This is a genomic window from Capnocytophaga sp. oral taxon 336 str. F0502 (assembly GCF_000411575.1).
Taxonomy (GTDB): domain Bacteria; phylum Bacteroidota; class Bacteroidia; order Flavobacteriales; family Flavobacteriaceae; genus Capnocytophaga; species Capnocytophaga ochracea.
In genome coordinates, this window is sequence record NZ_KE150489.1 from 62672 (window position 1) to 105234 (window position 42563).

At 38.6% G+C, this 42563-nt stretch carries 32 protein-coding genes (1 of these 32 cut by a window edge); 15 read left to right on the plus strand and 17 right to left on the minus strand.

All coding sequences use genetic code 11. The features are described from left to right. The 3 genes in view from HMPREF1528_RS03725 to HMPREF1528_RS03735 are tightly spaced (at most 26 nt apart) and all read right to left on the minus strand, a layout consistent with a single transcriptional unit that may run on beyond the window. Window positions 1–335, minus strand: partial view of a PD-(D/E)XK nuclease family protein gene (locus HMPREF1528_RS03725; protein WP_016478691.1) — the 5' end (the start) only. 2395 nt of this gene lie to the left of the window's left edge; only the first 335 of its 2730 coding nucleotides appear in the window; its start codon is at window positions 333–335; the stop codon falls past the left edge of the window. Window positions 336–361: 26 nt separating this feature from the next. Next, the gene (locus tag HMPREF1528_RS03730) at window positions 362–988 is read right to left on the minus strand and encodes a rhomboid family intramembrane serine protease (RefSeq protein WP_016478692.1); all 627 of its coding nucleotides are present in this window, start codon (window positions 986–988) and stop codon (window positions 362–364) included. A 12-nt stretch (window positions 989–1000) separates the two neighbouring features. Beyond that, window positions 1001–2479, minus strand: a complete 1479-nt coding sequence (locus HMPREF1528_RS03735) for a YfcC family protein (RefSeq protein ID WP_016478693.1) — start codon at window positions 2477–2479, stop codon at window positions 1001–1003. A 569-nt stretch (window positions 2480–3048) separates the two neighbouring features. Here HMPREF1528_RS03735 and metG point away from each other — a divergent pair. Continuing rightward, the gene (gene metG / locus HMPREF1528_RS03740; protein WP_016478694.1) at window positions 3049–5115 is read left to right on the plus strand and encodes a methionine--tRNA ligase; all 2067 of its coding nucleotides are present in this window, start codon (window positions 3049–3051) and stop codon (window positions 5113–5115) included. A 32-nt stretch (window positions 5116–5147) separates the two neighbouring features. Here metG and HMPREF1528_RS03745 read toward each other — a convergent pair whose 3' ends face one another. From HMPREF1528_RS03745 to HMPREF1528_RS03780, 8 genes are all read right to left on the minus strand, one after another. Beyond that, window positions 5148–6023: a DMT family transporter gene (locus HMPREF1528_RS03745; RefSeq protein ID WP_016478695.1), complete on the minus strand. Its 876-nt coding sequence runs from the start codon at window positions 6021–6023 to the stop codon at window positions 5148–5150. Between the two features lie 8 nt (window positions 6024–6031). Further along, a complete protein-coding gene (locus tag HMPREF1528_RS03750; RefSeq protein WP_009411791.1) occupies window positions 6032–6397 on the minus strand; it encodes a diacylglycerol kinase family protein in 366 nt (121 codons plus the stop codon). 16 nt (window positions 6398–6413) lie between these two features. Next, on the minus strand, window positions 6414–7112 hold the full coding sequence (locus tag HMPREF1528_RS03755) for a polyprenol monophosphomannose synthase (RefSeq protein ID WP_016478696.1): 699 nt from the start codon (window positions 7110–7112) through the stop codon (window positions 6414–6416). Between the two features lie 133 nt (window positions 7113–7245). Beyond that, a complete protein-coding gene (locus HMPREF1528_RS03760) occupies window positions 7246–8508 on the minus strand; it encodes an aminotransferase class I/II-fold pyridoxal phosphate-dependent enzyme (RefSeq protein WP_016478697.1) in 1263 nt (420 codons plus the stop codon). A 34-nt stretch (window positions 8509–8542) separates the two neighbouring features. Then, window positions 8543–9544 (minus strand): PLP-dependent cysteine synthase family protein, encoded by a 1002-nt coding sequence (locus HMPREF1528_RS03765; protein WP_016478698.1) that lies wholly within the window; start codon window positions 9542–9544, stop codon window positions 8543–8545. A 48-nt stretch (window positions 9545–9592) separates the two neighbouring features. Beyond that, window positions 9593–9958 carry a hypothetical protein gene (locus HMPREF1528_RS03770; protein ID WP_016478699.1) on the minus strand — a complete coding sequence of 122 codons (366 nt, stop codon included), beginning with the start codon at window positions 9956–9958 and terminating at the stop codon, window positions 9593–9595. 20 nt (window positions 9959–9978) lie between these two features. Continuing rightward, window positions 9979–10848: a nucleoside phosphorylase gene (locus HMPREF1528_RS03775; protein ID WP_016478700.1), complete on the minus strand. Its 870-nt coding sequence runs from the start codon at window positions 10846–10848 to the stop codon at window positions 9979–9981. 49 nt (window positions 10849–10897) lie between these two features. Further along, window positions 10898–13354 (minus strand): hybrid sensor histidine kinase/response regulator, encoded by a 2457-nt coding sequence (locus tag HMPREF1528_RS03780; protein WP_232211456.1) that lies wholly within the window; start codon window positions 13352–13354, stop codon window positions 10898–10900. 763 nt (window positions 13355–14117) lie between these two features. On the opposite strand from HMPREF1528_RS03780, the gene HMPREF1528_RS03785 reads away from it, so the two are divergent. From HMPREF1528_RS03785 to HMPREF1528_RS03795, 3 genes are all read left to right on the plus strand, one after another. After that, window positions 14118–14669, plus strand: a complete 552-nt coding sequence (locus HMPREF1528_RS03785; RefSeq protein WP_015782863.1) for a DUF4199 domain-containing protein — start codon at window positions 14118–14120, stop codon at window positions 14667–14669. Window positions 14670–15091: 422 nt separating this feature from the next. Further along, entirely contained in the window at window positions 15092–16231 is a 1140-nt protein-coding gene (locus HMPREF1528_RS03790) for a heparan-alpha-glucosaminide N-acetyltransferase domain-containing protein (RefSeq protein WP_016478702.1), read from the plus strand. After that, a complete protein-coding gene (locus HMPREF1528_RS03795; RefSeq protein ID WP_016478703.1) occupies window positions 16228–18129 on the plus strand; it encodes a S9 family peptidase in 1902 nt (633 codons plus the stop codon). Before HMPREF1528_RS03790 ends, HMPREF1528_RS03795 begins: the two co-directional genes overlap by 4 nt. Before the next feature lie 45 nt (window positions 18130–18174). Here HMPREF1528_RS03795 and cysK read toward each other — a convergent pair whose 3' ends face one another. Together cysK and HMPREF1528_RS03805 are read right to left on the minus strand one after the other, a co-directional pair. After that, the gene (gene cysK, locus HMPREF1528_RS03800) at window positions 18175–19083 is read right to left on the minus strand and encodes a cysteine synthase A (protein WP_016478704.1); all 909 of its coding nucleotides are present in this window, start codon (window positions 19081–19083) and stop codon (window positions 18175–18177) included. An 85-nt stretch (window positions 19084–19168) separates the two neighbouring features. Further along, complete coding sequence (locus HMPREF1528_RS03805) at window positions 19169–20011, minus strand: serine O-acetyltransferase (protein WP_016478705.1); 843 nt, start codon at window positions 20009–20011, stop codon at window positions 19169–19171. A gap of 826 nt (window positions 20012–20837) precedes the next feature. On the opposite strand from HMPREF1528_RS03805, the gene HMPREF1528_RS03810 reads away from it, so the two are divergent. The 10 genes from HMPREF1528_RS03810 (at window position 20838) to HMPREF1528_RS03855 (ending at window position 39286) form a co-directional block, all read left to right on the plus strand. Then, window positions 20838–23471, plus strand: coding sequence for a TonB-dependent receptor plug domain-containing protein (locus HMPREF1528_RS03810; protein ID WP_016478706.1), 2634 nt, complete (start codon window positions 20838–20840; stop codon window positions 23469–23471). Window positions 23472–23501: 30 nt separating this feature from the next. Then, window positions 23502–24710, plus strand: a complete 1209-nt coding sequence (locus HMPREF1528_RS03815) for a DUF4876 domain-containing protein (protein ID WP_009418737.1) — start codon at window positions 23502–23504, stop codon at window positions 24708–24710. A 101-nt stretch (window positions 24711–24811) separates the two neighbouring features. Next, the gene (locus HMPREF1528_RS03820; protein ID WP_232211457.1) at window positions 24812–26320 is read left to right on the plus strand and encodes a DUF6850 family outer membrane beta-barrel protein; all 1509 of its coding nucleotides are present in this window, start codon (window positions 24812–24814) and stop codon (window positions 26318–26320) included. A 615-nt stretch (window positions 26321–26935) separates the two neighbouring features. Next, window positions 26936–27880, plus strand: coding sequence for a ribose-phosphate pyrophosphokinase (locus HMPREF1528_RS03825; RefSeq protein WP_015782855.1), 945 nt, complete (start codon window positions 26936–26938; stop codon window positions 27878–27880). A 98-nt stretch (window positions 27881–27978) separates the two neighbouring features. Next, window positions 27979–28578, plus strand: coding sequence for a 50S ribosomal protein L25/general stress protein Ctc (locus HMPREF1528_RS03830; RefSeq protein ID WP_009418740.1), 600 nt, complete (start codon window positions 27979–27981; stop codon window positions 28576–28578). Between the two features lie 254 nt (window positions 28579–28832). Further along, the gene (locus HMPREF1528_RS03835) at window positions 28833–31853 is read left to right on the plus strand and encodes a SusC/RagA family TonB-linked outer membrane protein (protein ID WP_232211458.1); all 3021 of its coding nucleotides are present in this window, start codon (window positions 28833–28835) and stop codon (window positions 31851–31853) included. Between the two features lie 58 nt (window positions 31854–31911). Beyond that, the gene (locus HMPREF1528_RS03840; protein WP_232211459.1) at window positions 31912–33258 is read left to right on the plus strand and encodes a RagB/SusD family nutrient uptake outer membrane protein; all 1347 of its coding nucleotides are present in this window, start codon (window positions 31912–31914) and stop codon (window positions 33256–33258) included. A gap of 251 nt (window positions 33259–33509) precedes the next feature. Beyond that, window positions 33510–34703: a DUF4929 family protein gene (locus HMPREF1528_RS03845; RefSeq protein WP_016478711.1), complete on the plus strand. Its 1194-nt coding sequence runs from the start codon at window positions 33510–33512 to the stop codon at window positions 34701–34703. Between the two features lie 46 nt (window positions 34704–34749). Next, window positions 34750–36513, plus strand: coding sequence for a leucine-rich repeat domain-containing protein (locus tag HMPREF1528_RS03850; protein ID WP_016478712.1), 1764 nt, complete (start codon window positions 34750–34752; stop codon window positions 36511–36513). A gap of 82 nt (window positions 36514–36595) precedes the next feature. Next, window positions 36596–39286, plus strand: coding sequence for a M16 family metallopeptidase (locus HMPREF1528_RS03855; RefSeq protein WP_034567837.1), 2691 nt, complete (start codon window positions 36596–36598; stop codon window positions 39284–39286). Between the two features lie 4 nt (window positions 39287–39290). On the opposite strand, the gene HMPREF1528_RS03860 is transcribed toward HMPREF1528_RS03855, so the two are convergent. The 4 genes from HMPREF1528_RS03860 to HMPREF1528_RS03880 form a co-directional block, all read right to left on the minus strand. Continuing rightward, window positions 39291–39638: a hypothetical protein gene (locus HMPREF1528_RS03860; RefSeq protein ID WP_016478714.1), complete on the minus strand. Its 348-nt coding sequence runs from the start codon at window positions 39636–39638 to the stop codon at window positions 39291–39293. A 35-nt stretch (window positions 39639–39673) separates the two neighbouring features. Beyond that, complete coding sequence (locus HMPREF1528_RS03865; RefSeq protein ID WP_016478715.1) at window positions 39674–40417, minus strand: class I SAM-dependent methyltransferase; 744 nt, start codon at window positions 40415–40417, stop codon at window positions 39674–39676. Window positions 40418–40839: 422 nt separating this feature from the next. Beyond that, on the minus strand, window positions 40840–41178 hold the full coding sequence (locus tag HMPREF1528_RS03875; RefSeq protein WP_009401403.1) for a hypothetical protein: 339 nt from the start codon (window positions 41176–41178) through the stop codon (window positions 40840–40842). Then, on the minus strand, window positions 41178–41477 hold the full coding sequence (locus tag HMPREF1528_RS03880; protein ID WP_016478716.1) for an NTF2 fold immunity protein: 300 nt from the start codon (window positions 41475–41477) through the stop codon (window positions 41178–41180). The genes HMPREF1528_RS03875 and HMPREF1528_RS03880 overlap by 1 nt, the downstream gene beginning before the upstream one ends. A 109-nt stretch (window positions 41478–41586) precedes the next feature. On the opposite strand from HMPREF1528_RS03880, the gene HMPREF1528_RS03885 reads away from it, so the two are divergent. After that, window positions 41587–42363: a C40 family peptidase gene (locus HMPREF1528_RS03885; protein ID WP_016478717.1), complete on the plus strand. Its 777-nt coding sequence runs from the start codon at window positions 41587–41589 to the stop codon at window positions 42361–42363. The last annotated feature ends 200 nt before the right edge of the window (window positions 42364–42563 follow it).

Below are 42563 nucleotides of genomic sequence, written 5' to 3' on the forward strand. Positions count from 1 at the left end.
TACTGGTCGATTTCACTAAAATCTTTGAGAGCCGTTTGTCCCCAGCTGAGGAACTCTTCAAAGCTATCGGGGGTATCTTTACAAGTTTTTACATAACAATCGTAAAACTCGAAGAGCAAAGGCAAATTGCTGATAGGTTGCAGGTCCGAAATACGCGTAAATAGGTCGGCTATCCCGATGAACTCAGGGGCAATAGTAGCGTGCTTTACTTGCTCGGCAAAGTGTTTTTTGAGGAAGAGTGCAGGGCGTTTACCCGTAGTAACAAACACAAGACGCTCTATCTTATCAGAATAGTTTTCTAAAACATCGGTAATAACTTCTTGTAGATAACTCATAATGATTTGCTAATCTTTTAATTCCCTCATTTCTTCAGCAACCGTACTCCCATATAGCCCAAAGGCAATGCCATTACTCCCAAATAGAAAGCGTGGCGTATCACTACCTCAGGAGCGTAGATTATTACTACTGCCAAGCCAAAGAGTGCCCCACCTAAATGAGCTGCGTGCCCTAAATTGTCTCCTTGTTGTGGGTTGAACATCATAAATACCGAATACCCAAAGTATAATGCTCCAAAGAGCCACCCTGGCAAGAAGTTTACACTCAATGCTGTAGGATATAGAGCAATAGCTGCAAAAATAATCCCCGATACAGCTCCCGAGGCCCCTATGGCGGAGTAATAGGGCTGTTTTTTGTAAATGTACAAACTGAACACACTCCCCAGTAGCATTGAACCAAAATAGATAAGCAAGAATAGTAGGTTCCCCATAGAACCGATAATCACATCTTGAAAGAAGTAGAGTGAAATCATATTAAAAATGAGGTGTTCCCAGTTGGCGTGCAAGAAGCCTGAGGATACCAATCGCACATAATCGCCCTTTTGCACTGCTCCTACATTGAACTTATAACGGTTGAAAAAAGTAGGATTGTTAAATCCATAATAACTCATTGCTATAGTCGCAAGAAGAATGATAATAAAAGTGATATTCATAAGTTTTATATTTTAAATCCACAATAAGATAGTAAGTACTACTGCAAAGATAATCACCAATGGCATACAAAACTGCAACCACTGTTTGTAGTTAATATTCACCATTGCTAGTGAAGGTAAGATAAGTCCCGTAGGGGTGATAAGCCCCATAATACCCATTCCAAAAAGATAAGCACTCACCACACTGTGTCCTTCTACTCCCACAACCGAAGCCAGTGACCCTATAATAGGCATCGTGAGTACCGCCATTCCTGAGGAAGAAGCTATAAATAAACTCAGTACACCAAATACTAACATCAGCATTGGCAAAAAGACCATTGGCGACATTCCTTGTACAAGGTCAGTGGCGTAATGCAAAATCGTACCCGATATTTGTCCGTCGTTCAGTATAAACGATACCCCTCTGGCTATCCCTATGATGAAGGCTACGCTCAGCAAATCGCGTGCTCCTGCCATAAACTGACTGATAAACTGTTGTTCACTACTGCGTTGTAAGATAGCAATCACAACAGCAGCTACCAAGAAGAGAGCTGTCATCTCTTGAAACCACCATTCCCATTGCGATACACCTACAATCATCACTATAAACGAGAGCGCAAATACTAAGAGCTCTATTTTAGTAGAAAGCTCTAAGGAAGTAGTCTTTTCAGGGGCATTGGCACTGTAGATTTCAGGGAGGATTACTCCATACACAATTGACTTCTCGGGGTGTTTGCGTACTTTTTCGGCATAACGAATAATATAAATAATACTTATCAGTACACATACCGCTAAGGCTATCACACGTATGCTAAGCCCCGACGTCCAATCTACTCCAGCAGCATCTGAGGCAATAATCACTGCAAACGGATTGGTAGTCGATGCCATAGAGCCCACATTTGAACCTATGTAAATCACTGCTAAGGGTACCATTAGGTCGTAGCCTGCTGCTAGAAAAATAGGCACTAACATAGGGTAGAAAGCAAGCGTCTCTTCGGCTAATCCAAAGGAAGTACCTCCCAGCGCCAACAAGGTAGTGAGCAGAATGATAAGGATACCCTCGCGCCCTTTGAGTCGGTGTGCCAAATAGCCTACGCCCATATTTAGTGCTCCCGAACTGTTGAACACCCCTATAAAGCCCCCTAATATGAGTACGAAGAGAATCACCTCTATACTGTCGTAGATTCCTCGTATAGGTGCAAAAAGCACAGATTTAGCTCCTTGCGGATGAGGTACACTCTGCACATAAGTATTAGGTATCGAAATAGGTTTCTTAATCTTTTCATCTTTAAACTTGCTCAACTGAATATGAATACCCAAGCCGTCGAGTTGTTCTTGTGTAGCAGGTACAGTATAAGAATTATTTGCAGTGTGTATCACAAAAGAGTCTTGTTGCTTATCATATTGCAAAGTGCTATACGACCCTGACGGCAACAAGAAAGTAAGGCTCGCAGCCAACACTATCACCAGCATCAGTACAGTGTAAGGGGTAGGAAATTTGAGTTTTTTCATCAGTTCTGTTCAAGGTTATTAAAAATCGACTTGCCTCCAAATATTCATTAGGCAAAGATATGGTTTATTTTTTTATTTGAGCAAATTTTTAATACTTTTCTGAACCAAGTACATTAAATTTACTCCAACTTATCTTTGCGTTAGATTCACTTTATCCCCATCCTTTCTTCGTTCATTGTTCGTCTTTTATTCGTCATTCCTTCGTCTTTTGTTCGTCTTTTGTTCGTCTTTTGTTCGTCATTCCTTCGTCTTTTGTTCGTCATTCCTTCGTCTTTTGTTCGTCATTCCTTCGTCTTTTGTTCGTCTTTTTCCCATCTGCCCGTGCGGCTCGCACCGTCTTTTGTTCGTTCATTTTTTGTCTCACTTTTTCCGTTGCTACACTCCCTCTCCTTGGGAGTAGTCTCCGAATAGGAGAGTATGTGATTGGGGAGAGGATATTTTATTCGTCTTTTCTCCATCTGCCCGTGTGGCTCGCACTCGTAGAATATACTTTTTCAATTTTCACTTTTCACTTTTCACTTTTATTCGTACCTTTGCCACCCAAAAATATATAATTCAAAACTCAAAAAATGTCTAAACGTTATACCATTACGGCAGCCCTACCCTATACCAATGGACCTATTCACATCGGTCATTTGGCGGGAGTATATGTGCCAGCTGATATTTTTGCACGTTATCAACGCTTAAAAAACAACGATGTAGCCTTTATTTGCGGAAGCGATGAACACGGAGTAGCTATCTCTATCAAAGCCAAAAAAGAAGGTACTACCCCACAGGCTATTATCGATAAATACCACGCTATTATCAAGCAATCATTTGCTGATTTTGGCATTTCATTCGACAACTATTCGCGTACTTCTGCCCCTATCCATCACCAAACAGCTTCCGATTTCTTCAAAAAACTGTATGAACAAGGTGATTTTATCGAAGAAATATCAGAACAACTCTATGATGAAGAGGCGCACCAATTCCTTGCCGACCGCTTTGTGATTGGTACTTGCCCGAAATGTGGCAATCCTGAGGCTTATGGCGACCAATGCGAGCGTTGCGGTAGTTCACTCAACGCTACCGACCTCATCGACCCTAAATCGTCAATCACAGGTAGCAAACCTACGCTAAAAGCTACCAAACACTGGTTTTTACCCCTCAATCGCTACCAAGAGTTTTTGGAAAAATGGATATTAGAAGGTCACAAATCCGATTGGAAACCTAATGTATATGGGCAGGTGAAAAGTTGGTTAGACGACGAACTCAAACCGCGTGCTGTAACTCGCGACCTCGATTGGGGAATTCCCGTACCCGTAGAAGGCGCTGAAGGCAAAGTGCTCTACGTGTGGTTCGATGCGCCTATTGGTTATATTTCTTCTACTAAAGAGTGGGCTGAACGCGAAGGCAAAGACTGGCGTCCTTATTGGCAAGACAGTGATACCCAATTGGTGCATTTCATTGGGAAAGACAATATCGTATTCCATTGCATTATCTTCCCTGCGATGCTCAAGGCTGAAGGTAGCTTTATACTGCCTGCAAATGTGCCTGCTAATGAGTTCCTAAACTTAGAAGGCAACAAACTCTCTACCTCCAAAAACTGGGCTGTGTGGTTACACGAGTACTTGCAAGATTTTCCTAATCAGCAAGATGTATTGCGTTATGTTCTTACCGCCAACGCTCCCGAAACCAAAGACAACGACTTTACTTGGAAAGACTTCCAAGCGCGTAACAACAACGAACTTGTGGCTATCTTTGGGAATTTCATCAACAGAGTGGCAGTGCTAACACAGAAATATTATGAAGGAGTTGTACCACAAGCAGATACTTATAATAACGTAGATACTGAAACACTTCGTCAAATCACAGAACTTACCGATAAGATAGAACAATCATTAGAACGTTACCGTTTTCGCGAAGCCCAACAAGAGTTGATGAATATGGCACGCTTAGGCAATAAATATTTAGCTGATGAAGAACCCTGGAAACTCATCAAAACTGACCCAGAGCGCGTAAAGACTGTAATGTACATCGCTTCACAAATTGCAACAGCTTTGGCAGTTGCTAGCGAACCTTTCTTGCCTTTCACCTCCGAGAAACTGAAACGTATGTTGCAATTGGGGACAATTACTTGGGAAAGTCTAAAAACAAACGCCACCGAATTGCTAAAAGCAGGACATCGCATAGGCGTTGCGGAACTTCTTTTTGAAAAGATTGAAGATGCCACTATCGAAAAACAATTACAGCGTTTAGAGAACACTAAATTAACTAATAAGCAAGAAGCGCAAGCTAATGCTGAAACTGAAGTAGCTCCACAAAAAGAACTCATCAGTTACGATGATTTTGCAAAGATGGATATTCGTATTGGTACTATCTTGGAAGCTGAAAAGATGCCTAAGGCAGATAAACTTCTCGTTTTAAAAGTAGATACAGGTATTGATAAACGCACTATTGTTTCCGGTATAGCCCAAAGTTTTGCCCCTGAAGAGATTATTGGCAAAAAAGTAACCGTATTGGTAAACCTTGCTCCACGCAAACTACGCGGTGTAGAAAGCCAAGGAATGATACTAATGGTAGAAAATTCCGAAGGCAAATACACCTTCATCAATCCTGATGCCGATGGAATTACTAATGGTACAGAAGTAAAGTAAGAATATTATAAAAGTAGAGTTACATTGTATCTCTACTTTTTTCTTTTTAAGATATCTATCATTACCGCAATGATAATGAGTAGCACTCCTATAATGAGGTTTGTAGTAATGCTTTCTTGCTGAAATATCCAAATACTAATAGCCACTGCTACAATGGGTTCCATTACCCCAATAATAGCCGTGGGGGTTGAACCTATCATTCTGATAGCATAAATAAGGGTGATGATAGAAAATAAGGTAGTTACTATACCGAAACTTGTGAGTAGTAAACTCATCTTTACCTCGGGGATAGGAAGAGGTGTACCTATAACCCATAGTTTTACAAGAAAATAAACTGAAGAAAATAAGGTAGAATAAAACGATACTTTTATTCCTGAAGCCGATATTTTTGACTTATTGACAATGAGCATATAGAGTGCATACGAAATTGCTCCAAGTAGTGATACTCCTGCCCCTATATAGTTGATTGAAAAGTTTGTAATATCTTTTACACTAAGCAAAAAAACACCTATTAATACAATAAAAAGTGCTAAAATCGTAGGAAAAGTAATACGTTCTTTGAAGAAAACACCTAAGGCAAGTGCTACTATAAGCGGATACATAAAAAATATAGTAGAAGCAATTCCTGGGGAGAGCAAATCGTAGGCAAGAAAGAGAAATTCAGCTGAAAGGGCGTACAACAATCCTAAAATGAGGAAGACAAATACTTCACGAGGGGTAATGCGCAGTGTTTCTTTTCGGTAGAAAAGATAAAGCATAATAAAAAGACTCGCTGTAATAAAGCGATAGAAAAGTGCTGCATCTACTGAAAAACCTTGCTGCTTGATAGGAATCATAAACAGCGGAATCATACCATAAGTAACCGCTGAAATAAAAGCTGCTAAATACCCTTTTACTATATCTTTCATAGTAAAAATTAAAAAAGCTCCGTTACATAAGGATAGTAGATAATACCTAGCACAATAGTAACTGGTATCACTGCAAAACCTACACTCCCTGCAGCTACATCTTTGATAATCCCAATAGTTTTATGATGATCTGGGTGAATGAAGTCGCAGAGTTTCTCAACGGCTGTATTGAGACCTTCAACTGACAGTACTATAGCGATACACAACAGTTGTACAATCCACTCATTGGTAGTAATGCCGAAACAAAAGCCTAAAATCACCCATACTAAAGAGATGACAATGTGTACCATCACTGGGGGTTCATTCTTTATTAAATAAAACAAACCTTGAAATACATATTGTAAGCTTTTGAGTCTTTTTCTTATAAATTCCATAATTCTTTATGCTGATTTATTTTTTAAATCGCATTCCGATAACGCCAAAGATAGCTTCACGGATAATGCTTTTATTCATTTTTGATTTTCCTTTAATTCTATCGGTAAAGATGATAGGTACTTCTGTAATTTTAAACTTCTTGAGGTAAGCGCGATACTTCATCTCTATTTGAAAAGCATAGCCCACAAATCGGATAGTATTCAGGTCGATGCTCTCTAATACCCTTCGGTGGTAACACACAAAGCCAGCAGTAGGGTCTTTGATTTTCATTCCTGTAATCACCCTCACATAGATAGAAGCCCCATAGGACAACAAGATGCGTTGCAAAGGCCAATTCACTACATTCACACCTTTTACATAACGCGACCCAATCGCAACATCAGCACCTTGCTGACAAGCCTCATAAAGTCGTAAGAGGTCAGTGGGGTTATGAGAGAAATCGGCATCCATCTCAAAAATATATTCATAGTCGCGTGCTAATGCCCATTCAAAACCGTGAATATAAGCTGTTCCTAAGCCTTTTTTCTCTGTGCGTACCTCTAAAAAAAGTCGGTTAGGGTAAATATTTTGTAATTCGCGTACCTTATCGGCAGTATCATCAGGAGAATTGTCGTCTACAATAAGAATGTGAAACTTATCACTTTGGGCAAATACAGCCTTTATGATAGCTTCTATATTTTCAATTTCGTTGTATGTAGGAATGACAATTAACAATGGACAATTAATAATTTAACAAGGTGGGTATACACAAAAACTTTGCCAAAGTTGGTCGTAGCATAGTAAGCTATCTCACTTTGGCAAAGTATTTTTATATAAAATATTCAGTTTATCATTATTGTTAGCTGAATTACATATCTCCCATTTCTTTAGTAAGCTCAGCATTCATAGCACGGTATACACCTGTTTCGAGTTTTTCACGAATCGCTGAAAATGCTTCCAAAGTACGGTCGATATCTTCTTTACTATGTGAAGCGGTAGGAATAATACGCAAGAGTATCATTCCTTTTGGAATCACAGGATAAACTACTATTGACAAGAAGATACCATAGTGCTCGCGTAGGTCGTTTACCATAGCCATTGCCTCAGGAATACTACCGTGCAAGAATACAGGCGTTACGCAAGTATTGGTATTACCGATATTGAAACCACGTTCTTTAAGTCCGTTTTGCAAACGATTTACATTATCCCATAACTTTTGTTGTAGTTCAGGCATTGTTTCCATCATTTCCAAACGTTTCAAAGCACCTTTTACATAAATCATTGGAAGTGATTTAGCAAACATTTGAGAGCGGAGATTGTATTTGAGGTAGTCCACTACTTTAGCATTTCCAGCTACGAAAGCCCCAATACCAGCCATTGATTTGGCAAAAGTAGAGAAATAGACATCAATTTCATCTTGTACGCCTTGGTGAACTCCTGTTCCTTCTCCACGAGGGCCTAAGGTACCAAAACCGTGCGCATCGTCTACCAAAAGGCGGAAAGGATATTTCTTTTTAAGGGCTACGATTTCTTTAAGTTTGCCTTGTTCACCACGCATCCCGAAAACACCTTCTGAAATCACCAAGATACCGCCTCCTGTAGTTTCAGCTAATTTAGCCGCACGCTCTAAGTTTTTCTCAAAGCTCTCCATATCGTTGTGTTGATAGGTATAGCGTTTGCCAAAGTGCAAGCGTACCCCATCGATGATACAAGCGTGTGCATCAACATCGTATACAATCACATCGTTTTTAGTAACCAAAGCATCAATGATAGATACCATTCCTTGGTAACCGAAGTTGAGCAAATAAGATGCTTCTTTGTGTACAAATTTGGCTAAACGTTTTTCGAGTTCTTCGTGCATAGTAGTATGCCCGCTCATCATACGAGCCCCCATAGGGTAAGCTGCACCATACTCGGCAGCTGCTTCGGCATCTACTTTGCGCACTTCAGGATGATTGGCAAGCCCTAAATAGTCGTTAATACTCCAGTTGAGGATTTCTTTCCCTTGGAATTTCATATGAGGACCTAATTCACCTTCTAATTTAGGGAATACATAATACCCCTCGGCGTGTTCTGACCAACGCCCTATACTTCCTTTATTTGCATAAATATGCTCAAATAAATCTTTCATTCGTTCTTTATCTTATTTTGTTAATTGATAATTGTTAGTCAATAAATCCTTGTTTTTTCATCCAGTCGTCGCTGTAGATTTTGTTCATATAACGTGAACCGTGATCGGCGAAGAGGACTACTACGATGCTATTTTCGTCGAATTTACCTGCCTCAGCATATTGTTTTACCGCTTGTATTGCAGCCCCACTAGTGTAGCCCATAAAAAGTCCTTCAGTACGTGCCAATTCACGAGCGGTGAGTGCCGCATCTTTATCGGTTACTTTGATGAACTCATCAATAACATCAAAATCAGTAGCAGTAGGAATCAAGTTTTTACCTATTCCTTCTATTTTGTATGGATATACTTCAGCAGGGTCAAACTCTCGGGTTTCGTGATATTTTTTGATAGCCGAACCATAGGCATCTACCCCCAGTACTTGCACTCTTGGGTTTTGCTCTTTTAGGTAGTGAGCAATACCTGAAATGGTACCGCCTGTTCCACTACATACCACCACATGAGTAATCTCGCCTTGTGTTTGTTCCCATATCTCACGCCCTGTCTGGTAATGAGATTCTGGGTTTAGTGGATTGAAATACTGATTGATGTAAATTGAATCGGGGATTTCGCTGTGTATACGTTTGGCTACCTCGTAATAAGAACGAGGGTCATCGGGAGCAACATTTGCAGGGCACAAATGCACCTCTGCCCCTAAGGCTTGGAGCATTTCCACTTTGTCGTGAGAAGATTTATCGCTAATTGCAATGATACAGCGGTAGCCTCTTAGGGCACTTATCATTGCTAAACTGTAGCCTGTATTGCCAGAGCTAGTTTCTACGATGGTACTACCTGGTTTAAGTAATCCCTTACGTTCGGCATCTTCTACAATGTACTTAGCCACCCTATCCTTAGCAGAATGACCCACATTGAAAGCCTCAAGCTTTGCAAAATAACGCCCTTTGAGACCTTTGGTAATTTTGTGCAATTCCAAAAGGGGTGTATTACCAATGAGTTGTAGTAAGCTGCTATGTACGTTCAATGATTCATCTATTTTCATTAGTTACTTAGTTTATTTTGAGTGGCAAAAATACGAATAATTTATCAATTAGCAAATTTCTATGAGTCCTTGAAAGTTGAGTTTATAAGGCTCATCTTTATATAAAGGGAGGGTTTCATCTGTTACATTGCTAAGCCCTACACCAGCGTAGAAAGTACGAGCGTTGTGCCTTTCGGCGTGTTTGCGCACCACTTCCATAAATACAATATCATACTCGGTAGGGTCATCGCCATAAGGCACAGCCCGTACAATGATGAAGTACTTTTGGTTCTTTTTATCCACACATACAAATTGAGGGTCGCGCTTGAGTTCACTATTCACTAATAGAAATTCCCATTGTAGTTCCTTTTGTAAGGCTTCACCTACAATGTTCATCGCTAAATTGTGGAGTTCTTGACCTGTGAGAGGTGTCATATTCACTTTTTATATAGCGACTATTTTGCCAATTGTTCTAAGCCATATACTATCAAATCTTCTACTACTTTTTTAGTATCCTTAGTGAAAGTACCTGTAGGGCGATTGGCAATGATAGCATTGAGTGAAACAGCTTGGTGTCCTAAGAGTTTAGAAAGCCCATAGATAGCAGAGGTTTCCATTTCGAGGTTCGTCATACGATGACCATTATGATTAAAACTGTGTAGTTTATCATTGAGGTCAGGGTCTTGCACTGGCAAGCGCAATACGCGTCCTTGAGGACCGTAGAAGCCTGGAGCAGTACCAGTAATTCCTTCAAATACCTTATCGGTGAGGAGGCGTTTTTTGAGTTCTTGTCCGCAAGCGATGATATAAGGGCGACCTTTGAGAGGATTCCAATTTGTATGAGCAATAAAAGCCTCTTCCATAGCGAGTTCGCGCACCTTAGGACTATCTTTATACGAATGGAACATATTGTCCATACCCAATCCGTGAGAAGATAGCACAAAACTATCTACGGGTATATCGGCTTGTAGAGAGCCTGAGGTACCGAAACGCACTATATTGAGCGAGGTGAGCTGCTCTTTGGGCTTACGGGTGTTCAAATCAATATTGGCAAGAGCATCGAGCTCGTTGATAACAATGTCGATATTGTCAGGACCTATACCAGTGGAAATTACGGTGAGGCGTTTACCTTTATAAGAACCCGTATGAGTGCAGAATTCGCGTTTTTGGGTGCTAAATTCTATATTGTCAAAATAAGTACTCACACGAGGCACACGATTAGGGTCGCCTACCAAAATAATGGTATCGGCTACTTGTTCAGGTCGCAAATTGATGTGGTAAATACTACCATCGGGATTCAAGATAAGTTCAGATTCTTTAATCATAGTATGGTGGGTTTTTAATTCTAAAATATTATTATTAATTATATTTAACTTATTGCATTATTTTCTTTAAATAACTTTCAATAGCTGGTTTGCATTCATTGTTAAACAGCTGTTCTAACTTATGAATTTGAGAATGTAAGTCTGAAATGCTTTCATTAGTTACCTTATTTAAGTAGATGAGTATTTCGGATTCACGCTTGGCATTTATCTGTGCAAACATACTGGTCATTTTATGAGCTATTGCCTTAATACCTTTGTAATCCTTATTATCAACATAGATTTTTAAGTTTTCCAAGTTAGTATCTGTTTCGGCTAAGAAATGTTGATAAATATTAACAATACCTTCTATATCATCTCCCATAAAGTTCTCCAATACCTCAGGAGTATATCCTCCTGTGGTAGCATTATCGGTTAAGATAATTGTCTTTTGTTCTACTTTGGTGTCGAGCTTAGGGAAGAAGACTTTTAGCTTCTCATAAAACTGCTCAGGAGTAAACGGTTTAGAAAGGATACCGGAGAAGCCACTCTTCATATAGAAACTTTCAGGCACGTCGCGTCTGCCTGTAATGGCTAATACAGGAAGCGGGTTGTTCTTATACTGTTCATTGAAGAGCGTTACAAAGTGGAAGCCATTCATTTCGGGCAATTGTATATCGGTAATTACCAAGTCGAAATTATGGTTAGTCATTTGAGTAAACGCATCTTTACCATTGTTAAACGTAATAGCGTTAATGTCCTTCTGCTTCAAGAGTTCTTCAATGAGACTAAGGATTGAAAAGTCGTCATCAATTACTATAATTGAAATCTTATTGGCAGGCTTGTTTGAGGTTATAATTTGAGGTGCTTTAGTTCGCTCTACTACTTTTTCGGCTAAGAAGCGTAAGGTAAAGGTACTGCCCTTGCCTTCGTTGCTCTCTAAATATATCTTACCTCTGAGCAGATGCGCTAATTTTTGGGAGATATGCAAGCCTAAACCAGAACCTCCATAACGCTTAGAAATCTCATCGTTGGCTTGAGTAAACTCATCAAAGATGTGTTGTTGCTGTTCTTTCTTTATACCAATACCTGTATCGGTAACGGCAATACCTATTTCATACACATCGTTGCTTAACGGACGTGCATCGGCTTGTATGTGTACGTTCCCGCGTTCGGTAAACTTAAAGGCATTAGAAATGAGGTTATACAATATCTGCTTCACACGATAAGCATCGCTTGAAAAGTTTAGATTATTTACCGTTTCGGAAAAAGTGAAGGTAAGGTTTATTTCCTTAGTTTTATAAGCTGACTTCACATTATTGGCTACCTCATCAATAATTTCGGCGGTATTGAAAGGAACTTTTTCAACAGATATTTTTCCTGCCTCGATACGAGTATAATCCAATAGTTCATCTACTAATTTAGATATATATTCTGATGAATACTTGATATGTGAAAGATAATTCTTACCCTTATCGGAGATTTTCTGTTTGCTAAGCAATTCGGAATATCCCACAATAGAACTCAATGGAGTACGCAAATCGTGGCTTACCATAGAAATGAGTTGCTCACGGTTTTTCAGTAGATTATACGATTTCCGGTTAGCGGTTTCGAGTTTGCGACGATAACGTTGAGAGGTAACAAAATCATTGATAATCACAATAGAAGAAATGGCAATAATGCCCAAAGCTACCAAAAAGGCTAACATCAATAGGTTTTTACTATTCTCAAAAATAGCTCGACGCTCTTGACTTAGTTTTTGAGAATTAGCCAATACCTCTTCTTCAAAATTATGTAGTAGGTCGTCAAGTTTTTGAGATAAACGCACATCGTTTTGCCAAAGGCTTTGCATTCGTTCATTAATTTGGCTTTTAGACTCTTGCGTATCTTCATTTACCTTATTGAGCAAGGTAAGCGTTTCCATTACTACCTTATCGAATTTGGTATTTTTGAACGTTTTTGGAATCTTGATATTCTTATATTTCTTTAAGATAGAGGCAATATCAGTAGCGGGAACAGGAGTATATTCTCTATTTTTACGTCGGGAATAGGTTTTGTTATATACTTCATAACCTAAATAAGGTTCCAAACTTGAGAGCTTACTGATGGCACTGCGAATAATGATAGAAGTACTGTCGCTTTCTTGAAAAGCTTTTAACTCCTGCAAGTTTTCACTTTTAAGATTTAGCAAAGAAGTAATAGTATCAAGGGTTAAAAGCTGTCTTTCGGAAGTAATATCACGACGAAATTTTAGTACCTCATTCTGTAAAGTAACATTTTTTTCTAAGAAAACTTGAAGTGCTTCTCTATCATCGGTACGTATAGCGACCCTTCCTGCGCTTTCGGTATCGTTCATCAGGGTGAGTATCTTGCTAATTTGGATAATTTTATTTCTGTCTTGCTGGTTAATTTCTTCTTGGTGTGAGAGTTTTTGTATTTCTTTATAAACTACATATCCAGCTACAATAGACACGCAGATGAGCAATACATAGCTCACAATAACTTTAAGAGTTACTTTGTTTGACTTCATTTTGAGTATTTTAGTGCGTAAAAAAGACATTTATTAACCGACAAAAGTACGACTTTTTTTTTAATGTACAACTATAATAAGAAAAATCTATATTTTTAAGAAGTAAAAGATAAAAAAATGGTTAATGATTAATGGTTAATGATTAATGATTAATGATTAATGGTTAATGGTTAATGGTTAATGGTGAAATTATACAAAGCTTATAAGATAGTTGAACAATAAGAGGCTTTTCAGTGGGTCTACAGTGGGTCTACAGTGGCTCTACAGTGGGTCTACAATAAATAAAAGACGGTACGAGCTGCACGGGCAGATAGAGAAAAGACGAACAAAATATCCTCTCCCCAATCACATACTCTCCTATTCGGAGACTACTCCCAAGGAGAGGGAGTGTAGTAACGGAAAAGTGAGACGAACAAAAGACGGTGCGAGCCGCACGGGCAGATAAAAAATGAACGAACAAATGACGAACAAATGACGAACAATGAACGAACAAAAGGCGAAGGTAAGTTAACGTTAAAACAGAGATAAAAAGAAGGTTATTGAGAGGACTTCTACTCTGCCAAAGTTAAATCTTGGCAAAGTCCATAACACTAAAGCGAAAATAAGATTGAGAGCAGAAGATAATTTGTTGTAGAACTGGTGTTTATAAGAAATGATTTATACAAGGGGATTTCCGAGGTGAGAAAAAAAGAAGAAAAAATTATTTTTTTTATTGTATGTATTAATATTTTTTCTACTTTTGTGGCATTAACTTAAATATTCAATGTTTATGGAAACAAAAAATGTAAATTTCCTAAGTATTGCACTTAGAAACGGTATTTTATTGGGGGTTGCTTGTGTAGTTTTAAGCGTATTGCTGTACGTAACCAACCTTTTGTACACTGGAAGTTTTTTGATAGGTGCTATCACTTGGCTATTGAATTTAGCTATCTGTGTAGTTTTTATCGTGATGGCTGTTCAGCAGTACAAAACGGCTAACGACGGTTTCTTAACTGTAGGTGAAGCTATTAAAGTGGGGATAGTAACCGCTCTCGTAGGAGGGGTAATCGCTGCTATTTACAGTGTAATCTACACTACTGTTATTGACCCTAACTATTATGAAAAAGTAGTAGAGGTTACAATGGAAAAAATGAGTGCTTTTACCTCTAATTTCAGTGAAGAACAAATGGAAGAGCTTCGTGAAAAAACACTTGAGAGCAAGCCTTCTGTGGTATGGACATTCTTTTCATCGATATTGGGCTCTGCTATTGGAGGTGTTATTATCTCGGCTATAGTAGGAGCTGTGAAGAAGAAAGAACGCCCAATGCCTCTTTAATGGTTGCTCCCTCTCAATAGATAAAAACAACTGATTATCAGTAATAAAACTTTGCCAAAGGTTGTAGCGCAACAAGCTATTGAAACTTTGGCAAAGTTCTTTTATTATAAAAGAGCTAACATTGCTCGTTACTTGTTGATACTATTAAGTCAATCACATAAAATTTCCTTCTAAAAAGAAGAAACAGAAATTGAAACACATTAGTTTCAAAATTTTAAAAAAATCGGTAGCAAGCTACCTAAAATACTTTGCTAAAACCTTTCACACAAGGAAAAACCTCAATTTTTGTTTAATTCATAATGACGTAAGCCTCACTTCTTTACTCATTGGATTTCGTACGTTTTCCTTAGTTAGTTCTTAACTATTACTTGCTAATTGTTATTTATTTTGTACCTTTGCACTCTCTTTATGATATTAAGATTATGGAAAAAATAAAGAAATTCAGACTTGACTTCATAGATGTGATTCGCGCCTTTGCTATCTGTATGATGCTACAAGGGCACTTTATAAATGGACTACTTGCTGACCGCTACCGCGACGAAAATAACTTTATATACTGGCTATGGCACTACTGCACTGGTATTACTGCTCCTGTGTTCTTCACTGTTTCGGGGTTTATCTTCACTTTTTTATTGGTAAAAGAAAGTGATGCTACAAAAGTAGGCTGGAATAATCCTCGCGTGAAGAAAGGTATTAGGCGTGGACTGATGCTCATCGGTATTGCTTACTTCTTGCGTATGAGTTTCCAAAGTGTAGATGTACTGCACTGTATTGGGCTTTCGCTCTTGTTGCTCATCGCTACTTACTTACTTTCATATAACCGCAAGTCGTGGGTAATGCCTACGATATTGCTCACCACTACCCTACTGGCGTTTACTTTTGAGCCTTTTTACAAGGATTTGCGCTTTGATTCACTACCCTTGCCGATTGCTAATTATCTGACTCGTGCACACGGTAGTTTCTTTCCTATTTTTCCTTGGTTTGGTTATGTGTCGTTTGGAGGGTTTATGGGGTATCTATTTCAGCAATACAAAAATCACCCTCACTTATACCGCAATGCTATTCTGCTATTTCTAAGCGTAGGAGCATTCTTGTTGTGGGGTTTTCACTTTATGATAGAACAATTGTTCTATATCAACCATTCGCCATTTTTTGAGCGATTAATGCAGGACTTTGCTTATTTACGTTTGGGGAATGTATTGCTTGTATTTGGTTTCTTTGCCCTAATGCGCAATGTGATTACTTCACAACTGATTAAAACTATTGGGCAAAACACCCTATCGATTTACGTTATACACTGCTTTATCATATATGGTAGTATTACCTCACACGGGCTTATACAGCACTTCGGAGGGCAGTTAAAACCTTATCAAGTGGTATTAGGAGCGCCTGCCTTTATAGCCGTGTGCGTATGGTTATCATTTATTTACAACCGGATAAAACCTGTTATAAAATCAGGGATTGCTTTTGTATTAAAAGAAATCAGAGCGTTTTTGGTAGAGAGTTACCAATTTATTGTAAAACTATTAGGAAGGCTTGTTGCCTTATTTGTTAAGGAATGAAAAAACATCTTATTATTTTAGCTTCGGTTATGGCATTTAATAGCATACAAGCACAACAACCTCTCACCCCCGAAAAACTATGGGAACTACATCGCGTGAATGGTATAGGTATTACTCCCGACCAGCAATATGTATTGGTGAGTGTGAGTACTCCAAATATAAAGGAAAATACTTTTAACAAAGAATACTATAAACTTGCCGTAAAAGGAGGTGTACCCATTCCTATAAGCAAAGAAGAGGTAGAAAAGCTCACGGCTAAATACAATACCGATAAAAGCCTAAAACTCACTCATAAGGAAGTAAAATTAAAGTCGGTTTTAGGGAAAGACTTCTATACCGACTTAGAAAAATCATCAGGAAAACTGTACAGTAGCTTAGACCATCGCCATTGGGACACGTGGAATGAAGGTAGTTACAATCACGTGATGATAGAAGATAGTAATGGTAAGCAAACTGATATAATGGAAGGATTGCCTTATTACTGTCCGCAGTTGCCTTTTGGAGGTGATGAGGATTATATATGGAGTCTCGACGGTAAAAAGGTACTTTATGTTACCAAAGCCAAAGTAGGCACTGATTATGTACTGAGCACTAATACTGATATCTATGAGTACGACCTCATCTCGAAAAAAACAACAAACCTCACCGAAGGAATGATGGGGTATGACACCAACCCTCAGTATAGCAAAGAAGGCGTTCTTGCGTGGCTCAGTATGGCACACGATGGTAATGAAGCTGATAAAAACGACCTTTATATATTGAAGGACGGCAAGCGTATTAACCTTACAGCTAACTGGGATAATACTGTTTTCAGTTACCGATGGAGCAATGATGGGAAGCAAATATACCTAATTGCGGCTACCCAAGGAACAGAGCAAGTATTTGTAGTAGCTCCTTTTAGTAAAGATACCACCCCAAGACAACTCACACAAGGCGTATTTGATGTGAATAGTATAGTAGGACAAGCAGGAGACCAATTGGTTGTGATGCGCACGGATATGAACCACGCAGCTGAACTGTATACTATCAATTTAAAAGAGAAAAAAGGACGCATAACACTATCACAGCTTTCACATTTTAATGATGAGCTATACAAAGGGATTGCTGAATGTCCTATTAAGGAGCGTATCATCAAAACTACTGACGGCAAGAGAATGCACGCTTGGGTAATTTACCCACCCAACTTTGACCCTAACAAGAAGTATCCTACCCTACTCTACTGCCAAGGAGGACCACAATCTGTTGTGAGCCAATTTTACAGTTTCCGTTGGAACTTTCAAGTAATGGCTTCACAAGGTTATATAGTGATAGCTCCCAACCGCAGAGGATTACCAGGCTTTGGGATAGAATGGAATGCGCAAATTAGTGGAGATTGGGGCGGACAGCCAATGCGCGATTACCTATCGGCTATTGATGATATTGCCAAGGAACCTTATGTAGACAAGGAACGATTGGGAGCTATAGGTGCCAGCTACGGAGGATATTCAATCTACTACTTAGCAGGTATTCACCAAAAACGTTTCAAGACGTTTATTGCCCATTGCGGAGTATTCAACTTACAAAGTATGTATGGCACTACCGAAGAGCTCTTCTTCAACAATAACGAAATAGGAGGTGCTTATTGGGATAAAAAGAACGCTGTAGCGCAAAAATCGTATAAAGAGTTTAATCCTATAGAGAAGATTACAGAATGGGACACCCCTATTCTCATCATTCACGGAGGGAAGGACTACCGAGTACCCGAAGAACAAGGATTCCAAGCCTTTACAGCAGCTCAACTGAGAGGCATCAAGAGTGAGTTACTTTATTTTCCTGATGAGAACCACTGGGTATTACAACCTCAGAATGGACTCTTATGGCAGAGAACGTTTTTCAAATGGCTAAAAGAAACATTATAAAACTAAAAGAGGCTATCCTAATCGGGTAGCCTCTTTTTTTATATATTAGAAGAGTCCTTCTACTGACCAATAACGTTCGCCTGTATCATAGTTTACAGTAAGGACACGTGCCTTAGGGTCTTTTTTGAGTACTTTGGCTACAGCTGCCAAAGAAGCTCCCGTAGAAATACCAGCTAAAATACCTTCTTCTTTCGCTAACTTGCGGGCATATTCAAAAGCCTCATCTTTACTTATTAATAGAATATCATCTACAAGCTTAGCATCATAATTCTTTGGCACAAAACCAGCGCCTATCCCTTGTAGAGGGTGAGGACCAGCTGCCCCTCCACTGAGTACGGGTGATAGTTCGGGTTCTACGGCTATGGTTTTAAGATGAGGGAAGTGTTGTTTAAGCACTTTGGATACCCCAGAAATATGTCCACCAGTACCGACTCCTGTTACAAAATAATCAAAGCCATCGGGGAAGGATTGCAAGATTTCTTGAGCAGTAGTACGCTCGTGTACCTCAGGGTTAGCAGGGTTCTCGAACTGTTGAGGCACCCAATAGTTAGGTTTACCTTCGGCTATTTCGAGGGCTTTGGCAATGGCACCTCCTGTTCCTTTTTCTTTTGGAGTTAATACAACCTCAGCTCCATAAGCCGATACCAATTTACGGCGCTCTATACTCATAGATTCAGGCATTACCACAATGAGCTTATAACCTTTTACAGCAGCTACTAAGGCAAGTCCAACCCCTGTATTACCTGAGGTAGGCTCTACAATCACAGTATTTTTATTGAGGATACCTTTGTTTTCAGCATCTTCAATCATTGCGAGTGCGATTCGGTCTTTAATACTACCGCCTGGATTCAAGCGTTCTAACTTGATAAATACGTTGGCTTCTTTACCAAACAATCGGTTAATTTTCACTTCGGGAGTACGCCCGATAAGTTCTAAAACATTTTTGTACGCCATTATATAATTATTTATTAGTTACGTGTTTGTTAATGGTTAGTGGTTAATGATTAGTGAATTGGTTTTAGGGACTAATGTTTAAAGACTAAATTACAAAATTAATAGGTTCTTCATACACTTCGTTGTCTTTTACTATGATTTGACTCTTGTGGAAAACTTTGGTAAAAGGTTCTATGCTATGGGTAAGCCATACGTTCCCGCCAATAACGCTATCGTGACCTATTACGGTTTCACCTCCTAAGATTGTGGCACCTGAGTAAATTACCACATTGTCTTGAATAGTAGGATGACGCTTAGTATGAGCCTTATCTACCGATACTGAGAGTGCCCCTAAGGTAACCCCTTGGTATACTTTTACGTGGTTACCTATAACCGTAGTTTCACCAATAACGATAGCCGTACCGTGGTCTATCATAAAAGGGACGCCAATGGTTGCTCCTGGGTGAATGTCGATACCTGTTTTGCTATGGGCGTATTCGGTGAGTATACGGGGCAAGAGTGGTACTTCGCGCGTCCATAGTTCGTGAGCGATACGATATACCATAATAGCAAAGAAACCAGGATAGGTAACTTGTACTTCTCTGAGAGAGGTAGCTGCTGGGTCACTATCGATAAAATACTGAGCATCTTGTTTTAATTGAGCATAAATAGTGGGCAAAATACAATCGTAATAATCAGTTAGTTGCTCTTTTTGAGGTCCGTTTTGCAAAAAATCATCTACAATACTGATAAAATCATAACGCAATTCCTCATAGCGTGCTTCTATATTCGCTTTAGAGAGACAAGTACGCTCATCTATGAGAAATAAGAACTGAAAGAGTTCTTCTACAAAGGTGTTAATACGCTGTTTGCTTACGTGATGTTTGATGTTTTTACTTTCTTGATAGAGTTCGATAATGAAACTCTCGGTACAATTTACTTTTGTCATTATTATAAAAAAATAGCCCCACTACCTATTATGAGCAGTGGGGTGTTGTTATTTCGTTTACTAAAATATATATACTGATACTTTCAAGAAATAACGAGCCTTGCACCGTTCACAGGGAAGGTACAACACATCATCATTATTTGAAAAGTATACAGTTTCATACAGTACTATTCTATTAATCGGGGCAAAGGTAAGAATATTTTTCTAACTACCAAAGAAAAACTGAAATATTTTTATTTTCTTTGTTATACAAAAAGATATAATCGGAGTTCTAGGATTGTCTTAGAAAAGAGATGAGGAAGCAGAAAAATAACGAAGAGGAACGGAAGAGGTGATTCAGATAAAAGATAAAAGATGAGAGGTAAAATGGGTATGCTTAGCCTATAGGAAGCTTATAGGAAGCTTATACGAATCTTGGAAGATTGATATAGAAAGGGTATGTAAGTAATTGATTAATACTATAATACAACAAGGTTAAAAGTGTTAAAAAAGAGGTTTCGTGACGAAAGAAAAGGAAGGATAAATTAGAGAATTAGTCAATTTGAAAGTTAGAAAATTTGGAATTTAATAAATGCAAAAGTGACTTATTGGAGGTTTCGGGAAGACTTTGAAAGAAATGGAAGGAAGTGGATAGTAAGAAGTGCAAAGGTTAAATGAATTCGACAAGAGGTAATATAGTGATGCAAAAGCGATTGAAAAAATAGTATTCTGTTATATTTAACAGATGTTAAATTAAGCATTTTTATAAGTTTAATATTAATATTATTTAGATTTGTTTTATATAATTCAAAAAAAGTACTACCTTTGCAGTCCTATTTAGTGAAGAATGAAAAGTAAAAAGAAATATACACAATCATTACGATACCAAAGGTTCATCTCTTTGGTACTCATTGCTTTTCCTATTTTTTGCTCGGCTCTTTACGCTCAAACTGCAACTCTCACCACTGCTTCTCCTACTACTATTTCTGATACTACACAACCTATTCAGTTAGAAGAAGTGGTGGTAACTGCCAAAGAACTTCCTGCTCCTATCTCTACTTCGCTTATCGACCGAAAGGCTATGCGACATCTCCAGCCGTCCAGCTTTGCCGATTTGGTGAGTTTGCTCCCTGGTCGGCAAGTTACGACTCCCTCACTGAACTATGCCAATACGCTCACTCTCAGGCAAACAGGAACGCCTATGGACGGCTATAGTATTTCCTCTTTAGGCGTAGGCTTCAATATTGATGGTGTTCCCTTAGATGTGAATAACAATATGCAATCTACGGTAGGTACCGGAATGATTATCACCCCTCAATCGAATTACGCCGATAAGAAGCGCAACACTACCCGCTCGGGGGTAGATATGCGCACTATTGCTACCGATGATATTGAAACAGTGGAGATTATACGTGGTATTCCATCGGTGCAGTTTGGAGATATCAGTAGTGGAGTAGTAACAATTCACCGCCAAAAAGGCTATACTCCCCTTAGGGCGCGTACCAAAGCCGATGGTTTTAGCAAACTTTTCTATGTAGGCAAAGGCTTTGAACTTACTGAAAATCGCCTCAAACTCAACTTCAGTTTAGATTATTTAGATTCCCAACCCGACCCGCGTAACAGCTTTGAAAACTACAAACGTTACACTGCTTCGGCTCGTGCCGAAAAACACTTTAATACCGAAAATCCGCTTACGTGGAATTTCAGCATCGACTATACGGGCACTATCGACAAGGAAAAACGAGACCCCGATGTAGGTTTTGATCGCTATGATGCTTATCAATCCATTTACAACAATATCCGTATCGCCAATGGGCTGAGTTGGGAACTCCACAAAACATTCTTCAAAACATTGGTACTCAAAACTAGTTACTCGCAGAGTTTTGACCGTATTGAACAAGACAAATGGGTACAAATCACCAATGCGCGCCCTGTCTTCACAAACACAGAAGCAGGTGAATTTTATGGCGCATTTTCCGACCCTAACTATGTGTCGCACTTGCTCGTAGATGGCAAACCGCTACACCTTTATACCGACTTTGCAGCAGGAGGTTATAAACGTTTTGCAGGATTCCTTAACGAGTTTCTTATAGGGCTTACTTACAACTACAACAAAAACAACGGTCTGGGTCAGGTATACGATTTGGCGCACCCACCTTCACCCGAAATGACTACACGTCCGCGTGCTTTCAAGAGTATTCCAGCGATGCAGGATATGTCTTTTTATGTTGAAGAACAGTTAGAAAAAACCTTTTGGCATACCGATTTCTTCTTGCGTGCCGGTTTGCGCGCCAACACCCTTTTAGGACTTGATTCACGCTACGCATTGCATAACAAGGTGTGTTTCGACCCACGTGTGAATATGAAAGTTACTTTTCCTAAAATTAAATTTGCTAACCAAAAAGCTCTCAGTATCAGTCTTACAGGTGGTTGGGGCAAGCACAGCAAACTCCCTACTCAAGAGATGCTCTACCCTCAAGAAAAATACGAAGATTTTGTTCAGCTAAATTACTATCACAACCAAAGGGCATACCGCCAATTGCACTATAAAACATATATTTTCCCGCAAGTGAACTACAGCATTATGCCCGCGGTGAACAGCAAAGCCGAAGTGCGCCTTGGCTTGGAATACGACCACCATTCGCTGTTTATCACCTATTTCGACGAGCGTATGCAATCGGGTTTTCGAAAGATGAGCGATTATCACAAGGTATTCTATAAAAAATACGATGCTACAGGGCTCAATCACAATGCGATTACTGCCCCTCCTTTGGTAGAAAACCTGCCCTATACTGTGCAAGACGCCCTGATACTCTCAGATATGGAGAGCAATGGCTCAGCTATCGATAAACAAGGGGTGGAATTTCAGTACAGTAGCAAGCGCCTACAATTGCTCAACACTCGCTTTACCCTTAGTGGTGCGTGGTTTCACAGCTTGTATTACAACTCATTGCCTGTATATCGTCCTGCCGATAAAGATGTCATCAACAACCGCAAATATTACAATCTGGGAGTATATCCTGAAATGGAGAAGTACGACTGTGAACAGTTACAAACCAGTCTCGTAGCCGACACTTACCTCCCTGAACTGCATCTCATCACCTCTGTACGTTGCGACCTCACTTGGTATGTTATCAACAGCAGTCCATCTCTTAGTCGTGTGCCCACTCACTACATCAGTGAAGATGGTGTGCGTCACCCATATACAGCGACAGAAGCGAGTGACCCCGTATTGCAATGGCTCATACGCCCTACAACTATAAGTCTCAGTGATAGAACCCCATTATCAATGAACATACATCTAAAAATATCAAAAGAATTTTATAAATATTTTACCCTTTCGATATATGTAAACAATCTGTTCAACTTTTACGAGGACTACCGTGTGAACAGACAATACATCAACCGTCGTGGACTTATCAACCCCTATTTTGGAATGGAGATGAACATTTCTTTAGGGAAGAGTAAATTAGCAAATTAGTAAACTAGCAAATTAATAAATTAACATATTATGAGACATTTAAAACAACTTTTAGCTTTAGCACTTACTTTAGTGCTCTTAAACGCTTGTAAGAAGGATGATGATAATATCAACACCATTGTTACTACACGCAATCTTACCCTTCAGCTACAAAATCCTGATAAGGTAACCAATGTTCGGTATGGTACGCTCACCCTTACTCTTACAGAACTCAACAAGAATGAGAAAGTAGAACGTATTTTTACTAATCTTTCTCAAAATGAATTAACCCTTCCTCTTTTGATGGGGAGCTATGAACTGCGCATTGCCACCACTGCTACTTATACCCTTGATGGCAAGACCGTAGCAGGTGAACTCAGTGCTTTCGTTAGCAAAATAGATGTGCTTAGCGATAGCTCTTTTAAAGTACCTTTATCTATCAAAGCTAAAGGTAATGACTTTATTATAGAAGAAATCTTTTTTGTTGGCACTTTAACTCCTGAAGGAAAACAATACTTTGGTGACCAGTATATCAAACTTTATAACAATACTGATAAGGTGCTTTACGCCGATGGTTTGGTATTAGCAGATTCTAAGTTTTTAACGGTAACCAAAAGAGATTACACTCCCAATATAATGAAAGAAGCCTTTGCAGTAGAAGGTATGGTGCAAATACCTGGTACAGGCACTCAATATCCCGTGCAACCAGGTGCTTCTATTGTTATTGCTGAACAAGGAATTAACCATAAAGAAAACAATCCTAATTCTTTAGATTTGAGCAAAGCTAACTTTGAGAATTATTATCCTCCAAGAGTAAAAGATATAGATAGCCCTACTGTTACCAATAATATCAATTTGTATGGTATTCTCATATTCAATAATCGAGGTAATAGAAGCTATGTGATAGCCCGTTTTCCAGAAGGTACTGCTACTTCTACTCTTAGATATGACTATGAATATGAAGTTAATGTTAAAGGCAAAATAGTTAAAAAGACAGGGAGTACGTTGAAAATTCCTAATGAGTGGATAGTAGATGCCGTAAATCTAAGTACTGAAAAAGGTTTCGAATGGTTGGTGACCGATACTTCTTTGGATTCAGGCTATACTTATGTAACTAAAGATGAGGAAGACAAAACTCGTTATGGCAAATCTGTACGTCGTAAGGTTCTTTCTGAAAACAATGGTAAGCCTATCTTTAAAGATACTAACAACTCTACTGAAGATTTTGAAATTCTCACTACACCTACACTTAAAAAGTGAAAAGTGAAGAGTGAAATATTGCTTTTGTAGATTTAACTTTGCCAAAGTTAAACTTTGGCAAAGTTTGTAGCATTTTTTATTGACAAATCAATGAATTAGAATTGACACATCGTCCACTCAACATATTATTTTTATTTTTTCTCTGCGAGATGATTGCTTGGGGGCAAGATACCATCGATACCCTTCTGCTGAAACTGAAAGAGCAACAAAGTATTCAACGCATTTATAGAGCTTACTTTCAGAATCCGGCAACAATGACAGATTGGGGAAAATATCGCTTTTCGTCGGTGCAAACAACTTACGAGGGAAGCGATAAGCAGGCGTATGCCCAGCAGTATCCTGAAGGTCATACTGCTTTCTCAGTAAAAGCGAGCTCTTATTTTCCTTATGACAGCACACGTACGCTTTGGGGTGATGCGTCGTATATAAATCGAACCCTAAAACACATTCGCTGGAACGAGTCGTTAGATGGTGAGTTGCTGTATCCTTACTTCACTGCTGATGCCTTAGGGGGAGATTTGCACAGCGAACAATACGCCTTTACGGGTGGTTTTGCCAAACAATGGCAACGCCTGCATTGGGGTATCTCTTTGAATTACCAAGCTGAATTAGCAAGTAGGGATAAAGACCCGCGTCCTAAGGATATTACTTCGCAATTGCAATTGCGATCGGGTTTTATGTGGAAGGTAATGCAGTGGAAGATGGGTGTTTATAGCACTTTTGTGAAATATACCCAATCAAACGAACTGAGGTTCTTTAACGAATTAGGGTTGCCTACGGTGTATCACCTCAATGGCTTGGGGTATTACAACCATTTGCTGAAAGGCAATAAACTGAGGGCTTTTTACGAAGGTTATGGTTATGGTGGAGGAATGGCTATCAGCAGGGCGGACGACTTTTTCCTCACAGGGGATTACCATCAACTGACGATTGAGAAGTATATGACTGATGACAATGGGATTGTTGCAGTAACCCTGACCAATAGGGTACTCAATACAGAACTTACCAAATTGTTCCGTCGTGCTCACTATCATTACGGATTTAAATTAGGATATTATCAGCAAAGTAAAAAGGGCGTAGAGCCTATCCTCTCGGGGCGCAATAACAATTGGACGGAGGTTATTGCGAAGAACAAAAACTATACCCTTAAATGCGAGCAATATCAGTTAGGTGTGCTTTTTGGTTTCGACAATGCTGTGCAGTATCGTATAATGCCTTATGTGAGTTATGAAACCTATCGTGAGGATTATACTTTGGTGAGGAGTTTTCAGCATTTTGATTATATGAATGTTGGAATGACGATAAGTGTTGTAGCACCCTTAGGGGAGAAGAGTATAGGGGTAACAGGCGTGCAGTATCGGTATCGGAAAGTATTACACGAGAATTATCTATTGCGCAATGACCGCAATGAAGCTGAGCTCAGCACGATGCTTTTGCACAATGCCCGCTTTCTTGCTTCGGATAGACAGCGTTTTGAGGTGAGTTTGCAATACCATCACAAACTTTCGCCTTCATTAAGCTATTTTGTAGGGTTTAACAGTGAAATAGGAGTATTTGCGAGTCAAAAAGTGAATACTTTTCATCAATTTAGTTTAGGGCTTACTTTCTGAGTTTGATGTAAGGGGGAGTACTATGCGAGCAGTGGGTTATTAATTAGGAAATTAGAAAATGAGGAAATTAGAAAATGAGGAAATGTGGGAATTAGTTGGAGAATTTCGGAGAGACTCAGAGAAGAGGTTTAGACTTCGGAGGAAAACGAAAAATATCAGAAGTGGACTGAGAGGGATTTTGAAGGAAAAAGGGTATTAGGAGGGTGTGGTTAGCTTATAGAGAGCTTATAGGAAGCTTATACGAATCTTGGAAGATTGGTATAGAAAGGGTATATAAGTAATTGATTCATAATATAATACAATAACGCTAAAAATGTTAAAAACGGGGTTTCGTGACGAAAGAAAGAGAAATAGGTGATAGGACTTAGGCCGTAGGCACTAGGAGGGAGTATGACGGAAAAAGGAAGAGATGACAAGTGACAAATGAGAAATGACAAAAGTAGTGGGAGAGTGTAATTGGTGCAATAAAGAGACAAATAAAAAGGTAAAGCGAGGTATGTTTTGGCTCATAAAATAAAAAAACACATCAAGATACTTGCAATTACGATTAATATTCGTACCTTTGCACCCTGAAAAGTTAGAAGTTTTTATACCTTAATACACTTACTGATAAAAATGTTTAGTGAAACCACCCCTAATTCAAAAATCTTTGCTTGCTCTAAAAGCATAGAGCTGGCTGAGAAAATTGCGCAAAAATACGGTACTCAGCTCGGTGAAGTTAAACTTTCTTATTATAGTGATGGTGAATTTCAGCCCTCTTATGAAGAATCAATTAGAGGGGCACGCGTTTTCTTAATATGCTCTACTTTCCCTAATTCGGATAACTTGATGGAGCTTTTACTAATGATAGACGCTGCCAAACGCGCTTCGGCAAGGCACATCACAGCAGTAATGCCTTACTTTGGGTGGGCTCGCCAAGATAGGAAAGATAAACCCAGAGTGCCAATAGGGGCAAAATTGGTGGCTAATCTTTTGCAAGCGGCAGGTGCTACTCGTATTATGACGATGGACTTGCACGCCGACCAAATTCAAGGATTCTTTGAGCGCCCTGTAGACCATCTTTTTGCTTCGAGCATTTTCTTGCCTTATTTACAGGGGTTGCACTTAGACAATTTGTGTATTGCTTCGCCCGATATGGGAGGTTCTAAAAGGGCTTATGCTTATTCTAAGTTCTTGAAATGTGATGTGGTGATTTGCTATAAACAGCGCAAACAAGCCAATGTGATTGAAACAATGGAGCTCATAGGTGAAGTAGAAGGTAAAAACGTAGTATTGGTAGACGATATGGTAGACACGGCAGGTACTTTGGTGAAAGCTGCCCAACTGATGAAGGACAGAGGAGCTATAAGTGTAAGAGCAGTAGCTACTCACCCTATACTGAGCGGGAACGCATATGAGCGCATAGAGAATTCGGCTTTAGAAGAGCTTATTGTGACTGATTCGATTCCACTAAAGCAGCCTTCGAGCAAAATAAAAGTACTGAGTTGTGCTGATCTTTTTGCTGATGTAATGCATCGCGTACACCACAACGAGCCTATCAGTTCTAAATTTATAATGTAGCAAGGTGAAAGGTAAAAAGTAAAAGGTAAGGATTGATGTTTAATTCTAACAAAACCTAACACCTAAGAACAAGTAACTTAATAATTATTTATAAATAAATGAAATCAATTACAATCAAAGGATCTCAAAGAGAAAGCGTGGGCAAAGCTGCAAGCAAAGCCTTACGTAATGCTGGACAGGTTCCTTGCGTACTATACGGGGGAGACAATGTTCTGCATTTTTCAGCACCTGAATTAGCATTCAAAAACATCGTGTACACTCCTAACGTATACACCGCTGCGATTGAATTGAATGGTAAAACCTATAACGCCATTCTACAAGACATTCAGTTTGACCCTGTATCTGATAAAATTATCCACATCGATTTTTATCAGCTTCACAAAGACAAAGAAATCACTATTGAAGTGCCAATTCAAATTGAGGGGACTTCACCAGGTATTATGGCAGGGGGTACTTTGCGTATTGTGAACCGCAAACTAAAAGTGAAAGCTCTTCCTGACAATTTACCTGATTTTGTTCCTGTAGATATTTCGGGCTTAGAAATGGGTAACAAGCTATACGTTACTAAATTAGCACAAGATAAATACAAGATTATGCACCCAGATAATACTGTGGTTTGCCAGGTGAGAGTATCGCGTGCTGCAATGAAAGCCGCACAAGATGCTGCAAAAGCTGAAAAAGCTGCCACTAAGAAATAACTTTTAACAAATAGACTTTCTAAAAAAAGCCATAACAAACAATTGTTTGTTATGGCTTTTATATTGCAGTTTAGCAAACTCTTTTTTTCTCATAGCATTATCATTTAATTATTCACTAATTAAACCACTGATTATAAACAGATTTGATTATTATCACACAAAAATAATCCTTCTCTTTAATAAAATTATTCATCAATTGTTATTTAGATAAAATAAAAATACTATCTTTGCACTCTCAAAATATGGTATGTGAAATGAAATTTATTTTATGGTTCACCTTTACTATTATTCTTTTTGGCGACGTGATAGCTCAAAATACTATCACTCTTAAAGGTGTTGTTAAAGATAAGGAAGGGACTCCCATTAGCGGAGTAACGGTACGTATTAACAATACAGCTAAAGGAATGGCTACTGATATAAACGGTGCTTTTTCACTTCAAACCTTACACCAGAAGGGTGAGCTTGTTTTTAGCTATATAGGAATGAAAACAGTAAAACGCACCTTTCAGGGGAGTGCTGAGTTTTTTATCACGATGCAAGAAGATATGTTGATGCTTGAAGGAATACAGGTAACTGCTAAGCAAAACATCAACGAAATAGATGTACGTGCTAAAACGGGAAATGTAGAAGCTATAGCGATGCAAGAAGTTAAAAATATTCCTGTTCCTTCATTGGCATTGGCATTGCAGGGCAAAGCGCCAGGGTTACGCATTATTAACAGGGGTGAAGTGGGAGCAACTCCCGAAATTCGCATACGTGGAAATTCTTCGTTACGTAAAGGAGACGAAGCTAACCAGCCACTGTTTATATTGGACGGAAAAATGATTTCGGCAGAGACCTTTTATTATCTCAATCCTGAAGATATCAAAGAGATGAAAGTGCTAAAAGATGCAGTAGCTACAGCTCTATACGGTATTAAAGCATCGAATGGGGTGATAGAAATAACCTCTAAACGCGGAGGGGAAAAAGTATTGAGTTATCACTTACAAACGGGATTTACCTTTGCATCACCCCTGAAAGCACAACTGATGAACAGTGCAGAGAAGTTAGAATTAGAGCGTTTATTGAAGAATGAAGGTACACCAGGCTATCTGTACAGTGAAGAATACATCAATAGGAAATACGGAGGTACCCCTGAGTTGCAAGCACGTTTAACTGAAGGAAGACAAAAATTAGACTCTTTACGTGCCATCAATACCGATTGGCATAAGGAGCTCACTAACTTACAAGTATACCAAAAACACGATCTCAGTTTCCAAAATGGCAATGAAAAGACCTCTTATTTTTTCTCGTTAGGATATCTGCAACAAGACGGACAGATAAAAGGGAATGGACTATCCCGCATTTCTGCTCGTTTAGCAATAGATCAAGCCTTATCGGAAAATGCGGTTGCTACTCTATCAATTAATGGTTCTTATGCAAAGGTGAGTACTCCAAATGGTGCTAACTTTTCAATAGAGGATTTGATTTACCAATTGAACCCTTACGAGAGTAAAAATTCCAAACGACTATATTCCTATCCTAACAGAAGTTATAGCGATCTATTCAATCAGTTTAGCAGGGAAAACATTACTAAAAACATAGGGACTTCATTGAGTTTCAACTGGAAAATACGTCCTGAATTAGAGTTATCGGCTGTGGCAGGTTTAGATTATTCTTTGACAGATGATTTGCAAATAACTCCTGAGACTGCCTTTTCTGAAAGAAACTCTGGGAGAGCGCGCAACGCCTTAGGAACTTTATACCAAGCTAAAAATACACTTACCAATATTACAGCTAATATGCGTATTAACTACGAAAAAACTTTTGGCAAACACGAGCTTACCCTGGGTGCTAATGCCGACAACTATACTTCTATCACCGATAATCTATCGGTAGTAGGGCACGGATTGTACGGCAAAATACGCTCGGTAGCGGCAATTGACAACTCGCTTACAGGAGCGGGGAAACCTACTGTGGGAGGGCGTAAACAAACAGATCGGAATCTGGGGTTTGGAGGGCTCATTGGGTATACTTACAATAGTACCTACAATCTTTTTGGCACCTATAAACTTGATGCCTCATCGATATTGCCCAGAGAAAAACGTTGGAACAGTGCTTGGGCATTAGGAGTAAGTGTTAATATTAAAGAGTACGCTTTCTTAAAAGAAGTAGAGTGGCTATCACAATTAGATATACGAGGTTCTTATGGACACACTGCCAATGCGCAGGCTATATCACCTTCACTGATAACAGCCACCTTTAAATATCTACCCGAAAGCTATGCCGACACGCGTATAATGAATATTACAGCACTCCCCAATAAAGATTTGAGAGCTGAACAAAACCTTATTACCGATATTGGACTTTCGGCTACTATTTTCAAAACTAATTTGCAATTGTCAGTATACAAGCGCACGACCAAAGATGCTTTGCTTACCATTCCTATTCCTTCTTCTTCTGGCTTTGAAGTACAGATGCAAAACATAGGTGTCTTGGAGAATAAAGGAATAGAAGTGAGTATCAATCAGCCTATTTTTACCTCTTCCGATTGGAATGTGAGCTGGGGCGGGAACCTTTCGTATAACGAAAATAAGGTGATTGACCTATACGGAAGAGACCGTATTTACACCAGTGCCGATCAGAAGCTCCCTGAATATCAGGTAGGCAAATCTACCGAGGCACTTTATGGGCTGAACTCTACTGGCATTAATCCTATTACAGGATTGCCTGAGTTTATCACAGCTGATGGTAGACAAGTGAATGCCACTACCACCTTGCGAGGAGAAGATTTCATCTACTTAGGGCAATCAACTCCACCTATTAGCGGAGGTTTCAACTTTTATGTGAACTATAAACAATGGCAACTATCTACTGACTTCTATTATACACTTGGCGGGGTGCGCAATTATAGCAATAAGTATATTCGCGACTTGGATTCGGCACGCTTCAATGCTGCCAAAGCCCAGCTTACCGATATGTGGTGGCAAGTAGGCGACGAGAACAAGAGATATCACACCCCTTTCTACTCGTCGAGTGCTATTGAGAACCTTAGTCAGCCTAACAACAAGACTTTAATGAAGACCGACTTCTTACGCTTTACGAATCTATCTGTGCGTTATCAGTTCAGTCAAGAAGACTTAGCTTCTATTGGGAAAATACGTCACGCTACTTTGGGAGTTACAGCTACCAATATTGCGGTATGGAGTCAATACAAAGAGAGTGACCCTGAGACAAATAATATTGTAAATCCGCTACCTCCTACTATTACCTTGAACCTTCACTTATCTTTTTAAATTGAATATTATGCTTATATACAGAATATTTCTTTTTTCGGTCATTAGTTTAGCTATTATGAGTTGTTCTTTAGACCTTCCGCCAGAAGACGAAGTGAGTGACCCCGATGCTATTACCTCGGTGGTTACCGCTGAACGTTCGCTTGCAGCGGCTTACACGTCCTTTGCTCCCTATAACGATGCCCTTACGTGGGTCGCAAGAAGCGATGATATGATACCAAGTAGCTACCTTCCGCGTGAAGTAGAGCTCAAAAACACTTACGAATGGGTAGGGCGTGAACTTATTAATCATTCTGAGAGCATATGGAAGTCTCTTTATGCTACCATTGCCCAATGCAATGTACTTTTGGAGCGTTTGCCTAATGTTTCGCCCCTCACCGATGCCGAAAGTAGGCAATTGAGGCTCATCAAGCAACGTGCTATCTATCTCAAAGCTCTTTGTTATTTTGAATTGCTGAAAATATTTTCTCCTGCTTATGCTACAACCAATAGCGAACCCTATGGAATTTTGATAAAAGACAAATTTAACCTTACCAAAGAGCAAAACAGGCTTACTTTTTCTCAATCGGTGAACATGATTGAGCAATTGCTCACCATTTCGGCAGAGCAAGATACCAATACGTACTATATCACCCCAGAGGTAGCGCAACTTATCAGGGCGGAGTTGGCTTTGTGGACTCAGGACAATGTCAAAGCCATTGCGCTTGCGCTTCCGCTTTACGAAAAATACAAAACAAGCATCACCACCTTGCCCGTAGCTAATATTTGGTCGGCTAATGCTTCTGCTTTGCGTCTTTTTGCTTTAGATACACGCAACGTTAGTGTTTCACCGTATATGAAATTGGAATACAATGAAAACATAGGTGATTACTTGCTTGTGGCAAGCACTATTTCATACACTACAACCGATGTACGAACTGATGTCTATACGATAGTAGCTCCCCACAATGCTAACAATCGCCTCTTGGGCAAGTATCGCAAGCAAGTGAAGGTACGTGAACAAATGCAGTATTACACGTGGACACGCCCGTCAGAATTGGTGTTCCTACTTGCTGAAGCCTACCTCAAGCAAGGCGACAAAAACAGTGCTTTTGCCTTGCTGAATGTCCTTTTAACCGCTCGGAATGCCAATACACTTGCCCCAGCAGCTACTGACACCGACACTCTGCTTACCCTTTTGCTCTCTGAAAAGCAAAAAGAGTTTGTGGGAGAGCCCATCCGCTTTTTTGACCTCAAGCGCAATCATCGTCCTATTGTACGTACCACTACGACAGGTACAAACTACACCATTGAGGCGACCGACCCACGCTGGACACTTCCTATTCCTGCCTCTGAAAAGCGTTACAACACTGCTATTTTACAAAATAAAGGATGGAATGTTGGAGAAGGTGTAAACCAGTCGTAGCACGATGAGCTTTTTTTGGTGAAATGAAAAATAGGGCTAGTTTAAGCTTAGATTAATGGTAAAGTTAGGAGACCTATACGAACCTTATAGGAAAGACGAACAAAAGACGAACAATGAACGGTATGAGCCACAAGAAAAAATAAAGAACGAGCGAAGATAAGATAGAGATAAAGTGGAAAAAGTAATAATGTTAAACGGTTAAGATAAAAACATTTGACATACAAATAAGAAACATTTAATGAGTATTATATATGAAATTTATTAGTAAATTAGCAATGGGTATGTTTATTGCCCTGAACATTGTGAGTTGCTCTAAGAACGACGACTCTGCTCCTCAATACAGCGGTGAAAACCGTGTGTATATCACTGCCAAAGGCGATAAAGTGCTTACATTAGGAGAAGCTAATCAAAAAATTGAAGCTAAATTTTCACTAACAACCAAAGTGAATGCTGATACGGCCATTCATCTGAAAGTGGTAGATGCACAAGGTCAAACCTCCGACCTTGTAAGCCTTTCTGCTAATCCTATTATCATTGCCAAAGAGGCGCGTGAGGCTACTTTTACTCTCACTCTTAAAGCAAATGCAACCATAACCGAAGAACAACGCCTTAAAGTTACTTTTGAACCCGTAACAGGGCTTATAGCACAAGAAGATTTGGCTATAGTTGTAAAACCTTCAGCAGTAGTAATGAATCTCACCCCTGCCCAACGCCAATTGTTAAACGCTTATAAGGCAAAAGGAATAGATTTGTACCCCTTTATGGGTAAAGTAAAAGTAACAGGTACTATTTTTAGTCCTGCTGGTGGTAATGCAGAACCATTTGTGAAGGAATTTACAAGAGAAATTAACGGAAGTACTCTTATCACGCTTAGTGCTTTGGCTACTTCTGATAGTCCTGTACTGAAAATGACTGATAATCCAATGGGATTGACAGAATTTTGGCTATTCTTGCTTAGAAAAAATACCGTTGAGGATACCGAATTTTTTCCCGCGTCACCTGTGGCAAAAGCTATAATGCCTTTGATTAATTGGAATAAGGATAGCAAAGAGACTTTTGGGGTTACTTTGGACAATATCAAGATAGGGAGTCCTACTAATGGGGTTAGCCAAATAGAATTTATCCATAAGACAAAGGATTTATACGATGATTTAACAGATATGATACCTTTTCAATTCACTTATTCTGCTTATGATAGGTTTAAAAAGTTAGTAGATGAAGGAAATCCCATTGCGATAGAGAATAATGGGCAAGCGGGAGGTCCTAACCCTATTTATTATCTAAATACTACCAATATTTTAAGTGATAAATATGAAAAAGGAGCTTGGAAAGCTTCAACAGGAAGCATTAACTTTACGGAAAAGAAGATGTCGTTTGAATTTCTAATCTCTCACGAATATGGTGGGGACTACATTATCGTAAAAATAGAGTATATAGCCCAATAAACATTAAGTAAAAACACTTTAAAATTAATTATAAACAAAACTAAAAATGAGTTACATTCGTAATTACACGATGATTGCCCTTGCAATGAGCTTGGCAATCAGCTGTCAGAAGAACGACGACAACGAAACACCTACCCCAGACAAACCCAAACCCTCTGTGCCTTGGACAGAGCTTACGCCTGCCACTCCCATTTATGATGATCCTAAAAGCGTGACAAGCTGTAGTGCTGATGATGTGAAATTCCTCCGCAAAATAGCTAAAATGAATGGCTTTGAAGAGGACTTTAAAACTGATGACCCTTCGCAATGGAAAAAAGAACATTTGGGGGTCATCTGGAAAAAAGAAACTGCTAATGGTAAAGACACTTATTTTGTTTCTGAGCTCGGTGGCACAAAAGGTGGAGGCAAAGGTATAACCAAATTGGATTTTTTTGATGTAAATAATGCCTTTACAAAGTTAGAAAAAGTGGAACTTACTGCTCCTGAACTTTCTACTGTGTATATTGATGGTAGCATTCCGTCTTTAAAGAGTATTATTCTCAAAGGAAAAGATACCCAAAAGACTTCTCCTTTGGAAAAAATCACTATTCGTAACTTGAAAGGCTTAGAAACTCTTTCCTTAACCGATTTCCCAAGCCTTAAAACCACTAACGATGAGGATTATTTTGCCATAAGTAGTTATTATTACTGTGAGAATTTAGTGAATGTTACTCTAAATAATATTGGGGCAAGTAATATTCAGGTGAGTGCTGAAAAAACACTTAAAGAGCTCAATTTGCTGAACAATGCAAATGTGACCGAACTGAATATTGAGGACGCTCCAATGAAGAATTTGGATTTTAATGCCACTACATATCCTAAATTGACCTCATTGGCACTTAAAAAACTTACTGCTGACTCTGCGAAAAATCTTAGTGTGGAAGGATTGCCTAACTTAACCGACATTAATATCAGCAAAATTTCTTCAGTTACTAAGGCATCCGTTACCGCTTGCCCCAAACTTACTTCGCTAATGATTCAGAATGGTAATTTTAATAACATCACCCTTCAAGGGTTAAGCGAACTCAAAACGCTTGACCTCACAGGAAATAAGATTGCAAATATTGAAGCTTCTTCTCTTAACAAAGTTACCAAACTCCATCTTAACAACAATGAACTAAAAGGTAGCACTCCTTTCAAACTTCCTGCCAATGTCTCGATGTTGAGTTTGCAAGGTAACGAAGGGCTTACTGCTGTTGATTTATCACCTTATAAAGAACTTACTTTAGTAAATATTAATGGGTATAAGAAAGGAGAGACCAAAGCAACTGCACCAAGCGCTCTTTCCTATCTTAAAATTGCTGGACTTGCTAAATTAGAACGTTTATTAGCAAATTGGAACGCACTTTCAAGCATCGACACCGATGGACAAGAAAACATTTCGGCTAAAATAAATCTCATAGAATGTGAAAATAATGCATTGCATCCAGATGCTATTTATGCCCTTAAAAAAGCATTTCCTTCGCTTGACTTTTCGTTATCAGGAGCTGGTAGTAGTTCAAAAGCGTGTAGTTATGTAAAGCAACGTGCATTTAAGATAGGCAGAGTTACTAATAACCAAGTAACTTTTGCCATTAGCCAAGAGCCTACTCACGGTGTACAAACCGAAGTAACCCTAAAAGATACCGATAACAGTGCTTATCAGTACGACAGCAACACAGGTGTGCTGACTGTAAAGAAAGCTGGAAGCTATGAAATCGTTGTGAAGAACACTAAACTATTAGGGCAAATGAGAAATGGATTTGTAAGTGAAAAAGTAACATTCAAATAGATAGTTGCAGTAAATTTTTATAATAAATTAAGGAGCTTTGGCAGATATTTTTTATATTTGCCAAAGTTTTTTAGTAAATAATATGCAAAGATATATTATACTCGTAGTGGCTATTTTAGTAAGTGAAATTACTTTTTCACAAGGTAAAAAGTTTTTATTACCCAATAATGCTACAAAGGAAACCCTTAGCAATGGTTTTAGTTACGTGATAATGCCTAATGAACAGCCTAAAGGAAGGGTGGAACTCTGTTTGTGTTTGCGGGTAGGATCGTTTCAAGAACAGAAAGGAGAAGAAGGTATTGCTCATTTCCTAGAACATTTGGCTTTCAGTGGCTCAAAACATTACCCTAAGAATAGCGTGCTAAAATTCTGGGAAAGTTTAGGGGCAAAATATGGAGAAAACATCAATGCGTATACTACCGATGACCGAACTGTATACAGCGTAAGCCTTTCGAACGTGAATACTGAGCAGGTAGCTAAGACTATTCATATACTATCCGATTGGTTATACTATATGGATATTACCACACAGGCAGTGGAGAAAGAGCGCAAAATCATCACACAGGAAATCGCCAGCTATAAGCCTTACAAAGACCTTAACCCTATTATGGTAGGCTATGATAAGCAACTGATGCGCTTTCCCATAGGAACTAAAGTACAAATAGCTAAAGTTACACCTAAAAAACTTCGCTCTTTCTATGAGAAATGGTATACTCCACAAAATGCCTCGCTTATTGTAATAGGAAATATAGCCCCACAAGCTACTGAGAAGGCAATAAAAGAACACTTTGGAATGCTTGGACAGCGAGGAGAAGAAGTGGGAAATCTTAAACCTATTTCCTTCCCCAATAAAAAAATGTTTTCAATTGAAAAGGAGAAAGGCAAGAGAACAAAACTATCTTTGTTATACCCCATAGAGTACGTAAGTACCCCGTTCATAGACGAATATAGAAAAGAAATAGAACTTCCGAAAGTAGTATTAGAAATTCTTAATAACCGTTTTAGGGCACATAAAGAAGATATTCGTATCAGTCAGTATTGGTATTTGCGTAGAACGAGTTTTTTGGAGATAGAGATGACCTCTGACGATATAGAGCAAACCCTCAAAAAAACATTTGCTATTATTGAAGGTGTAAAAACCTCACTCACAGAAGAAGAAGTAGGTAAAGCCTTAGAGAAAGTAACTACTGCTATTGAGAAAATACCCACCGAGAGAACTTCAGAGGATTGGGTGCTGAGTTTTATTGATAATTTTGTTTTTAGAGAGCGTTTTATTTCTCAGTATAGGGACAAGGAAAGACTTATTAAAGAGTTGAGAGAAGACTATCAACTCCACCATTGGCAACACATTTGCAAAAACGTACTGAATTTAAAAGACCCTATCATTCTATACACTCCTGCAGATAATAAAGAATATACTTACGAGGATTTTAAACATATTATCAGTGATGGAATAGCACACCCTGATACTACCGTTCCCACTTTCAAAGAAGAAGAAAAAACAATATCTGTTGTTATACCTGAGGTACTCACAAAAGAGATTTCTTTTCATCCCAAAGACATTAAAAATGAAACCTTTTTTAAGGAAATAGGAATACATAGGATTGAACTCACTAATGGAGCTACTATTTACCTCAAACCTACAGAAAATGATGAGAAACTAAATGTTACACTATTCTTTAAAGGAGGGTATTCGCTATTGCCATCAAAGGAATTTAAACAATACGAAGACATTTTACAATATGTACACTTAGGTGGTATTGAATCATTGAAAGGTGAAGCTTATGAAGAACTACTATATCACAACAACCTTACATTTATAGTAGGTACTGAGGGCTATCAGCACTTGGCAATGGCAACCGCTCCTGTGAATAAAAGCAAGGAGCTTTGTAATCTTATCTATCAGAAGTTGCGGTATCCCGAGCGAGCATATAAAGCCTTTGAAGAGGTGAAGGCTGATGAAATACAATCTCTTAGTAGTAAAAAGAATGATAAAAAAGCAGACCCTCTTAAAGAAATGGCTTTTAAATTAGAAGCCATAAAAGGAGCTACTTATCCGCTTACTGAGCTCAATAAAACTACTGATGATATTCAGAAAATGAACTTAGATACGCTTTATAGTTATTATCAAAAGCACTTTTTATCTTCTGATGAGCTTCTATGTGTAGTAACGGGTAGCTTTGAGATAGATAAACTAAAGAAAGAATTAGTCGGGACTCTTTCTCATTTAAAGAGACAAGAGGGAGCCTCAGTAAAAAAGACTATACAAAAACCTTTTTTCCAGACACTAGAAGTAACACAAAACAAACGCACAAGTTTTAATATCGTATATAAAGATAGTTATCAGAAGAATTTAAAAGGTATATTATCTATCAAATTGCTGCGAGAGCTCTTGCGCAAGGAAGTGATTGCTGAAATACGAGAAAAAAAGGGCTGGGTGTACACTCCTTATGTAGAATTGGAGTATTATAGTGAGCCTACTCCTACCTTTGTGCTTATCGTAAGTGGTGAAACTGATGAAAAACACTTCAATGATGTAGAAAAAAGCGTCATCGGAATTATCAATAATCTTGTAAAAGAAAAAAAGATAAACCAGAATGCTTTAACTGACTTTAAATATTCTTTTGCTGTGAACAAAAAAGAATATCTCTCTGATGAAAATGCTTATAACTGGCGCAATTATCTTATGGACTGCTTTAAAAATGATGTCTCTTTAGAAGAACTCTCTTTTTATGAAAAAATATTGGAAAGTATTGACTTATTGAATAAATAGAGCGTTAGTGTATTTCTTTATCCATTAACACTTGTCCTCGATATACTTTTTTATAACGAATAAGCTGCCTATTTTTGTAATATCCTATATAATAAGCGCGTTCTTTACTGTGTGTTTCGGAATCTTTTTGCGTTATTTCATCGTATAAATAAGTAGAACGGTTATCTTTTTGTTTGTGCAAGTCGGAACAATTGAGGAAATAGCGTAACACTACACCTCCGTCCTTTTCTTCACAATATTCATAGGCAATCACAGATTGTAAAAGGAGGGCTTCTGCTGTTTTTCGTTGCTCTGGTGAATGTTCACAAGAGAATAGCGCCAATAAGGAGGTTAATAAGGATATCTTTTTCATATTATAAGCTTGCTTTTAAAGGTAATATAACTCATTTAGTTATTTTTTCTAAAAGTAATACCATAAAATTTATTATCCCAAAACAATTCTGTTTTCTTTTCAGCTACAGAAAGAGGAATACATTGTTCTATGGTGTTCAAATCGACTGTTTTGCCTTCAAAATAAGATTTGGAGAAGACACTTTTCTTGTATTGGGTCTCCACAAAGTCGGCTGTTTCATCTGCAATAAGCAATTTGCTTCCTGTTTTGGCAACTCTAAGCATTTCGCTTATGGCAAGCGCTTTATCATTGAAAAAATTGATACCTCCGTTGTGAAAAACAATATCAAAAGTATTATCGGCAAAAGGTAATTCCTCGGCGGGGCACTGCACGAGTGTAAGGTTTGTTTTCTTTTGCCACTCCTTTTTGCACTTTTTGAGCATTCCCATTGAGATATCTGCTCCTACAAGGTCTATCGTTTTCAAATCAATCCCTTGTGGCAGGTAATGCAAGTCAGCCCCCGTACCTATGGAAACATAAAGCACCGAAATATTGTTCTTCCATTCCAAACGGCTCATCAACTCGGTACGTAGATGGTCAATAGTGTGTCCATACTTGAGTCTTCCTATCCATTTCTCTCCAAAATCATAGAAAAAAGACATCCAATCGTACATTTTCATATACTTTTGGTTATCTCCACTAATGAAATAGTCATTCATACAGCATAAAATACCATTTTCTTGTTTCAAATCTTCTACTTTTATATCAGATTTTAGCTTTTTAGATATATCTGTCATCATACTTATTTATTCAAATGAGTTTCTCTTAACTAAGTTATATTTCAAATTCCATAGGGCTTTTTCCCTTTTTATATCTTTTCGTTTTACTACCTATTTTTGTTACTTTCTCTATTATTCTTGATAAAAAATCCAAGAAATCCGAAAAATATCTCCTCACTTTTTACCAAAAACAAACAATATTCAGTATATTTCTTATCTATTCTGTCAGTTTTCTACTTCATATTGCATTGCCTGTACTTAATATTGTATTATTTGAACCTGATATTGTATTGCCTGTACTTAATATTGCTTTCTACGGACTTAATATTGTATTCTACAGGCTTAATGTTGCTTTCTACAGACTTAATATTGTATTCTACAGACTTAATATTGCTTTCTACGGACTCAATTTTGTATTCTACAAACTTAATTTTTTACCTTTATTATCTTTTCTTAATTAATATATCTCCCTGATTCAAAAAAAGTTTTTCACCCTCTATTTGTAACTCTTGCCAATATTTCCTCTCTTCAATTTCTGTATCATCTACAATACGAAAATTAGCAAAATCGGTAGAAGGAGCAGGCAAAACAATAAGCTTTTCTATATTTTTTCGTTCCAAATGATAGGTGTCTGAAAGGTTTTTAAGGAATAATAGCTGTTCTAACTCCTTTTTATAATCTACAAGTTCTTGCTTCTCTTTCTCTGAGAGAAAATGTTCTTTAATCTGCTGAACTGTTTTTTGAAGTTCATTTTCTATAAGTTGTTGAGCAGTTGTCTTCATTATAATCCGTATTTTTTCCAGCCTCCGTCACGCCATTGGCACTCGTCAATCTTCCAAATACGGTCTTTTCGGATAATAAGGAGTTTTAGTTTGGGCAAAGTAGCCAAGTATTTGAGGGCTTCATCGGTAATATCAGTATTGATAAAACCCATATTTACTAAGGATTTTACTTGCACTATCTGCTCTACCATCGCATCGGTGAGGGCAACATCTTTATAATGATGCCCTTTGCAGAAGCGCTCTTCGGTTACTTCTTTTAAAGCGGCTTCTAAGGTAATAGCGTGTTTGTAAGCTGCCATAGTAATGTGATTGTTATGAGTGCAAAAGTAGACAAAATAGCATTTAAAAACAAAAAAATATGAATAGTTTCTTGCTAATACTTAATTATTTGCTATCTTTGCGGGCGTGATGAATATGAAGATATTAGAAACACCTTATGGAATATGCCATTTGAGCGTTGTTCCCGTACGTTTAGAGCCCTTTGAGGGGGCTAAGATGATTACGCAATTACTCTTCGGAGAGTTGTTGCAAGTAATTGATAAAGAAGAGTATTGGAGCTATGTACGCTTGCTGTTCGACAATATTGAAGGCTGGGTAGCCAACAGTCAGTTTACGGAAATTTCGGATAAAGACTACAAAAAATCTCTAAAAAAGAAAGAAAAATACGCTCACCGATGGCTTACAAAGCTCCGTTTGAAAACCGGAGACAACCTCTTTCTGCACATACCCAAAGGTGCTACCTTTTCTCACAATCATCTATTACAAACTTCACAATCTACCCAAAGAATACCTCATCAAGGCATTATTCCCACTGCTTTGGAATATTTAAACGTGCCTTTCTTAACAGGAGGCAAAACTCCCTTTGGAATAGATGCCGCCGGACTGGTGCAAATGGTTTTCAAACTCAACGGCATACACCTACCTCGTACGGCTAAAAAACAGGCTACTTGTGGTGTTTCTCTTAGTTTTATAGAAGAATGCCAAGCAGGTGACTTAGCTTTTTTTGACGACGAAGAAGGTAATATCATTCACGTGGGCATTCTCTTAGGCGACAACAGGATTATTCACTCTTTTGGCAAAGTGCGCATCGACCGGTTAGATCATATCGGTATTTTTAATAGTGAACTGCGCAATTACACTCACCAACTACGACTCTTGCGAAGAATCTCAACGACTGAAAAGTAGTATAAATTCAAGATTCCTACATCTTAGGTTCGTTTATTGTTCATCTGTTCGTGCAACTCATACCGTCTTTTGTCCGTCTTTTCTTTATCTGCTCGTGCAACTCGTACCATTTTTTGTTCGTCTTTTCTTTATCTGCCCGTGCGGCTCGCACCGTCTTTTGTTCGTCTTTTGTTCGTCTTTTGTTCGTCTTTTGTTCGTCT

Bases quoted from the DNA above. Each gene is read 5' to 3' on its own strand.
- HMPREF1528_RS03730 (WP_016478692.1), bottom strand. From the start codon at position 988: ATGAATATCACTTTTATTATCATTCTTCTTGCGACTATAGCAATGAGT.
- HMPREF1528_RS03735 (WP_016478693.1), bottom strand. From the start codon at position 2,479: ATGAAAAAACTCAAATTTCCTACCCCTTACACTGTACTGATGCTGGTG.
- metG (WP_016478694.1), top strand. From the start codon at position 3,049: ATGTCTAAACGTTATACCATTACGGCAGCCCTACCCTATACCAATGGA.
- HMPREF1528_RS03745 (WP_016478695.1), bottom strand. From the start codon at position 6,023: ATGAAAGATATAGTAAAAGGGTATTTAGCAGCTTTTATTTCAGCGGTT.
- HMPREF1528_RS03750 (WP_009411791.1), bottom strand. From the start codon at position 6,397: ATGGAATTTATAAGAAAAAGACTCAAAAGCTTACAATATGTATTTCAA.
- HMPREF1528_RS03760 (WP_016478697.1), bottom strand. From the start codon at position 8,508: ATGAAAGATTTATTTGAGCATATTTATGCAAATAAAGGAAGTATAGGG.
- HMPREF1528_RS03765 (WP_016478698.1), bottom strand. From the start codon at position 9,544: ATGAAAATAGATGAATCATTGAACGTACATAGCAGCTTACTACAACTC.
- HMPREF1528_RS03770 (WP_016478699.1), bottom strand. From the start codon at position 9,958: ATGACACCTCTCACAGGTCAAGAACTCCACAATTTAGCGATGAACATT.
- HMPREF1528_RS03775 (WP_016478700.1), bottom strand. From the start codon at position 10,848: ATGATTAAAGAATCTGAACTTATCTTGAATCCCGATGGTAGTATTTAC.
- HMPREF1528_RS03780 (WP_232211456.1), bottom strand. From the start codon at position 13,354: ATGAAGTCAAACAAAGTAACTCTTAAAGTTATTGTGAGCTATGTATTG.
- HMPREF1528_RS03785 (WP_015782863.1), top strand. From the start codon at position 14,118: ATGTTTATGGAAACAAAAAATGTAAATTTCCTAAGTATTGCACTTAGA.
- HMPREF1528_RS03790 (WP_016478702.1), top strand. From the start codon at position 15,092: ATGGAAAAAATAAAGAAATTCAGACTTGACTTCATAGATGTGATTCGC.
- HMPREF1528_RS03795 (WP_016478703.1), top strand. From the start codon at position 16,228: ATGAAAAAACATCTTATTATTTTAGCTTCGGTTATGGCATTTAATAGC.
- cysK (WP_016478704.1), bottom strand. From the start codon at position 19,083: ATGGCGTACAAAAATGTTTTAGAACTTATCGGGCGTACTCCCGAAGTG.
- HMPREF1528_RS03805 (WP_016478705.1), bottom strand. From the start codon at position 20,011: ATGACAAAAGTAAATTGTACCGAGAGTTTCATTATCGAACTCTATCAA.
- HMPREF1528_RS03810 (WP_016478706.1), top strand. From the start codon at position 20,838: ATGAAAAGTAAAAAGAAATATACACAATCATTACGATACCAAAGGTTC.
- HMPREF1528_RS03815 (WP_009418737.1), top strand. From the start codon at position 23,502: ATGAGACATTTAAAACAACTTTTAGCTTTAGCACTTACTTTAGTGCTC.
- HMPREF1528_RS03825 (WP_015782855.1), top strand. From the start codon at position 26,936: ATGTTTAGTGAAACCACCCCTAATTCAAAAATCTTTGCTTGCTCTAAA.
- HMPREF1528_RS03830 (WP_009418740.1), top strand. From the start codon at position 27,979: ATGAAATCAATTACAATCAAAGGATCTCAAAGAGAAAGCGTGGGCAAA.
- HMPREF1528_RS03835 (WP_232211458.1), top strand. From the start codon at position 28,833: ATGAAATTTATTTTATGGTTCACCTTTACTATTATTCTTTTTGGCGAC.
- HMPREF1528_RS03840 (WP_232211459.1), top strand. From the start codon at position 31,912: ATGAGTTGTTCTTTAGACCTTCCGCCAGAAGACGAAGTGAGTGACCCC.
- HMPREF1528_RS03845 (WP_016478711.1), top strand. From the start codon at position 33,510: ATGAAATTTATTAGTAAATTAGCAATGGGTATGTTTATTGCCCTGAAC.
- HMPREF1528_RS03850 (WP_016478712.1), top strand. From the start codon at position 34,750: ATGAGTTACATTCGTAATTACACGATGATTGCCCTTGCAATGAGCTTG.
- HMPREF1528_RS03855 (WP_034567837.1), top strand. From the start codon at position 36,596: ATGCAAAGATATATTATACTCGTAGTGGCTATTTTAGTAAGTGAAATT.
- HMPREF1528_RS03860 (WP_016478714.1), bottom strand. From the start codon at position 39,638: ATGAAAAAGATATCCTTATTAACCTCCTTATTGGCGCTATTCTCTTGT.
- HMPREF1528_RS03865 (WP_016478715.1), bottom strand. From the start codon at position 40,417: ATGATGACAGATATATCTAAAAAGCTAAAATCTGATATAAAAGTAGAA.
- HMPREF1528_RS03875 (WP_009401403.1), bottom strand. From the start codon at position 41,178: ATGAAGACAACTGCTCAACAACTTATAGAAAATGAACTTCAAAAAACA.
- HMPREF1528_RS03880 (WP_016478716.1), bottom strand. From the start codon at position 41,477: ATGGCAGCTTACAAACACGCTATTACCTTAGAAGCCGCTTTAAAAGAA.
- HMPREF1528_RS03885 (WP_016478717.1), top strand. From the start codon at position 41,587: ATGAATATGAAGATATTAGAAACACCTTATGGAATATGCCATTTGAGC.